Origin of the sequence: Thermocrispum agreste DSM 44070 (genome assembly GCF_000427905.1) — a bacterium.
In the GTDB taxonomy this organism is placed as follows: Bacteria; Actinomycetota; Actinomycetes; order Mycobacteriales; family Pseudonocardiaceae; genus Thermocrispum; species Thermocrispum agreste.
On sequence record NZ_ATYX01000008.1, the window covers coordinates 1 to 57,489 of the forward strand.

Genomic DNA, 57,489 nt, shown 5'->3' on the forward strand with positions numbered 1-57,489 from the left:
CACACCTCCTCACCGCAGAACCCAACCGGCTGCCGCTGTCAGTTGTCCCGATTCGCCACCGCACACCTCCGCTCGACTCGCTCCCGCTCTCCATCGCCCGCTCAGTTGTCCCGATTGGCCATCACGCACCTCCGCTCAGCCACGCACGAAGACCGCCATCTCCTCGACCGCTCAGTTGTCCCGGTTCGTCATCTCGCACCTCCTCACCACTCGCGAAATCCCTTGCTCGGCGGCCGCTCAGTTGTCCCGATTCGCCATGTCCACACCTCCTCGCCGCACACAGTCGTCCTTCACCTGCGGATCAGTTGTCCCGGTTGGTCATGTCCAGCACCTCCCTTGCGCCCGAAAGCCCACGCGTCACCTGCCGTTCAGTTGTCCCGGTTCGTCACCACGAACACCTCCTCGCCATCCGTCGCCGGCGAACCATCCGCACAGACGTCAGTTGTCCCGATTGGCCATCGCCAACACCTCCTCTCCAGGCCGGACCTGCACCTCGTCCGCTGCTCAGTTGTCCCGGTTCGTCATCTGCGCACCTCCGCTCGACCTGCTCTCACCACCGCGATCGCTCGCTTCAGTTGTCCCGGTTGGTCACCGCGCACACCTCCCATACAGCGCAAAACGGACCCCGATCGGAATACTCAGTTGTCCCGGTTGGCCACCGCGTACACCTCCTCGCGCAAGCAACGACCGGACGCACACGAACGGATGGATCAGTCGTCCCGGTTGGCTATTCACGAACTCCCCTCGACTTGCTGGACGTGGATTGAACGACGGCATCAGTTGTCCCGGTTGCGCATGGCAGGCCTCCTTCCGCGCCAGCCGGGCTTGCCTGTGCATCTTTCCCGAACGGGTGAGGTGTGATTGAGTGGTCACAGACCGTCTGCACCGCGCGGGGGAGCACCCATGAGTATGGACCGACCGGACGCCTTGTCCAGCCCGGACCTGCGCATTTGGTGGAATCGACTGCTCCCTTCGCAGTGGGAGCTGTGGGCGCAGCCGCTCCGGGTACGGCTGTACTGCCTCGTCACCGAACTGGCCGCAGTCGTGGCGGTTATCACTCTTCTGGGATCAGAAGAAATTACCCAAAGTGACATCTGGGTGTTCCTGGCGCTGGTCGCTTTGGGGGTAGGTCAGGCCGAACTCGGACGCCGGGTAGAGCGCATCCGGCGCCGGGTGAGCGGCGTGGCACACATCAACATGACGTCGGTGTGGACCTTCGCCGCGGTCATGTTGCTCCCGCCTCCGCTGACCGCGGCCCTGGTCGTCGTCCTGTACTGGCACCTGGCGGTACGCAGCTGGTACCGCCTGCAACGGGTACCGGTGTGGCGAACGACGAACAACGCCACCGGGGTCATCCTGACCTGCCTGGCCGCCCATCAGGCGATGGTGCTCACCGGCATTCACGACATGCGCGAGGCGCTGGCCCACGACTGGCAGGGCTTCGCGGCGGTCGCCACCGCGGTCGCGGTCTACTTCGTGGTGGGCGCCCTGGTCGTCATCGGCGCCCGGGAACGCATCATCTGGACGCCCAGCGGCCTGTTCGGCAGTTGGACCGACAACCTGCTCGAGCTGGCCACGCTCGGCCTGGGCGCACTCAACGCACTGGCGCTGGTCACCATGCCCGGCCTGGCCCTGCTCATCCTGCCGTCGCTGCTCCTGCTGCACCGCAGCGTGCTGGTCAAGCAGCTGGAGGTGGCCGCCACGACGGACGACAAGACCGGCGTCTACAACACCGCGGGCTGGCACCACACGGCCGAGCGGGAGTTCCACCGCAGCCGGGAGCGGGAGAGCCCGTTCGCGCTGCTGATGATCGACTTGGACCACTTCAAACGGATCAACGACACCTACGGCCACCTGGTCGGCGACGCGGTGCTGCGTGCGGTCGCGCAGGCCATCAAGTCCGAGGTGCGTGATCGCGACGCGGTCGGGCGCTTCGGCGGCGAAGAGTTCGTGGTCCTCCTGCCCGACGTACACGCCGCGGAAGCGCACCTGGTCGCCGAACGCATCCGGCAGGCCGTCATGCGCATCCAAGTTCCGGTGGACGCCGACGCGGAGCTGGTCACCGGGCTGTCCACCTCGATCGGTGTGGCCATCTACCCGGATGCCGGCACGGGCGTGCAAGAACTCCTGGACGCGGCCGACACCGCGCTCTACCGGGCGAAGAACGCCGGACGCAACCAAGTCGTGCACGCCACGCCGGTCGGCTGACTGCGTCGACGCCCTGACCCGCGAGTCACCGAACCCGGGCAAGCCGCTACGCCACCACTCGGTTCACACGTGGCGACGCGGCAAGTGGGTACCCGAGCCGCTCGGCTCAACGACGGAACCCACGACTGGACCAGTGGACTGCGACCGTTCGCCGGCTCATGGCCATGATGACCAAGAACGCCCGCTCCGGTACTCGCAGCGCGCGGCAAGCCAGACGCGAACCCGCACCTTCGTGCCACAGCAGCTCAGCCGCCGCCATCCGGCGCTGCAGTTCGGCGGGCAGTCACGTCATGGCGAACATCGACCCCGGGTTGAACAGGTTGTCCGGGTCCAGGGCCGCTTTGATCTGCCGGTGCACGCGCATGCCGACCGGGCCGATCTCCCGCTCCAGCCAGTCCTGCTTGATCTTGCCGATGCCGTGCTCGCCGGTCACCGTGCCGCCGAGCGACAGCCCCAGCGCCAGAATGTCGTTGAACGCCTTCCTGGCTCGTGCGAACTCGTCCGCCGAGGAAGCGTCGTAGACGATCGTCGGATGCATGTTGCCGTCGCCGGCGTGACCGACGACCGCGATGCGCAGCCCCACCTGCTCGCTGATCCGTTCGCAGCCGGTGATCAACTCGGCGATCCGGGTCCGTGGCACGCACACGTCGTCGGTCAGCCAGGTGCCGTAGACCTCGAGGGCCTTCAGCACCACCCGGCGCGCCTGCAGCAACAACGCACCCTCGGCCAAGTCGTCCGTCGCGTAGACGAAATCGGCTCCCGCGTCCTTGCACAGCTGCTCGATCGCCGCCAGCTCACGCTTGGCAGGCTCGCCACCCAGGTCGGACTGGCACAGCAGCAACGCCTTGCAGTTGGACCCTGCCCCGATGTCGGTCTTCAGATACGCCTCGGACGCCTTGATCGACGTGGCGTCCATGATCTCCATCAGCGACGGCACCAGGCCCTCGCGCACCACGCGCGCCACCGCATCCCCGGCCTTGCCGGTGTCGTCGAAGGCCGCCACCAACGTCCCAGGCGCCTGCGGGAGCGGTTTGAGCGCGACCGTCGCCTCGACGATCACGCCCAGCGTGCCCTCGCTGCCGATGAACAGCTTCGTCAGGTCGTAGCCCGCGACGCCTTTGACCGTACGCCGCCCGGTCTTCAGCAGTGACCCGTCCGCCAGCACCACCTTCAGCCCGAGGACCGAATCCGTGGTGACCCCGTACTTGACGCAGCACAGCCCGCCGGCGTTGGTGGCCAGGTTGCCGCCGATCGTGCACCAGTCGTAGCTGGACGGATCCGGCGGGTAGAACAACCCGTGCTTGGCCACCGCCTCGCGGAAGTCCAGGTTCACCACGCCCGGCTGCACCACGGCCAGCCGGTTGCCCGGGTCGATCTCCAGGATGCGGTCCATCTTGGTCAGGACCAGCACCACACAGCCCTCCACGGCATTCGCCGCGCCGCTCAACCCACTGCCGGCGCCACGCGGGACGATCGGGACCCCAGCCTCGGCGCACGCCCGGACCGTGGCCTGCACACCCTCGACATCCTCGGGAAACACCACCGCCAACGGCTGAGCCCGGTCCGCGAGCGGCATCATGTCGTGCGAATACGACGCCGTCACGTCCGGATCGTCCAGCACCGCAGCAGCCCCCAGCTCAGCGCGAAGCCGCGCGACGAGCCGTGCACCGTCCATGGCGAACTACCCCACCTCGGGTCGACTACCCGCCATCGTAGAACGGTCGCGGCGGAGAAAAAGAGGCCAAAAGGCGTCAGCCTTCGCGGTGCGGCCCCGCCAGGTGCAAACAGCGTACGGCCCGCACCACCAGCCACACGCCGAGGACGACCGACACACCGCTGGCGGCGACCACCGTCGGGACGTAGGCGGGATGCTGCGGGACGCCGGTCACGTGCATGGCCACCGACGCAACGGCGATCACCCCGACGCCGGCGATGACGGCCCAGCCGAGGAGGCGCACTGCCCAGGTCGACGGCACTCGGTTGGCGACGGCCAGCAGCACCAGGGCCACCGCACCGCACCCTGCGGTCAGCAACGACGCCGTGTCCACCACGGACGACAGCACCGGGATCAGCGGCCCCGGGTTCCGCCAGGCCGTTGCCGGTGCGAGCTGCCAGATGAGGTCCCACAGCAGGGTCAAGGCACCGAGCACGACCGCCAGCAGCAAGGCGCTGCGCAGCCCGTAGCGCGCGGTCAGTTCGGTTTGCAGCTCCGCGGCGATCACTTCCGCGTCGCCGAACTCCTCTTCGGCGCGCTGCCGCGCCACGGCGGGCGGCAGCCCCGCGGCGCAATAGGCGTCGGTGGCGTCTTCCAGGCCGTCACGCACTTCCGCCAGCATGTCCGCACGGGCGCGGCGCGGCCCCCGCAGCGAGCGGTCCAGCCGGTCCAGTACCGACGACTGCGCTGTCATGCTCCGCCTCCCAGCACCGTGCCGATCACCCCGGTGAACCGCACCCACTCCGAGCGCCTGCGTGCCAGTTCCTTCTTACCCGCGGGACTGAGGGTGTAGACACGGCGTTTCCGGCCGTCGACCACGGTCCAGGTGCCTTCGATCCAGCGGGCCCGTTCCAGGCGCCGCAGTGCCGGGTACACGGTACCGGTGGGCAGCTGCAGCGCGCCTCCGCTGCGGCGCTGCAGGGCCTCGATGATCCCGTAACCGTGCAGCGGCCCGCTTTCCAGCACCGCCAACAGCAGCCCGTCCAGATGACCCCGCACATCACTGGCGTCCATAGTGAGGCAGCCTACAGCGCGAACACGCTCCCCTGAGCCGTTCGTGCCGCACAACCAGGGAAGTTCTCAGGGTTTTCCCGGATTCATATGTAGTTTGCCTACGTATAGCGTGGGCCGCGTGACGACATCCGAACGCTCCGGACCGCGGGTGACGCTGTGGCTGCTGCGCTGCACGACGGCGGTGGTGACCGTCGGCGTGCTGCTGCAACCGGTGCTGGCAGGTGGCTATCTCTCGGGTGACTTCGACCTGCTCTGGTGGCACGCAACGAACGCCAGCGTGCTGATGAGCGTGGCGCTGGCGCAGATCGTCGTCGCGGTCTGCTTCTGGTTGATCGGACGCGGCAAGCCATGGCCGGTCCTGCTCAGCGTGGCGCTGTTCTTCGCGGCCGGGGTGCAGACCGGCATGGGGTACGCGCGCGTTCTGTGGGTGCACATCCCGCTCGGCGTCGCCCTCGTTCTGCTGGCCTTGGGATTGTTCGCGGTGGTGTTCCACCGCTCCGCCAAGGTCGGGCGTCCCAAGCGGGAGGGTGCGGCTGCACTGACCGGCGAACTCGGCCCACCGCGACGCTTGGGGGTGTTCCGCCGATGACCGTGTCTCGCAGGAACTTCTTGGCACTGTCGGCATTGGGCGTAGCCGCGGTGGCACTGCCGTCGTGCGGGCGCAGCGAGGGCATCGAGCAGACGGCCGAGCTGCTGACCAGCGAAGGCCCGCTGCCGAAGCCGTTCACCGTGCCGCTGCCGGTACCTGCGGTGAAGAAGCCGGTGCGTACCGACGCGACGACCGACTACTACGAGATCACCCAGCGAGTCGCCGACGTGGAGATCCTGCCCGGACGGCGTACGCCGGTGTTCTCCTACGACGGCACGTTCCCCGGCCCGACGATCCGGTCGCGCTCCGGCCGCCGGACCGTGGTCACGCACCGGAACAAGCTGGACGTGCCGACGGTCGTGCATCTGCACGGCGGCCACACGCCGCCGGAACACGACGGGTATCCGACCGATTTGGTCATCCCCGAAGGCGGACGGCTGGCCGATCACGTCGGCCACGGCGGCCACCCGCTCGGCGACGTCAGCAAGGGATCGCGGGAATACGTGTATCCGCTCGACCAGCCTGCGGCGACGCTGTGGTACCACGACCACCGCATGGACTTCACCGGCCCGCAGGTCTGGTACGGGCTGGCCGGCTTCCACCTGGTGCACGACGAGGTCGAGGACGAGCTGCCGCTCCCTCGTGACGAGCGGGACATCCCGCTGATGATCTGCGACCGCGCGTTCGACGGCGACGGCCGGTTCCGTTATCCGGCCATCGACCAGAGCCTGCGGCACACCCCCGGCGTGCTGCCCGAGTACATGGAAGGCGTCGCCGGCGACGTGGTGCTGGTCAACGGCGCACCGTGGCCGCTGCTGGAAGTGGACGCGGCACGCTACCGCTTCCGCCTGCTCAACGCGTCGAATGCACGCCGGTACCGGTTGCGGCTGGACGGTGGTGCGTCGTTCGTCCAGATCGGCTCGGACCTCGGCCTGCTCGACCGGCCGGTCCGGCACCCGCACATCGACCTGGCACCCGCCGAGCGCAGCGACGTGATCATCGACTTCTCCGCCGTCCGGCCCGGAACGCGCATCGTCCTGCACAACGATTTCGGCGCGGGCTCGACCGCGGTCGTAATGGCATTCGTCGTCACCCGCCGGGCCGCCGACGACAGCCGGATCCCCGGCCGCCTGGCGCACATCGAGCGGTTGGACCAGCAGCGCGCGGTTCGCGTGCGGACGTGGCATTTCACCCGCGGCATCGTCGGCGGGCACAAGGGATGGACGATCAACGACCGGCCGTTCGACCCGGAACGTATGGACGCCCGGCCTCGGCTCGGCGAGCTGGAGATCTGGCGGTTCTACAGCGATCTGCACCACCCGGTGCACATCCACCTCTCACCGTTCCAGATCGTCAGCCGCGGCGGACACCCACCGGGCCGGTTCGACCGGGGGTGGAAGGACACCGTCGACGTGCGTCCGGCGGAGTACGTGGACGTCGCCGTCCGCTTCACCGGCTACGCAGGCCGGTACATGCTGCACTGCCACAACCTCGAGCACGAGGACATGGCGATGATGAGCGCTTTCGAGACGGTGGCATGAGCAGGCAGCCGCGCGTTCACCCGGATGGCCGGTCGTCACTGAGCTGAGTTGGCGCTGGTCCGCTGTCTAGAGTGCAGGCTATGCGCACCTCACTGCGGATGCTCGCTGTTGGCGCCGTGCTGGCCGCGGCCCCGGTCCTGACGGCGTGCGGCCAGGGAGAAGTCTCGGCCGCCCGGGACGACGGAGACCGGGACTATCGCGCGATGCAGCCCGAGCAGGTCTGCCAGCTGCTCACCGCCGAGGAGGCGGCGCAGATCATGAAACCGCTCACCACGGACCGGCTGACGCCGAGCGGGGAACAGCACAACTCGCTGCCCGCCTGCAACTACGGCGCCGGTGACGGGGCGAAGTATCTGATGCTGTCCATCCACCAGTCGAGCGCGCTGGGCGAGGACGACGACGCGGAGAAGGTGTCCGTGGCGGGCAAGCAGGCGCTGCAGATGCGGCCGTTCACGGGTTGCTCGGTGGCCATTCCGCTGGAGAAGCAGCTGTACCTGCTGGCGATCGTCGAGTCGTGGGAGTCCGGGGACGAGGAGTCCTGCACCGCGGCCACCGAGGCGCTCGCCAAGGCCTACCCGCGGCTCACCGGCTGATCACCTGGGCCGCGACGTCCAGCGCCCACTCGCTCGCCCCCGGCACCAGAGCCACCGCGAGCACCGAGAACAGCGGGACGATCACCCAGTTCTCCGCGGGGCCGCTGGTGCGGAAACGCAACGCCTTCGGCGGCCGGATCTCGTACCACGTCTCGCCGCGGATCGGAATCGGCCACAGGAACGGGCAGCCGGACTTGGTGAGTGCGTCGCCCAGGCAGTGCACGATGCAGCCCAGCGCGACCGCATAGCCCAGCCAGCCGGCCAGAGGACCCAGTTCGTCGATGCCTTCCGGGGTCGAGCTGATCCACCACGTCACCGCCGCGGTGGCCACCGGGAGCAGCCAGTCGCCGAGCGCGTCCTCGGCCAGCAGGACCGCGAAGAGGGCGACGGCAGCCACCGCCCACGGCCCACCCGCCTCGGTGCCCAGCGCGGTCAGCAGGCCGAGCAGCACGGCGAACACCACCGTGTGCGACAGGTGCCGGTGGGTGCCCTTGACCTTCTCGTCGCGCGGCCCTTTGGTCACCGCGTACAACCCCGCCGACGCCCTGCGCAGCAGCCAGGAGAGCGCCTTGGTCACCGGGCCGAGCAGGCGCGACGCCCGGGCTCCCGGGTGATCCAGATCCGGCAACAGCGCGAACCCGGCGGTGACCGTCGCGAACGCGACCGCCTTGTGCAGATCTCCTGCCCCCACCACAGGGGCGAAGGCCAGCCCCGCGCACCATCCGGTGAGCGCGTGCGTCCGACCCATCATCGGCCGGACCTCCTCGCCCTCCCGGCCGTCCCGCATGATCTCGTGGCTCCGAATCGACTCACCAGTTCCCGCTGACCGGGCACAGTCACCCTCCGTCCTTCCGCCAACGCGGGCCGGTCGACCCAGCACCGGCCGTGAGAAGTCGATCATGGAATGTAACGGGCGGTGCCGACGCTTTCGCGGCCCGTGGCACACAAGTACGGAGCGGATGCGGCGGGCCCCGACGATGCGCAGGTCAAGCCCCTTTCGCGCGGTCGGCCGTACGACGGCGGCCCACGCTCGGTACACGCGACGTTCGCAAACCCCTGCAGCGCGGCCGGCCGCCCACCGGAGGCCAGCGCGTGCCATACCAGGGCGAGGCCATGACCGACCGGCCCGTCAGGCCGGATGGCCAGTCGCCCAGGTCAGCCTTCCTGGCTCACGGCCGGGTCGGCAGCCGAGGCCTCGCCGGAGTTCACGGCCGCCGCGCCGTCGCCGGAGCCCGGACCGCGCGCCAGCTCCTGCGCCGCGCGCTTGGCCTCGCGATCACGTGCTTCTTGCCGGAAGGCCTTGATCAGTCCGACGGCGATGAGCGCGAGCACGAAGGAGAACGGCAGCGACATGATCACCGTGATGTTGGTCAGCTGCACCAGCCAGTTCTCACCGCCCACGGTCAGCATGGCGAAGGTGAGCAGGCCGATGGTCACCGACCAGAAGATGCGCACCGGGACCGCGCAGTCGGCCATCGGGTGCGGCAGCTTCGAGGTCAGGTTGCCGGTGACCAGGGCACCGGAGTCGGCGGAGGTCACGTAGAAGAGGAAGCCGGTGATGGTCACCAGCGCGATCAGGATCCCGGCCCCCGCGTACTGCTCGATGAAGTCGTAGAAGCCGGACGCAGGGTCGGCGTAGGTGTTCTCCCCCAGGGTTTCGTCACCGTTGCGCACGGTTCGGATCGCGCTGTTCCCGATCACCGAGCCCCACAGCAGGATGTAGACGAACGGAATCGACATCACGCCGAGGATGAACTGCCGGATCGTGCGGCCCCGCGAGATCCGCGCCAGGAACATCCCGACGAACGGCGCCCAGGCGATCCACCAGGCCCAGAAGAAGAGCGTCCACAGGTTCATCCACGCGGTCACCGTGGTGTCCGGGTCGCCCGCCAGGGTGGCGCCCTCCGCCTGGCGGTAGGCCAGGGTGTCGAAGCTCATGCCGGGAAGCTGGCTGAGATAGTCGCCGAGGTTCATCACCAGGGCGTTGAACAGGAACGCGCTGTCGCCGGAGATCAGGATGTAGCCCAGCAGGGAGACCGACAGCAGCACGTTCAGTTCGGACAACCGGCGGATTCCCTTGTCCACCCCGGAGACCGCCGACGTCGTCGCCAGCACGACCGATGCGACGATGAGCGCGATCTGCAGCGAGGTCCCGGCGCTGACCCCGAGCCAGCGGCTGAAGCCGACGCTGAGCAGGGCGATCCCGATGCCCAGCGACGTGGCGACGCCGAAGATGGTGCCGACGACGGTGGCGATGTCGACGGTGTCACCGGTACGGCCCTGGATGCGCTTGCCGAAGATCGGGTACAGGGCCGATCGGATCGCCAGCGGCAGGCCGCGCCGGAAGGCGAAGAAGCCGAGCGCCATGCCGATCAGGGCGTACAGGGCCCAGCCGGAGAGGCCGTAGTGGAACAGCATCCAGGTGACCGCTTCGCGCGCCGCCTCCGGCGTGCCGCCCTCGCCGGCCGGCGGGTGCAGGTATTGGGCCACCGGTTCGGCGACGGAATAGAAGATCACGTCGGTGCCGATCCCGGCGGCGAACAACATCGCCGTCCAGGTGAACAGGTTGTAGTCGGGCCGTGAGTCGTCCGGTCCCAGCCGGTAGTTGCCGTAGCGGCTGAAACAGATGACGATCACCACCACGAGCATCGCCGCGATCAGAGCGAAGTACCACCAGCCGAACGCGTCGCTGACCCACGCCACGACGGTGCTGGTGACGGTGCTGGCCCATTCGGGCGCGACCAGGCTGACGATGGCGATGCCGAGGACCGTCGCGGCGGAGCCGAACAAGACCACGAGGTTCGTGCGCGGTTTCGCGTCCCGGGGTCCAGCTGACGGTGTCGAGGATGTGCTGCCCGGATCCGGGCGGTCGGGCCGAGCGTCGGCTGCGGGCTGTTGGTGTATCGACTTGTCCATCTGCCGTCCTCGTCGTCCTCGTCGGCCGCCCGCAGGGATCACGAACCGTGACGACAGCAACCCCAGGAGCGACCGGTCAACCCACCCGCCGGCTGGACAGCACGGCTGGACGGATCGCGGCCGTCACCGAACGGGTGCCAAGGATGCAACCGAACGTGATCGCCGTCAAGCGAACGCCGGGCACCGCGACCCCTCGGCCATGCGATGCCGCCTCGGCGCCGGCATCTGGGCGCAGCGGGTGAAGGGGCGAGGACACGGCCGGGCAGGCCGATCGCGCCCGGCACCCTGCGGCGGCAATGCAAAACGCCCCGCCGACCGCATTGCCGCTGGTCCGCGGGGCGTTTGCCGCTGGTGGCAGGTGAGGGATTCGAACCCCCGAAGGCGTAAGCCGTCTGATTTACAGTCAGATCCCTTTGGCCGCTTGGGTAACCTGCCGTGTCTGGGTCAACCCCAGCTGCCATCAGATTACCCAACGACACCCAGGGGCCGCGCAAGGGGGATGCTTTTCTCCGCACCTCCGCCCACCCGCGGCTCGCACCGGACTCGGCGGATCACCGGGCCGTCCCCGTCTCATGATCATCAGCGCCGTGCGCTTGCCCGGAGGGGAGGCCGGGCAGCACGACCGAGCCCGCACGACGGTGCGGCCGCGATAGAGTGCGGCCGACGAGTTGGTACGACGCACGGGGTGTGAGTTTCCAGTGGCGGATTCATCGTTCGACGTGGTGAGCAAGGTCGACCGGCAAGAGGTGGACAACGCGGTCAACCAGGCTGCCAAGGAGCTGGCCACGCGTTTCGACTTCCGCGGTACCGGAGCCACCGTGTCCTGGGCTGGCGAGTTCGCGGTGACCATCGAGGCGGAGACCGAGGAGCGGGTCAAGGCCGCCGTCGAGGTGTTCAAGGAGAAGCTGATCAAGCGCGGCATCTCGCTGAAGGCGTTCGAGGCGGGCGAGCCCACGCTGTCCGGCAAGACCTACAAGGTCGCGGGCAAGATCCTCCAGGGCATCCCGTCCGACAAGGCGAAGAAGATCGCCAAGTTCATCCGCGACGAAGGCCCGAAGGGCGTGCAGGCGCAGATCCAGGGCGACCAACTGCGGGTGTCCAGCAAGAAGAAGGACCATCTGCAGGAGGTCATCGCCATGCTGAAGAAGGAGGACTTCGGCGTCGCGTTGCAGTTCACCAACTACCGGTGAGCCACGCGCTGCAACCGTGAGAGGGCATCGGGGGGCAGCGCGCATCGCGCTGCGCCAAGCGGAGACCAGGCGGTCGTGTTCACGTGCGGTCCTGCGTTGAGCCGCCTGGGCAGCGGCGATACGCGCTGCCCCGATCGCGCTATCGCTTGCGGAAGATCAGGTAGCTGACGCCGAGAATGATGTCGACGCCCGCCCACAGGACGATGATCAGCCCGACGCCGATTCCTGTCCCGATCGCGGTGCCTGCCTGACACGCCTCGAGCACCTGGCCGGTCTTGCCGTCGCAGTTGTCGGCGACGGCATTGAGGCCGCTGACCAGCCACAGCACGAACAACACCTGCACGGCGAGGAAGAACCACCGGAACACGTGCCGTTTCTTCTTGCCCTGGGCAGTCACGTCGCCGACCTGAGACGATTGCTGAATCACGTCGTTCCTTTCCGACAGAACCGCACGTGCGGTGGGGTGCTGGCAGTGGATCCGAAGCCTTCATCCCGGCCATCAGGACGTCGTTACCGGGGGTGCACGCACGTTGCTACCGACGCATTCACACGCATCACCCGGCCGGTCTCTTGCCCGGCCACCGCACACCCGGTGTCAACCACCCGGTGCGCTAAGAAGAAGCCGGGCATTCGCACGAACCGGTTGCACTCGCAGCCGAGGTCACCCTAACGTGTGGATCGCCGTGACCCCGTTGATCATTCAGGGGAGCGCGGCACACTGGGGTGGCGTGATGCGTGCGCCAGACGCAACGACGAGGGGTCGCATGGTGAACGGCAGTCCACGCCGCAACTCCGCCCGGCCGCTGACGACTCGTGGGTTGATCGCGTGAAGGGGATCGTGCTCGCCGGCGGCAGCGGCACCCGCCTGCACCCGATCACGCAGGCGGTGTCGAAGCAGCTGCTGCCGGTCTACGACAAGCCGATGGTCTACTACCCGCTGTCGGTGCTCATGCTGGCCGGCATCCGGGAGATCCTGCTCATCTCCACCCCGACCGACCTGCCCAGCTTCCAGCGCCTGCTGGGCGACGGCAGCCAGTGGGGCCTGAACATCAGCTACGCGGAGCAGCCGACGCCGAACGGTCTGGCCGAGGCCTTCCTGATCGGCGCCGACTTCATCGGCGACGACCCGGTGGCGCTGGTGCTGGGCGACAACATCTTCTACGGCCAAGGCTTCTCCCGCCGGCTGCGCAAGGAAGTCCGCGAACTGGACGGCTGCACGCTGTTCGCCTACCCGGTCAAGGACCCGCAGCGCTACGGCGTCGGCGAGGTCGACGAGAACGGCAACCTGATCTCCATCGAGGAGAAGCCGAAGCACCCGAAGTCGGACAAGGCGATCACCGGGCTGTACCTGTACGACAACACGGTGGTCGACATCGCCAAGGAGCTCACCCCGTCGGCGCGCGGCGAACTGGAGATCACCGAGGTCAACCAGGCCTACCTCCGCCAGGGCCGGGCGCGCCTCGTCGACCTCGGCCGCGGCTTCGCCTGGCTGGACACCGGCACGCACGACTCGCTGCTGGAAGCCGCACAGTTCGTGCAGGTGCTGGAGCACCGCACCGGCGTCCGGATCGCCTGCCCGGAGGAGATCGCCTTGCGCATGGGCTTCATCGACGCCGACCAGTGCATGGCGCTCGGCCGCAAATTGGCCAACAGCGGGTACGGCGACTACGTCATGTCGGTGGCGCGCAGCTTCGGGGCGAGCGACTGACACCCCGCAGGGGAATCGTCGACCCTGGAAATCACTGTGTCGCCGATTCGGCGGACACGCTCACCTGGCTGACGCTGAACTTCTGGATCGAGCAGGCCACAGGCGGCGTCGAGCTCGTTGATCAGGATGTGCAGGGTGCGAACAATCCCCGGATGGGTCTGCGCGACCGCGGTGAACAGCTCGGTGTCACGGTCGACAGCGTCTTTCATCGCTTTCGATTTGTCGTTGCACATCGGATGCCGCAGCCGCCACGCTCCTGTTCGCACCAGCCAACGCAACGGCGTCCTGGCGCATTGGCTTCAGAATTCCCTTTGGTCCGCACCGCTGTCGGCGATGAGCCCTTACCGCCGTGGGTCTTGTCGTCGTGCGGATGGTTCACTCCGGCCGGGGAGATCATTCACGACGTCTCGGACCCCTCAGCACTCATTTCTTCCTCCGCCAACCGTTCGGCCTCTTCGTCACGAACGTCGGCGTCCTCGATCCGCACGATTCGACCGTCGAAGTCGGTCACGAACGCCGCACCGCCGTGAGCGGCGCCAACACATCCCCCTGAGTTCCACGACATGTACTCAGCGTGACCTCGGTTCGGGTAGCACGCCGGGACGATTCCTCCCCCTTTGTCTGCGGGTACAGGTCGTACCCGTCAAGCGGTGACACCGAGCGCAGTTGCGAGGCGCTCGGCATCGTCACGCACCGTTGCCCCACCGCTGTTCGCTAGCTCGGTGACAGCGAACCGGGCGAAGAGGTTGTAGCGGGTGGTTTCCGGGGCGATTTCGTTGGCCCGCCTGAGGAGGGCGACGGCAGCCACGTACTCACGTTGTGCGTAGAAGGCGCGTGCCGTCTCGATGGTGTGGAACGCGCGACGCGTCATGGATCCCAGCGCCGCAAAATCCAGCGCATCTGCCCGACGCACGGCCTCACCAGGCTTCTGCAGATCCGCCAGCATCGTGACCTGGTAGGCATGCACCATCCCGGGGCCGAACTTCAGCCACGGATGTTCGACACCGCGCGCCGCCTGCTCGGCCACGTCCCAAGCCCGCCACGCGTCGCCTTCACGGCCAACCTTGGCGTGGGACAACGCAATGGCCAGGTACAACAGGCCGTACTCCGCGCGATCGCGCTCCGGGTCGAGAAGGCGCGCGGTGTCGTGAGCCAACTGCACCCGCACTTCCTCCGCTTCTCCGGCATCGCGATGCACGTGGTTGACGTACCAGGCCGCGGCCGCCATCGCCCGCGGATCGTCCGCGTCTTGCGCCGCGGTCATGGCCCGGTCAGCGGCAAGCATCACGAGGTTCGGCACGGGCTGGAACGACAAATACAGCTGTGTCAGGTGATACACCTGCGCCAAGGCGACCAGGGCACGGCGGCGATCGTTGCCCTCGACCAACCGAGGCAGGACGCGCGCATCGCGCAACAGTGACGGTAGAGCCACGGCAACGGCGGTGCGGTGCCGTCGGGAGCCGTGCCAGAGCTCCCACGCTTGCTCGACCCGTCTGACGATCCCGTCGACGTCCGGTTCGACGTCATCGGTCAGCGGGTAGTTCAGCAAGGCGCGGGAAATTGCGGGCAACTGCTCATGGGCCGCGTTGCTGTAGCTGGGCATGGCCAGCCGCTCGTCTCCGGTCAACTCTGCCAGGTCGTCGGCCCTGAGCGCTTCCGCGAGCCGCACCATCATCGGAAGGCGGGGCGGCAAAATGCGGCCCGTCTCCAAGGCCTTGACCCATTCGCCACTGCGGCCAACCAGGCCACCGAGTTGTGGCCTGGTCATCCCGGCACGAGTGCGCAGCCGCTTCAATCGCGATCCGAACGTTTCCTCGTTCACCGGCGTCACCCGTTTCCGCATTCGAGCACTTGGCGCATCCCACCGATGGTCTTCGTGGCAATCAGATACCACAGTAACCGTTCGATCACGCACAGCACGCGTAGCAATTGAGCAGGCCGTCAATACCGACATGAACGCCACCGTGGAGCGACGCCAATGGCGGTGAACCGGCTTTGCCGCGGCTGCCCGACGAGCCAGCCGCCTCGCTGCGCACTGCTGAACTGATCAGCGTCAGACACGTCGACATGTCGGCGTCTCGGCTCTGTCATGGCCTGTGCCGAACTCCGAGGCACTGCCGGACCGCCGATACGCCGATGCCGAAAGCGGGCCTCGAGCGACAGCGGGCAGGTTGGAGCAGGGCACGATCTTCGTCTCGGTAGCTGGCCGTGCGCGAAACGTGAGGGAGGGTCGTGCTGGGGGCGAGCGATCTGCGGACGAGCGGGCGCCCGAGAGATGGAACAGGCAGGTACGCTCGCCCTGGAAGCGCTGGCTGTCGGGCGTCGCTACCGATCAGAACGGATAATCCTGCGCGTTCGCGGTCTGCGCGCAGCACTGCCCCAGCGCACCACCGCGACGAAGGAACTGGACGAATCCCTGACCGCGCTCTTCACCGAGGACACTGCGCCGTGACCCGAGTCGCCATCACCGGCCATCGCGGACTTCCGGCCGCCACGGAACGACTGGTCGACGCCGCGTTGCGCGCGGAGATCGCCCGGTACGAATCCGGTTTGATCGGTCTCAGCGCGCTCGCCGACGGCGCCGATGCTCTGTTCGCTCGGGCCGTGCTCGACGCCGGCGGGGATCTCGTGGTGATCATTCCCGCCAAGAAGTACCGCGACGGCTTGGCCGCCCGAACACTACGCCACCTACGACGGCCTGCTGTCGCAGGCCGCCAGGGTGATCGAGCTGGATTTCGTCGAATCGGACAGCCACGCGCACATGGCCGCCAGCCCGCGCATGCTCGACGAGACCGACCATCTCATCGCGGTGTGGGACGGCAAACCGGCGCGCGGTTACGGCGGCACTGCCGACGTGGTAGCCGCCGCCCGTGAGCGCGGTGTTCCCATCACGGTCGTGTGGCCCAAGGGGGCCACACGGGACTGAAGAAGGCGTTGCCGCCTGCGACTAGGCCGCCTCGGCAACGCGGCGCGACCGCCGCGCGCGGGCCAGCACCGACTCCAGGGCCCAGGCGCCCGGGCCGATGAACACCAGCACCAGCATGGCCCAGCAGAACAAGGCGGCCGCCAAGCCACCGTTCTGGTGCGGCATCAGGCCCAGCGGCTGGTGCACCACGAAATAGGCGTAGGCCATGGCTCCCGAGGCCACGAACGCGGCACCGCGCATCCCGACGCCGAGAGTGACCAGCGCACCGGTGACGAACTCGATGAGCCCGGCCCACCACTGCGGCCAGGAGCCGAACGCGACGGGATGCCCGGGATTGGCTGGGTCACCACCGAAGATTCCGAACAAGACGGCCGCGCCATGGGCGAAGAACATCACCCCGACGGCGATCCGGAACAACGCGATGACGCGATCCCGATTTCCTTCCACCACTTCGCGCACACGCTCGGCAGGCATTGCTGTCCTCCGTTCCCCCGCGTGGAGGCACGTTGCACCCCCATGAACGAGTTCGTTTTCCTCGAGCAGGACCGGCCTCCCACGGGCCGTCTCGCCGCGGACGGCGCTGCCCACGGCCATGATCAACCTGCTCGTGAGGCACAACGGGATGGCGGGAGAACCTGTTCAACGCGTCAGCGTCGTTGCCCTCGACGTCACACCCCTACGCCTGAAAGGGCAACGACTGGCGAGCGCAAGCCGCCGCTCGTGGGTGGGAGTTCCCAGTTGACCAATTCCCAGTCGACCAAGGCCGTGTGCGTGCGGCGACGGACACAAGGCCCGGATGGGCAGCAGAAGGATCCGGACCGGCACCGGGGCGTCAGAAGACTCCGGACCGACACCTGGGCGTCAAGACGATCCGGGGCGGCACCCGCGGGTCGAACGACGAGCGTCCTGGTCGTTCCGGCATGTCCATCGGCGTCGAGGTGGCGTCGACCGCCAATGTCGATGGCACAGCGTCCGCCACCCTCGGCGGGTTGACCGCTACCGCTACAGGTCCCGGTGGCATCCGCTGGCGGGCACGGAGCACTTGTGTCGCGAACGGCTCAGCCGCGCCGGGCGAGTTCCTCCAGCCGCCGGATCCGCTCCTGCATCGGCGGGTGGGTGGAGAACAGCCGGGCGAAGTTCTCCCCCGGCCGGAACGGGTTGGCGATCATCAAGTGCGACTGCGAAACCAGCCGCGGCTCCGGGGCCAACGGCCGGGCCGCCGTGCCGCTCTCCAGCTTGCGCAGGGCGGACGCCAACGCCAGCGGATCGCCGGTCAGCTCGGCGCCGGACTGGTCGGCCTGGAACTCCCGGGACCGGCTGACCGCCAGCTTGATGATCCCGGCCGCGATCGGGCCGATGAACACCAGCAGCAAGCTCAGCAGCGGGTTGGCGTTCTCCCTGTTGCCGCCGAACATCGCGAGGTACGACAGGAAGGTCACCACGCTGGCCAGCGCCCCGGCGATGCTGGAAATCAAGATGTCGCGGTTGTAGACGTGCGACAGCTCGTGCCCGAGCACCGCACGCAGCTCACGCTCGTCGAGGATCTGCAAGATCCCGGTGGTGCAGCACACCGCGGAGTTGCGCGGGTTCCGGCCGGTGGCGAACGCGTTCGGCGCCGGCGTCGGGCTGATGTAGAGCCGCGGCATCGGCTGCCGCGCGGCCGTGGCCAGCTCGCGCACGATCCGGTACATCGTGGGCTGCTCCGCTTCGGACACCGGCCGGGCGCGCATCGCACGCAGCGCCAGCTTGTCCGAGTTGAAGTAGGCGAATCCGTTGACGGCCAGCGCAATGAGCAAACCGATGTACACCGCACCACGCCCGAAGAGGCTGCTGATGCCGATGATGAGTGCGCTCATCAAGCCCAGCAGCAGCACGGTCTTGATGCCGTTCTGATGCCTGTGCACTTGCTTGCGCCTCCCGATGGCCGGTTTCTCGCCCCTCCGTCCACGATTCAACGCGCCTGGCCACACCGAAGTTCCGATGATTCCGGCCACGGCGCCCTGACCAGGCACTTCATCGCGTGTCGACGGCCGGAGCCGTCAATCGACCGACGATCCGTAGCCGGTCGATCACGAAGCGCTTCCGAACAGTTCGGCAAATTTCGTCCGCAGCACACGGTCAGCCCGCCTCGCGCACGCTCTGATTGCCGCCATTTGCCCAGTCCGCGCTCGTACCGCCGATGACCTGTTCGCCCCGAACGTCTGTTTCGTGCCACGCCCTGCTCGATTCTTCATCAATCAAATGGCGGGAGCGCAGGAAAGATCACGCCAGCGTGTTCAGAATCCGTCTTACCGATCCAGGAGCGGCGACGGCCTGGTGCCGATGGCCGAGCGTGGCGAACAGCCCACGGTGCGGACGGCGAGCAGGTCGTCCGAGCCGGCAACCCGGCGCCAGACGCATCCGTTCGAGCCGACGCCAAGGAGAAAGGCTCCCTGGCACACGCCTCCGGGAGCCTTTCGTCATCGGTCTCGGTCATGCGTACCTGCGCGCCGGCACCCGACGCCGTTGTCGGCTACCTTCGCGGGCTTGGCCTGCCGAGAAGCACGTGGGTCGCCCGTACCCGCACGCGCTGTGCCGCCTGCACCCGTGGCCCAGCGTGGCGGCTGATCCACCCAGAACACACAGGCTGCCCGTACCCGCGCGGCCGGCCCGAGGTTCGTGCGCCGATCGGCCAGCTCAGTCGCGCAGCTCCAACGTGCAGCACTTCGGGCCGCCGCCCGCCTTGCGCAGCTCGGACATGTCGACCAGGTGCGGCTGGTAGCCGCGCTCGGCAAGCTGCTCGGCCAAGCCGACGGCCTGCGCGGACAACACCACGTTGCGGCCGTCGGAGACTCCGTTCAACCCGAACGTCTCCGCGTCCTCGTCGCTGGCCAGCACCGCGTCCGGGAACATCCGCTGCAACACCCGCAGGGAGCCGGGCGAGAAGGCCTTCGGGTAGTAGGCCACCTCCGCCGGGCGGTCCTCGGTCGCCGTGGTCAGCACCATCAGCGCGGTGTCCAGGTGGTAGTAGCGCGGGTCGACCAGCTGCAGCGTCACCACCGGCACGCCGAGGACCTCCTGCGCCTCGGCGTGCGCCGCCGGATCGGTGCGGAATCCGGTGCCCGCCAGCAGAACCGACCCGGTCCAGGTCAGGTCGCCCTCGCCTTCGTTGATCTTGGTGGGCATCACCACGTCGCGGTAGCCGTGCTCGACGAACCAGCGCCGGTAGTACTCCGCCTCGGCCTGGCGCTGCTCGGCACGGAACCGTGCACCCAGCACGCGACCGTCGATCACCGTTCCCGAGTTCGCGGCGAACACCATGTCGGGCAGGCCCTCGACCGGCTCGATCTCCTCCACGGTGTGGCCGAGCTTGCGGTAGGTGTCCCGCAGTTCGGTCCACTGCAGCATGGCCAGATCCACCGACACCGGCTTGCTCGGGTCCATCCACGGATTGATGGCGTAGTCCACCGCGAAGTACCGCGGTGGGCACATCAGGTAGTGACGTGGTTCCGCCTGCCGGTGGGCAGGCGACGTCTGGCGAACAGCAACGGCGGTCATGCCGTCAATCTACGATGCAAGCACAGCGGCGATCAATTGCTCACTTTTGCGCATGCACGTGCTAAACATTGCGTATGAACTCGATTGACCAGCGAATCATTTCGTGTTTGGTCGCCAATGCCCGGTCTTCGTACGCGGAGATCGGCAAGGTGGTCGGGCTGTCCGCCCCGGCCGTCAAGCGCCGCGTCGACAAGCTGTTGGATTCGGGGGTACTGCGCGGCTTCACCGCGGTCGTCGACCCGCGCGCGCTGGGCTGGGGAACCGAAGCTTTCGTGGAAGTGCACTGCCGGGGCAACGTTCCGCCGTCGCGGATCCGGTCGAGCCTCATCGAGTTGCCGGAAGTGGCCGCCGCGTACACGGTGTCCGGTGCCGCGGACGCCATCGTGCACCTTCGTGCCGCCGACATCCATCATCTGGAGTCGGCGCTGGAGCGGCTGCGCGGCCTGGAGATCATCGACCGCACGGTGTCCACCGTCGTGCTGTCCACGCTGCTGGAGCGGCCCCCCGTTCCGCACTGACACGTCGCGGCACCCGCTGGGTACTCTCGGCCGCATGGTCGCAGCAACCCCGCACCCGGCCGACGAGGCCGGAATCCGCCAGGACCGCATCGGCAAAGTCGCCGTGCTCACCGTGCACAACCCCAAGCGCCGGAATGCCCTCACCGTGGACCTGTCAGCGGAGCTTGCCGCCGCGGTCCGCGCGGCAGAGGACGACCAGGACGTACACGCCGTGGTCGTGACCGGCACACCCCCGGCGTTCTGCGCAGGTGCCGATCTGGAGGCGCTGGCGTCCGGCACCGAGGAAGGGCTGCGCTCCATCTACGCCGGGTTTCTCGCCGTGGCGGAATGCTCGCTTCCCACCCTGGCGGCGGTCGGTGGCCCGGCCGTGGGCGCTGGCCTGAACCTGGCGCTGGCCGCCGACGTCCGGTTCGCCGGTCCGCACGCCCGCTTCGACACCCGGTTCCTCCAGCTGGGCATCCACCCCGGCGGCGGCATGACGTGGATGGCACACCGCATCGTCGGGCCGCAACAGGCAGCGGCGATGACGCTGTTCGGTGAAGTTCTCGGCGCCGAACAGGCACACGCGGCGGGACTGGTCCACCGCGTGGTGGACGGTGACCACGAACAGCTTGTCGCCGCCGCCGTGGAATTCGCCAGGGGCGCGGAGAAGGCGCCCCGCGATCTGCTGGTGACCACCAAGCGCACCATGCGTCAGACCGCCACGATGGCCCGTCACGCGGACGCCGTGAACGCCGAGATCGTGCCGCAGCTGGCGTCGATCGCCTCGGAGACATTCGCCACCCGGCTCGCTGAGATGCGCACCACAATCAGCAGGTCAGGGCGCTGATTCGGGTAGTCGACACGGTCGACGGCGGGTGTCCACGGACTGGAATCACATCGAGCCGGTTCGTCGGTTCGGCACACGTCGAGCTAACCTCGAGGTGAGTCGAGCCTAACTTCGGTAGGCGACTCGTACTCGAAGCGCAGAGAGGGATTCCCTCATTCACATGTCCACCAGCGAAAACACCCCGGGTCAGGCTGCCGGAGAACGCACCACCACGGTCGAGAAGCTCGACCGGGTGGTCATCAGGTTCGCCGGCGACTCCGGTGACGGCATGCAGCTGACCGGTGACCGGTTCACCTCGGAAACCGCGGCCTTCGGCAACGACCTGGCGACCCTGCCCAACTTCCCTGCCGAGATCCGCGCCCCGCAGGGCACCATGGCGGGCGTCTCGTCGTTCCAGGTGCACTTCGCCGACTACGACATCCTCACCCCAGGCGACCGGCCGGACGTGCTGGTGGTGATGAATCCCGCGGCGCTGAAGGCCAACATCGACGACCTGCCCCCGGGCGGCACGATCATCGCCAACACCGACGAGTTCACCAAACGCAACCTGGCGAAGGTCGGCTACACCGACAACCCGCTGGACGACGGTTCGCTGGACCAGTACCAGGTGCACAAGGTGGCGATGTCCACGCTGACCCGTGGCGCGGTCGAACACCTCGGCATCGGCAAGAAGGACGCCGAGCGGACCAAGAACATGTTCGCCCTCGGCCTGCTCTCCTGGATGTACCACCGCCCCACCGAGGGCACGGAGAACTTCCTGCGCACCAAGTTCGCCCGCAAGCCGGACATCGCCGAGGCGAACATCCTGGCCTTCCGCGCCGGATGGAACTACGGTGAGACCACCGAGGCCTTCTCGGTGACCTACGACGTGGCGCCGGCGAAGCTGCCGCCGGGTACCTACCGGCAGATCACCGGGAATCTCGCGCTGGCTTACGGCATCATCGCGGCCGGGCAGCGCTCGGGCCTGCCGGTGGTGCTGGGTTCCTACCCGATCACCCCGGCCTCGGACATCCTGCACGAGCTGAGCAAGCACAAGGCGTTCAACGTCATCACCATGCAGGCCGAGGACGAGATCGCGGGCATCGGCGCCGCACTGGGGGCCTCCTACGGTGGCGCGCTCGGTGTGACCAGCACGTCCGGCCCCGGTGTCGCGCTGAAGTCGGAGACGATCGGCCTGGCGGTGATGACCGAACTGCCGCTGGTGGTGATCGACGTCCAGCGGGGTGGCCCGTCCACCGGCCTGCCGACCAAGACCGAGCAGGCGGACCTGCTGCAGGCCCTCTACGGCCGCAACGGTGAGTCCCCGGTGCCGGTGGTGGCGCCGTGCTCGCCGGGTGACTGCTTCGACATGGCGTTGGAGGCGGCGCGCATCGCGCTGACCTACCGCACCCCGGTCATCCTGTTGTCCGACGGCGCGCTCGCCAACGGCTCCGAGCCGTGGCGCATCCCGAACGTCGACGAGCTGCCGGACCTGACCGTGACGTTCGCTTCCGAGCCGAACGCCATGGACGGCAGCAACGAGTTCTGGCCGTACGTGCGGGACACCGAGACGCTGGCCAGGGAATGGGCCATCCCCGGCACCCCTGGCCTGGAGCACCGCATCGGCGGGCTGGAGAAGGCCGACAACAAGGGCAACATCTCCTACGACCCGGACAACCACGACCGGATGGTGCGGCTGCGCCAGGCGAAGATCGACGGCATCAAGGTTCCGGACGTCGAGGTCGACGACCCGACCGGGGACGCGCGGGTGCTGGCGCTCGGCTGGGGTTCGTCGTACGGGCCGATCGGTGCGGCGTGCCGGAGGGTGCGCCGCTCGGGCATGCGCATCGCCCAGGCGCACCTGCGCTACCTCAACCCGCTGCCGGCCAACCTCGGCTCGGTGCTGGAACGCTACGACGTGGTGATCGTGCCGGAGATGAACCTGGGCCAGCTGGCCGGCGTGCTGCGCGCCCGCTACCTGGTCGACATCCGGTCACACACCAAGGTGGCCGGGCTGCCGTTCAAGGCGGCCGAACTGGCCGAGGTGTTCACCGACGTCATCAACGACACCGAGCCGCCTGCCGCCGACGGATCCGACGTTCACGCGCTGACGGAGGCTGTGGAATGAGCATCGACCTCGGACTCCCGCGCATCGGCGGGCTGGACGGAGTGCCGACCACCGACGAGGCCTACAAGGCCAAGGACTTCAAGTCCGACCAGGAAGTGCGCTGGTGCCCCGGGTGCGGCGACTACGTCGTGCTCAACACGATGCAGGCGTTCCTGCCCAGCCTGGGCGTCAAGCGGGAGAACATCGTGTTCGTGTCGGGCATCGGCTGCTCCAGCCGGTTCCCGTACTACATGAACACCTACGGCTTCCACTCGATCCACGGCCGGGCGCCCGCGATCGCCACCGGGCTGGCGGTGGCCAGGCCGGATCTGTCGGTGTTCGTCATCACCGGTGACGGCGACGCGCTGTCCATCGGCGGGAACCACCTGATCCACGCGCTGCGGCGCAACGTGAACATCAAGATCCTGCTGTTCAACAACCGCATCTACGGCCTGACCAAGGGCCAGTACTCGCCGACCAGCGAGGAAGGCAAGATCACCAAGTCCACCCCGATGGGCTCGCTGGACCATCCGTTCAACCCGATCAGCCTGGCGCTGGGCGCCGAGGCGACGTTCGTGGCGCGGGCGCTGGACTCGGACAAGGCCGGGCTGACCGAGGTGCTCACCGCGGCGACGCAGCACCGCGGGTCGGCGTTCGTGGAGATCTACCAGAACTGTCCGATCTTCAACGACGGCGCGTTCGACGTGCTGAAGGACAAGGACGAGTCGGCGCGGCGGATCGTGCCGCTGCGGCCGGGCGAGCCGATCGTGTTCGGGCCGGAGAACGAGTACGCGGTGGTGCGCGGCGACTTCGGCTTCGACATCGCCAAGGTGGCCGACATCGACCCGGACACCATCGTCACCCACGACCCGACGATCGCCGACCCGGCGTACGCGTTCGCGTTGTCCCGGCTGGGCGGCCAGGACCTGTCGCACACCCCGATCGGGATCTTCCGCCAGGTCGACCGCACGACGTACGACGACGCGGTGCGGGCGCAGGTGGAGTCGGCACGCCAGAAGCAGGACGCCGACCTGCAGGCGCTGCTCAACGGCAGCGACACCTGGACCGTCGCGTGACGCAGGCTTGATCACTCGGCCGTCGAGGCTGGAAGCTCGACGGCGAGCGCGGTTCCGGCGCGACCGTCACGGCGCGCAACCCGGCACCCGACCGCCCTGGCAGCACGAGTCGCCCGGCGCACGGCGAGGGGACGTGCCAGCCGTCGTCCGCAGTCCCGTCGGGCCGCGGCCATGGTCGACCCGCGGCCTTGGCAGCCCGCGGCCGTGTCAGCCCTCCAACGGCCGGAAACCCACCCGCTCGGCGTCCGCCACGCTGGTGAACCACACTTCCGCGACCATCTCGTTGAACCGCGGCGAATCCTCCGGGCAGTACCGCAACGCGGTCACGCTGCCCTTCACCCGGTACTCGGGTCCCGGGCGGCCACCGCCGGGCAGCGGCATCGCCGACCCGGGCCCGAACGGCCCTGGCGGCGGCAGCTGCGCGCCGGACGGCTGCGCCTTCGCCCCCTTCGACGACGCCGGCTCGAACAGCGAGCCGCCCGACGGAACGTTCGCCTGCGGAACACGCCGGGCCACCGGACGCATGCTCGGCTTGATCGGCTTCGGTGGCTCGAACCCGCCGCGGATCTGGTGCGTGGCACCCCTGGTCCGCTTGGGCAAGCCGGTTTCCGGATCCAGCTGCGGCTCGATGTCCGGCAAACGGCCGTCCGGGCCGACCTCCGGCGCCACGGCCGGTTTCTCCGGCTCGGTGAACAGGCTCGGTTGGTCGCCGTGGTCGCCGTGGTCGCCGACCGCCGATGCGGCGACACCGCTGGGTGCGCCTTCCCGACTGTCCCTGCTTTCCGGGGAGTCCGGAGTCCACTCGTCGCCCTGCTGCGGAGCCGCCGAAACGGGCTCGGCCGGAGCGTCCGGGAGTTGCGTTTCGCCCGGCTGGGCCTGCGGCGCCGGGGCAGAGAAACCGCTCGGCGTGGGCGCCTGCACGTCGGGTGCTTCCGTGGGCCGGAACGCGACCGGGGCGTCCGGCCGTATCGCCGAGGTGTCGGCGGGCTGGAAGCCCGTTGTCGTCTCGGGCTGCGCTGCGGACGTTTCCGCCGCCTGGTGTCCGGCGGCCGCCTCGGCTTGCGCCACCTCCGGCTGGTGGAACATCGCAGGCACTTCCGGCTCAGCGGCAGGCCCCGCAGCGGATTCCGTCTCGAACTCGGTGCTTTCGAATCCCGCCGGCTGCTGAGGTGCGGCCGGAGCACTCGGCTGCTCGGGCGCCGGACCCTCTGTCGGAGCATCGGTCTGAGCGGACGACACTGGCGCATACGCGCCGGTGGATTCCGCCTGCGTGGACGCAGACTCTGCGCGGCCCGGCGCTGCCGGGGCAGCAGATTCGGCCGACGCTGTCGGCGCGGGCTGCGGCCGGACCGGTGGCGGGGTCGACGCAGAACGCCGCGGCACACGCCGCGTGAACTCCTCCAGCTCCTGGTCACCGGCCAGGTCGATGTCCGCCGACCCGAGCACTCGGGGCTGGATCTGCGTGGGGGTCTCCGGCCACGTGTCCACCGGCGGCGCGGCATGCTCCGCGGCCTGCGCCTGCCCGGTGGCCTGGTCTCGGTCGGCGCCCGGCGCCCGCTCGACCTCCTCCGACGGATCGTCGAGCGCCGCAAAGCCCGGGGTGTCCGCCGTGTCGTCGGCACCGCCGAGCCGGTCCGCGATCGACCCGCCTGCGGGCTGGTCGGGCTCGAACAAGCTCCCCGGCGGCTCGTCGTCGACGTCCCGGGGGGTCCGATCCGAGGCCGCGGCCGAGATCACCGGCTGCACCCGGGTGACCTCGCCGTCGTCAGCGGCCGACGGATCGGCCTCGGCTGCTCCGGCGTGTTCGTGGAACCGGCCCGGCTGCTCGTCGGCCGGATCACCGCGGTGGTCGAAGTCCTCGTGGTCGGCTTGCGGGTGCGACCACTCGCGCCGATACGGCTCCTGCTCGAAAGGCTCAGGACGGTCCGGCTCGAAGTCGTCCTCGGCGTAGCCGGCAGACCGGTCGTGCTCACGGGTGGGCGTGCCGCGCATTTCCTCGGCGTACTCGTGGTACTCCGCCCGCTCGCGCTCGTCCTCGTCCCGAACGAACTGGTCGACGGCGTCGGGCTCGTCGTCGTTCCGGGGCCGCGCCGACAGGCTGTCCCGTTCCAGCCAGTCGTGCCGGCGGGTCGGCGGCACCGGCTCGTCGAAGACCGAGCTCGACGACTGCCGGTACTCCGGCGCCTGCTGCGGCCGTCCGCCGGGCTCCGCCTGCCCCGGCTGGGCCCGCTGGGTCCCGCGCGCCACCTCGTGCAGCTGCTGCTCGAGGTGGTTGGCCCGCTGCTGCAGGGACCGGACCAGCAGCACCCAGGTGAGCAGCGCGCCGAGCAGGAACGACAGCAGGCTCCAGAACCAGACTTCTCCGAACAGGGAGGACATGGTCTGCGCGGTCTCCTTCCGTCCATCCGCCGGCGGCGGGCACCGGCGGCCCGGAGCGTCTAGGTCGTGCGAGCGGCGAGGTAGTCGGCGACGGACTCGCACGCGTCGCGTGCGGCCGACTCCGGCAACGACGCCAACTCGGCCCTGGCCCGCAGAGTGTATTCGCGCAACGTCTCGCGCGCGTGCCGCAAGCCCGCCGACGAGCGCAGCAGCTCGATCGCCTCGGCGATCTCGTCGTCGTCGGTGAGCGGGGTCGTCAGCAACTCGATCAGACGGGCATTGTCCTTGTCGTCGTGCAAGGCGTACAGCATCGGCAGAGTCCGCACGCCTTCGCGCAGATCGGTGCCCTGTTCCTTGCCCAGCACGTCCGATCCGGACGCGATGTCGATGATGTCGTCGGAGATCTGGAACGCGACGCCGATGATCGCGCCGAACTTCCGCATGGCGGCCACGTGCTCGGCACTCGCCCCGGACAGCAAGGCCCCGAACCGGCCGGACGTGGCGATCAGCGATCCGGTCTTCTGGGCGATCACGGTCAGGTAGTGCTGGATCGGGTCCTCGCCGTCGCGCGCCCCCACCGTCTCCCGGATCTGGCCGGTGACCAGCTCGTTCATCGTCTCCGCGATGATCCGCGTCGGCTCGGTGCCCAGCTGGGCGACCAGCCGCGAGGCGTGCGCGAACAGCAGGTCACCGGTGAGGATCGCCACGGTGTTGTCCCACCGGGCGTTGGCGCTCTGCGCACCCCGCCGCATGGTGGCCTCGTCCATCACGTCGTCGTGGTAGAGCGTGGCCAGGTGCACCAGCTCGACCGCGGCCGCGGCGGTGATCACGTCGTCGGATGCCCCGTTGCCGAACTGGCTGGCCAGCAGCGTGAACATGGGCCGGAACCGCTTGCCGCCCGCCTCGGTCAGGTGCCGCGCCGCGGCGTCGACGAACTCGACGTCACTGCGCACGGCTTCCCGGAGCAGCTTCTCCACCTTCGCCAGGCCGGTGGCCAGCTCGGCAAGCAATGCCTCGTCGGCGATGCGCAAACCCACTGCGGCCTGCAACTCGGCCATGCGCTTGGCGTCAGACACGCCAGTCAGCCTAACGGGCGTCGCCCGGCCCGCTTCCACTGGCCGAGGAGCCGGCCGTCAGAAGACGAAGCCACCGGCCGACGCCCAGTCGAGCGCGAACGTGGGCACGATCCCGAGCACCAACGTGGCGATGGTGCCGACCGCGATCGCCGTCGTGGTGAACACGCCGGGCACCGTCACCGCGGGGCCGTCCGGCGCGGGCTCGCTGAAGTACATCAGCACCACCACGCGCAGGTAGTAGAACGCCGCGATGGCGCTGGCCACCAGGGCGATCACCACCAGCGGCGCCATCCCGTCGGACAGCGCGGCCTCGAACACCGCGAACTTGCCGACGAAGCCGCTGGTCAGCGGGATGCCGGCGAGCGCGAGCAGCAGCACCGTGAACGTCGCGGCGACCAGCGGCGACCGCTTGGCCAGGCCGGCCCATGCCGACAGGTCCGTCGCCTCGCCGCTGGAGTCACGCACCAGCGAGACCACACCGAACGCGGCCAGCGTGGTGAACCCGTAGGCCAGCAGGTAGAACAGCGTGGCCGACAGGCCGTCCTCGGTCAGCGCCATGGCCCCGACGACCAGGAACCCGGCGTGCGCGATGGACGAGTAGGCGATCATCCGCTTCACGTCGCGCTGGGTCAGGCCCAGGATGGCGCCGATGGCCATCGACACCACGGCCACCACCGACAGCACGCTGCGCCACTCCCACGAGGTCGACTCGAAGCTGACAGTCAGCACCCGCAGCAGGCCGCCGAAGGCCGCCACCTTGGTGCAAGCCGCCATGAACGCGGTGACCGGGGTCGGGGCGCCCTGGTAGACGTCCGGGGTCCAGGTGTGGAACGGGCCGACCGAGCCCTTGAACAGCAGCCCGATGGCCAGCAGGCCCAGCCCGGCGAACAGCAGCGTGTCGGACCGGTCGGTGCCCTGCGCCGCGACGGCGATGTCCGCCAGCTTCACCGAGCCCGCGTACCCGTACAGCAAGCCGAGGCCGTACAGGAAGAACGCCGAGGCGAACGCGCCCAGCAGGAAGTACTTGACCGCGGCTTCCTGGGAGATCAGCCGGCGCCGCCGGGCCAGGCCGCACATCAGGTACAGCGGCAGCGACAGCACCTCGAGCGCGATGAACATGGTGAGCAGGTCGTTCGCCGCGCAGAAGGTCATCATGCCGCCGAGCGCGAACAGCGTCAGCGGGAAGACCTCGGTCTGCATGCCGGTGAACGTCTGCTCCTTGGTCAGGGTGTCCGTGCCGCCCGCGGCACCGCCGCGCAGGGCCGCCTTGCTGACGAACGCCCCGCCCGGCTCCACCGACCGGTCGGCGATCAGCAGCAACGCCAGCAGGCCGAGCACCAGCAACGTGCCCCACAGGAACAGTGCCGGGGTGTCCACCGCCAGCGCGCCGGACGATGCCTCCTCGGCACGGAACGTCGTGGTGCTCTCGAAATCACCCGTGACGTACACCGCCAGCGCCACACCCGCGCCGACGACCGACGTCAGGCTCAGCGCGACCTGCGCAGGCCAACGCTGGTTCCGCGGCAGCACGGCCTCCAACAGCACGCCAACCGCGCCGGCGGTGAAGACGATCAACAGCGGCAGCACGGCCGCGACATCGATACTCGGCACGCCCAACGCAGTGGCGGGACCGCCTTGCGCGAGGTCCATCACTCGTTACCTTCCTTCACCGACGGAAACGGTGGGTTGCACCGACGGGGTCACGGTGTCCAGCACCGGCTTCGGATAGACACCGAGCCCGATGATCAACGCGACCAGCGGCACCAGCACGAACAGCTCGCGGCTGCCCACGTCCTTGATGGCCCTGCGGGCCGCGGTTGCGGGCGCCTGCGCGGTGCCCGGGCCGCCCCCGGCGCCGACCAGCGCGTCACCGCGCACCGGGCCCTGCATGATCCGCTGGTACAGCCACAGCACGTAGATGGCCGCCAGGATCATGCCGATGGTCGCCAGCGTCGCGTACACCGGCTGCGCGGCGAACGAGCCGAGCAACACCAGGAACTCGGAGACGAACGCGTTGGTGCCGGGCAGCGACATGGTGGACAGGCCCGCGACGAGCAGGAAGCCCGCCAGCAGCGGGGTCACCTTGCTCATGCCGCCGTAGTCCGGGATCTGCGTCGAGCCGCCGCGCGCGATCACCATGCCGAGGACGAAGATCAGCATGCCGGTGGCCAGGCTGTGGTTGAGCATGTAGGTCACCGAGCCCACCTGCGCCTGCTCGGTGAACGCGAAGATGCCCAGCGCGATGAAGCCGAAGTGGGCGATGGACACGTACGCGACGAACCGCTTCATGTCCGTCTGGCCCGCGGCCACGATCGAGGCGTACAGGATGCCCGCCACGCCCAGCACCAGCACCAGCGGCGCCAGCTCGGCCGAGGCGTCCGGGAACATCGGCAGGCTGTAACGCAGGAAACCGAACGTGCCGACCTTGTCCAGCACGCCGACCAGGAGCACGGTCACCCCGATCGGCGCCTGCCCGGCGGCGTCCGGCAGCCACGTGTGGAACGGCACCAGCGGCGCCTTCACCGCGAAGGCCACGAAGAAGCCCAGGAACAGCCAGGTCTGGGTCTCCAGCGGCGCCTGCGACACCGCCTGGGACAGCGTCTGCCAGTCGAACGTGCCCTGGCCGAGCTCGTCGGCGGCCACCGAGTAGGCGCCGATCGCCGCCGCCAGCATGATCAGGCCGCCGAGGAACGAGTACAGGAAGAACTTGACCGCCGCGTACTGCCGGTTCGAGCCGCCGTAGTTCCCGATGAGGAAGTACATCGGGACGAGCATGACCTCGAACAGCACGTAGAACAGGAAGACGTCGGTGGCGGCGAACACCGCGATGGTCAAGCTCTGCTCGAGCAGGATCAGCGACAGGAACCCGCCGGGCGTGCGGCCCCTGGGCAGCTTGTCGGTGATGCCGAACAGCAGCACGATCATCGGCACCAGCACCGCGATGACCGCGATCATCACCAGCGCGATGCCGTCCACGCCGAACGAGATGTGGATGCCCCACGCCGGGATCCAGTCGATCGACGTGGTCTGCTGCAGCCGCTCGCCGTCCGGGTCGTAGCTCAGCCACAGCGGCACCACCATGGCCAGCGTGACCAGCGAGAAGGCGAACGCGGTGAGCTTGGCGACCCGGCGGTTGTGCCGCAACACGGCGACCGCCGCCGAGCCGATCAGCGGTAGCAGGATGAGTGCGAGCAGCCAGGTCATCCGAACCTCACCATCAACAGGGCGCCGACCAGCGCGAAGCCACCGATCAGCATCGTCAGGGCGTAAGACCGGACGAACCCGGTCTGCAGCCTGCGCAGCCGCCCGGAGCTACCGCCGAGCAGCGCCGCCAGACCGTTCACCAACCCGTCCACGCCACGGTTGTCCACGAACACCAGCGCCCGCGACAGCCAGATGCCTGGGCGGGCGAACAACGCCTCGTTCAGCGCGTTGCCGTACAGGTCCGCGCGTGCTGCCCGGACCACCGCGCTGACCTGCTGCGGCCGCTCCACCGGGACGTCCTTGCGGCCCACGAACAGCCAGGCCAGCAGCACACCGACGGCGGAGATGCCGACCACCAGGAACGGCACCAGCGAGTGGCCGATCACGCCGCCGTGGCTTTCCTGCAGCGCGCCGACCGACGGGGTCAGCCACTCCGCCAGCGTGTCGCCGAGCGCGAGGAACGCACCCGCCCCGACCGAGCCGACCGCCAGCAGGATCATCGGCACGGTCATCACCGGTGGCGACTCGTGCGGGTGGTACTCCTTGCCGTCGGCGGTCTTCAGCTCCTGCCAGCGGGCCTTGCCGAAGAACGTCATCAGCACCAGACGGGTCATGTAGAAGGCGGTGATGCCCGCGCCGAGCAGGGCCGCGCCGCCGAACACCCAGCCGCGCCAGCCTTCCTGGCCGAACGCCGCGGCGATGATGGCGTCCTTGGAGAAGTAGCCCGCGGTGAACGGGAAGCCGATCAGGGCCAGGTAGCCGAGACCGAACGTGACGAACGTGATCGGCATCTTCCGCCACAGGCCACCCATGCGCCGGATGTCCAGCTCGCCGTGCATGCCGTGCGAGACCGACCCGGCGCCGAGGAACAGCCCCGCCTTGAAGAAGCCGTGGGTGAGCAGGTGCATGATGCCCAGCGCGTAGCCGAACGGACCGAGCCCGACGGCCAGCATCATGTACCCGATCTGGCTCACCGTGGAGTAGGCCAGCACCTTCTTGATGTCGTCGTAGGCGCAGCCGATGATCGCGCCGAGCAGCAGGGTGAACGCGCCGACAAGCGCCACCGCCAGCTGCGCGTCCGGGTTCGCGTTGTAGATCGGGGAGGACCGGGCCACCAGGTAGACGCCGGCGGTCACCATGGTCGCCGCGTGGATGAGCGCGGAGACCGGGGTCGGGCCCTCCATCGCGTCCGGCAACCAGGCCTGCAGCGGGAACTGGCCGGACTTGCCGCACGCACCGAGCAGCAACAGCAGGCCGATGGCCAGCACCACGTTCTGGTCCACCTGGCCGATGCCTGCGAAGACCTCGCTGTACTGGGTCGACCCGATGTGCGACCACATCAGGAAGATGGCCAGCGCAAGGCCGACGTCGCCGACCCGGTTCATCACGAACGCCTTCTTGGCCGCGGTGGCCGCCGCCGGCTTGTTCTGGTACCAGCCGATCAGCAGGTAGGAGGCCAGGCCGACGCCTTCCCAGCCCAGGTACAACGTCACGAAGCCGTTGCCGAGCACCAGGATGAGCATCGCCGCGACGAACAGGTTGAAGTACCCGAAGAAGCGACGACGGCCGGGGTCGTCGGCCATGTAGCCGGTGGCGTAGATGTGGATCAGCGACCCGACGCCGGTGATCAGCAGCACGAAGGCCAGCGACAGCGCGTCGATGCGCAGCCCGAACTCGACCTGCAGGTCGGACACCGGAATCCAGGAGAAGACCGTGGTGTCCTGGGTCGATCCGTCACTGGAGAGGAACAGGATCAGGCCGTACACGAACGACGCGATCACCGTCGCGCAGCCCAGCCAGTGGCCCCAGGCGTCGGTACGTCGCCCACCAGCCAGCAGCACGAGCGCGCCGAACGCGGGGAAGGCGATCAGCAACCACGATGTTTCGATCACGATGCCACTCCGGGAGTCGTCACGCGCGCCCTACGCCAGCACATCGGCAAATCTCCCCACATGATCAGTACTTGAGCAGGTTGGTGTCGTCGACCGAGGCCGACCGGCGGGACTTGAAGATGGCCATGATGATGGCCAGGCCGACCACCACCTCGGCGGCCGCCACCACCATCACGAAGAACGCCATCACCTGGCCGTCGAGCTCGCCGTTGATCCGGGCGAACGTCACCAGCGTCAGGTTCACCGCGTTGAGCATCAGCTCGATGCACATGAACACCACGATGGCGTTGCGCCGCACCAGCACGCCGACCACGCCGATGGTGAACAGCAGCGCGGACAGCAGCAGGTAGTAGGTGGGGGTCATTTCGCCTCCTCCTCACCCGGCGAGCCCTCCCGGCCGGACGAGCCGCTCACCAGCGCCTTGGCCTGCTCGGCCCGCTTGGCGTCCTCGGCCGCGACGGCAAGCCGCTCGTGCTTGGCGATCAGCTGCGCGGCGGTGGTCGACTCGATCAGGTCGGACAGCGACTCGGGCGCCACCCGGCCGTCCGGCAGCAGCGCGGGGGTGGCCACCGAGTTGGAGGTGGCGAACACGCCGGGACCGGGGAACGGCGTCTTGCGCTTGTACTCACCGCGGAAGCGCGCCTCGACCAGTTCCTTCTGGGTCTTCTTCGCGCCTTCGTTGCGGCGGTCGCGGGTGGCCAGCACGATACCGGCCAGCGCGGCCACGATGAGCAAGATCGCGGTGAGCTCGAAGCCGAACAGGTAGTCGGTGAAGATGAGCCTGCCGAGCCCGCCTGCCCCGCCGCCGGTGGGGCTGTTCGGGTCGAGCTGCGGCGCCGGGGTCACGTTGGTCAGTGCCCTGGTCACCCCGGCGACCAGCAGCCCGGCGAAGCCGATGCCGAACAACGCCGCCAGCACCCGCTGGCCGCGCAGCACCTCGACCACCGAGTCGGCGTTCTCCCGTCCGGCCATCATCAGCGCGAACAGGAACAGCATCATCACCGCGCCGGTGTAGACGATGATCTGGGTGAAACCCAGAAACGGCGCCGACTGCACCATGTACAGCACGCCGAGGCTGAGCATGCTCAGCACCAGCCACAGCGCCGAGTGCACCGCGCTGCGGCTGAAGATCATGCCGAGGCCGCCCGCCAGCGCGGCGGGACCGAGGATCCAGAACGTGACGGCTTCCCCGGTGGACACCTCGCCGGCGGCTTGCGCCAGCACCATCGAGCTCATTGCGCGCTCACCTCGCTGGACTGCCGGTCCTGGCCGGCCTGCCGAGCCAGCTCAGGCCCCCGCACGTAGTAGTCCTGCTCGTCGTCGCCCAGCCGCATCGGGTGCGGCGGCGCCTCCATGCCCGGCAGCAGCGGGGCGAGCAGGTCCTCCTTGGTGTAGATCAACTTCTGCCGGTCGTCGTCGGCCAGCTCGTAGAAGTTGAGCATGGTCAGCGAGCGGGTCGGGCACGCCTCGATGCACAACCCGCAGCCGATGCAGCGCAGGTAGTTGATCTGGTAGTTCTTGCCGTACCGCTCACCGGGGGAGTAGCGCTCCTCCTCGGTGTTGTCGGCGCCTTCCACGAAGATCGCGTCCGCCGGGCAGGCCCACGCGCACAGCTCGCAGCCGACGCACTTCTCCAGGCCGTCCGGGTGCCGGTTGAGCTGGTGGCGACCGTGGTACCGCGGGGCAGTCGGGTAGAAGACCTCCGGGTACTCCTCGGTGACCACCTTCTTGAACATCGTCGAGAAGGTGACGCCGAAGCCCTTGATCGGATCAAGCATCCCCATCGTCGCTGCCCTCCTTGTCGGCACTGGCCGACGAGCTCGTGGTGCTGGCGGCACCGGCCTTGGCCAGCCGCTTGCGCTTGCGCTCGGCCTTCTCCAGGGCGAGCTGCCGCGGTGTCTTCTCCGGCACTTCCAGGTCCGCGGGCGGCACCGGGAAGCCGCTGCCCGCCAGCGGGATGCGGTCGGTGACCTCGACCTTGCGTTCCGGGATCAGCAGCGTCAGCAGCACGATGAGCAGCACCGCGGCGCCGCCGAAGATCACGATCTCGGTGGAGCCGACGTTGCCGTCGGTGCGCAGCGCCCGCACCCCGGCGATGAGCACCACCCAGGCCAGGCTGACCGGCACCAGCACCTTCCAGCCCAGCCGCATGAACTGGTCGTAGCGGAACCGGGGCAGCGTGCCGCGCAGCCAGATGTAGAAGAACAGGAACGCCAGCATCTTGACGAGGAACCACAGCACCGGCCACCAGCCGGTGTTGAAGTACCCGTCGCCGATCGCCGAGATGGGCCATGGCGCCATGTACCCGCCGAGGAACAGCGTGGCGGCGAAGCCGGACAGCACCACCATGTTCACGTACTCGGCGAGGAAGAACAGCGCGAACTTCAGCGAGCTGTACTCGGTGTGGAAGCCACCGACCAGCTCGGACTCGGCCTCCGGCAGGTCGAACGGCGCCCGGTTGGTCTCGCCGACCATGGCGATCACGAAGATCACGAAGCTGGGGAACAGCAGCAGTGCGAACCAGCCGTTCTGCTGCGCGTCCACGATGTCACCGGTGGACAACGACTGCGCGTACAGGATGACCGCGACCAGGCTCAGGCCCATCGCGATCTCGTAGCTGATCACCTGGGCCGCCGAGCGCAACGCACCGAGCAGTGGATACGGCGAGCCGGACGCCCAGCCGCCGAGCACGATGCCGTACACGCCGACGGCCGAGCAGGCCAGCACCACCAGCACACCCACCGGGAGGTCAACCAGCTGCAGGTAGGTCTCCTCGCCGAAGATCGTCACCTTCGGGCCGAACGGCAGCACGGCGAAGCCGACGAACGCCGTGGTGGACGAGATGACCGGGGCCAGCCAGTAGACCTTGCGGTCGGCGCCGTCCGGGATGATCTCCTCGACGAACGCCAGCTTCAGGCCGTCGGCGAGCGACTGCAGCCAGCCGCCCGGCCCGACCCGGTTGGGGCCGACGCGGTGCTGCATCCGGGCGACGACCTTGCGCTCCCAGTTGATCATGAACAGGGTCATCACCACGCCGAAGGCGAACAGCACGACCACCTTCAGCAGCACCAGCCACCAGGGGTCGTCGGCCAGCACTTCGGCGCGCGATGCCTCCTGCTGCGCCTGCGCCAGGAACAGCGTGCTCACGCCGCACCTCCCGTTTCACCGGCGGGACCTTCCGCGGATTCGGCACCGGCGGCGGTGCCCGCGCTCAGCTGCACCAGGCCGCCGTGTCCGACACCGAGCGCCTCGTACACGCCCACGGGCGAGCGGGACGGCACCCACACCACGTCGTCGGGCAGGTCGGCGATCTCCGCGGGGAAGCTCAGCTCGCCGCGCTCGGTGCGGATCGTCGCCGGCTCGCCCGGGACGATGCCGTGCCGCTGCGCGGTCGCCTCGTTCAGCCGCAGCACGGCAGGACGCGCGGTACCCGCCAGGTGCGGCTCCTCAACCTGCAGCGACCCGTTGTCGATCAGCTGCCGCCAGGTGGACAGCTTCACGTGGCCGTTCGTCTCGGCCTTCGCCTGCTCGGCCTCGGGGGCGGCCTCGACGGGCGTGGCCGCCGGGCGGGTGACCGAGTTCGCCGCCCGGACGAAGTCCGCCCGCGCCGCCTTCGGGGTCTGGGTGAACAGGTCGACATCCATCTCGACCGCCAGGGTGTCCAGCACCCGGCAGTCCGGCACCGCGCCGGTGTTCTGCAGCGTGACCTCGAACGGCCGGTCACGGCCCTCCCAGTTGCGGAACGTGCCAGCCTTCTCCGCGGTCGGGGCGATCGGCAGCACCACGTCGGCCCGCTCGGTGACGGCCGACGGGCGCATCTCCAGGCTCAGCACGAAGCCGACCTTGTCCAGCGCTTCGCGCGCCGCCCGCGGGTCGGGCAGGTCGTCCGGGTCGACACCGCCGACCACCAGCGCGTCCAGCTCGCCTGCGGCGGCAGCGGCCAGGATGCCCGCGGTGTCCCGGCCCGGCTCGGCAGGCAGCGAGCCCTCCGGCAGCCGCCACAGCTTCTCCAGCGCGGCACGGGCCCCGGCGTCGGTGACCGGCGCGCCACCGGGCAGCAGCGTCGGCACCGCACCGGCGTCCAGCGCACCACGCTCACCCGCCCGGCGCGGAATCCACGCCACGCGGGCGCCGGTGCGTTCGGCCAGCCGCTGCACCGCGGCGAACAGCCCGGGCATGGTGGCCGCCCGCTCGCCGACCAGGATGACCGCGCCCTCGGCGGACAGCGCCTCGACGATGTCCTTGGCGTGCTCGGCGATCCCGTCGAGCGCGGCGGCCTCGCCGCCGGGCTCACAGGCCAGCAGCTCGCCGGAGGTCTTGCGCACCGACGAGGTGGTCCACTGCCCGACGAAAGCCACCCGGGTGCCCATCTTGCGGGCCGCCTTGCGCAGCCGCAGGAACACGATCGGCGCCTCGTCCTCCGGCTCGAAGGCCACGCACAGCACGATCGGCGCCTTCTCCAGCGACGCGAAGCTGACGTGCTCCGGGGTGGTGCCGGCCACCTGCGCAGCCAAGAACTGCAGCTCCTCGGCGGAGTGCGCGCGAGCGCGGAAGTCGATGTCGTTGGTGCGCGCGGCGACGCGGGCGAACTTCTGGTACGCGTAGGCGTCTTCCAGCGTCAGGCGGCCACCGGTCAGCACACCGATGCCCTTGCCGTCCCGCGCCTTCAGCAGCGCCTCCGCGGCCAGCCGCATGGCCTCAGGCCACGACGCCTCGTGCAGCTCGCCGTCCTCCCCGCGCACCAGCGGCTTGCGGATCCGGTCCCGCGCCGTGGTGTAGCGGAAGGCGAACCGGCCCTTGTCGCAGATCCACTCCTCGTTGACGTCCGGATCGTCGCCGGCCAGCTTCCGCATGATGCGGCCGCGGCGGAAGTCGGTGCGCTCCGCGCAGCCGGACGAGCAGTGCTCGCAGACGCTGGGCGAGGACACCAGGTCGAACGGCCGGGACCGGAACCGGTACTGCGCCGAGGTCAGCGCGCCCACCGGGCAGATCTGGATGGTGTTGCCGGAGAAGTACGACTGGAACGGCGTGCCGTCCGGGGTGTGCGACGCCGACTTCTCCAGCTCGGCGGTCTCCGACGTGCCGATCTGCTGCTGCGCCCCGCGCTCCAGCAGGTCGATGAACGGGTCGCCGGCGATCTGCTGGGAGAACCGGGTGCAGCGCTGGCACAGCACGCAGCGCTCCCGGTCCAGCAGGATCTGCGTGGAGATCTTCAGCGGCTTGGGGAACGTGCGCTTGCGGTCGACGAACCGGGAGTCGGTGCGGCCGTGCGCCATCGCCTGGTTCTGCAGCGGGCACTCGCCGCCCTTGTCGCAGATCGGGCAGTCCAGCGGGTGGTTGATGAGCAGCAGCTCCATCACACCCTTTTGCGCCTTGTCCGCCACCGGGGAGGTCAGCTGGGTCTTGACCTCCATGCCGTCGGCGACCGTGATGGTGCACGACGCCTGCGGCTTGGGCATGGGCCGCCCGCCCATGGACACCTCGACCAGGCACTGGCGGCAGGCGCCCGCCGGGTCGAGCAGCGGGTGGTCGCAGAACCGCGGGATGACGATGCCCATCCGCTCGGCGGTGCGGATGACCAGCTCACCCTTCGGTGCGATGACCTCCTGGCCGTCGATCGTCAGCCGCACGTGCCCCTCGGGCACCTCGGTCTGCGCCGTCTCGGAAGGCTTCTGGTGCGCAAGTGTCATGCCGAGGCTCCCACCAGCTCGCGCTTGTTGGCTTCACACAGCGCCACGAACTCGTCCCGGAAGTACTTGATGCCGCTCTGGATCGGGCTCACCGCGCCGTCACCGAGCGCGCAGAACGAACGGCCGAGGATGTTGTCGCAGACGTCGAGCATGGTCTCGATGTCCTCTTCGGTGCCCCGGCCCTCGACCAGCCGCTCCAGGATCTGGGCCAGCCAATAGGTGCCCTCCCGGCACGGCGTGCACTTGCCGCAGGACTCGTGCTCGTAGAACTTGGTCCACTTCATCACCGCCCACGGCACCGACACGGTCTCGTTGAACACCATCACCGCGGTGGTGCCCAGCATCGACCCGGCCTCGGCGGCGCCTTCGAAGTCCAGCGGCACGTCCAGGTGGGCGGCGGTCAGCAGCGGCGTGGACGACCCGCCGGGGGTCCAGAACTTCAGCGGGATGCCGTCCTTCATGCCGCCCGCCATCTCCAGCAGCTGGCGCAGCGTGGTGCCCAGCGGGGCCTCGTACTGACCGGGCCGTTCGACGTGCCCGGAGATCGAGTAGATCTTCGGGCCGGGCGACTTCTCGGTGCCCATGGAGCGGAACCAGTCCGCGCCGCCGTTGATGATGTACGGCACGGTGGCGATGGTCTCCACGTTGTTCACCGTGGTCGGCTTGGCGTACAGGCCGGCGGCGGCCGGGAACGGCGGCTTGAGCCGCGGCTGCCCGCGGCGGCCCTCCAGGGAGTCCAGCAGCGCCGTCTCCTCGCCGCAGATGTACGCGCCGGCTCCTGCGTGCACGGTGATGTCCAGGTCGAAGCCGCTGTCCAGGATGTTCTTGCCCAGGTACCCGGCGGCGTAGGCCTCCCGGATCGCGCTGTTCAGCCTGCGGATGCAGTGCAGCGCCTCACCGCGCACGTAGATGAAGCAGCGGTGCGCGCGCATCGCGTAGGAGGCGATGATGCACCCCTCGATGAGCGAGTGCGGGTCCGCCATCATCAGCGGGACGTCCTTGCACGTGCCCGGCTCGCCCTCGTCGGCGTTGATCACCAGGTAGTGCGGCTTGTCCTCGTTCTGCGGCATGAACGACCACTTCACGCCCGCCGGGAAGCCCGCGCCGCCGCGGCCGCGCAGGCCGGCCTCCTTGACCAGCTCGACGATCTCCTCCGGCGTCATGCGCAGCGCCTTGCGGATCGCGGTGTAGCCCTCGAGCTGCTCGTAGGTGGCCAGCCGCCACGACTTCGGGGACAGCCAGCGCTTGGTCAGCACCGGCGTGAGCGGGTCGGTCTTGGACGCTGTGTCAGCCACGCGATCCCTCCTCCGGCATCGGGGGCGCGATCCAGCCGCGCTCCTGGGCCAACGCCGCACCGCGCAGGGTCTCCTCGGCGGCCGACGGCCCGTCCACATCCGCAGCGAACCGCTCCTCGTCCTCCGGGAAGAACCCGGCCAGCTGCAGTTCGGCGGTTTTGAAGTCGGTCAGCTCGGCGCCCCGGGTCGGCTTGGGCCGTTCCCCGTTGCGCAGCTTGTCGACCAGTTCGACGGCGGACTCGACGGTCTGCTTGTCGAAGTACTCGTAGTTGACCTGGATGACCGGGGCCAGGTCGCACGCCGCCAGGCACTCGGCGTGCTCGAGCGTGATCGAGCCCGGCTCGCCCGGCTCACCGGCGGTCTCCTCGTGGCCGACGCCGAGGTGCTCGCTGAGCTTCTTGTAGATGGCGTCACCGCCCATCGCCGCGCACAGCGTGTTGGTGCACACGCTGACCAGGTGCTCACCGCACGGGCGGCGCTTGTACATGGTGTAGAAGGTCGCGACCGCGGACACTTCGGCCTCGGTCAGGCCGAGCTGCTCGGCGCAGAAGGCGATGCCCTCGCGGCTGACGTAGCCCTGCACCGACTGCACCAGGTGCAGCATGGGCAGCAGGGCCGAACGGGACTCGGGATAGCGCCCCTTGAGCTCCTGCGCCTTGGCGACGATGTCGTCGCCGAAAACCGTCTCGGGTGCCTGAGTCACCGGTCACAGCCTCCCATCACCGGGTCCAGCGAAGCCACGGCGGCGATGATGTCGGCGACCATCCCGCCCTCGGTCATCGCAGGCATGGCCTGCAGGTTGACGAAGCTCGGTTCGCGCACGTGCACGCGCAGCGGACGCGTGCCGCCGTCGGAGACCATGTGGTAGCCCAGTTCGCCGCGCGGGGACTCCACCGGGGAGTACACCTGGCCGGGCGGCACCTGGAAGCCCTCGGTGACCAGCTTGAAGTGGTGGATCAGCGACTCCATCGACTGGCCCATGATCTTGCGGACGTGCTCGAGCGAGTTGCCCATGCCGTCCGAGCCGATGGACAGCTGCGCAGGCCAGGCGATCTTGCGGTCCTCCACCATCACCGGGCCCGGCTCCTTCAGCCGCTCGGCGGCCTGCCGGATGATGCGCAGCGACTGGTGCATCTCCTCCACCCGGATCAGGTACCGGGCGTAGCAGTCGGCCGCGGTGTCGGTGGGCACCTCGAAGTCGTAGGTCTCGTAGCCGAGGTACGGCTCGGTCTTGCGCAGGTCCCACGGCAGTCCGGCGGAGCGCAGCACCGGGCCGGTGATACCGAGCGCCAGGCAGGCGTCCACCGGCAGGTAGCCGATGCCCTTGAGCCGGTTCTGCCAGATCGGCTGGCCGGTGAGCAGCCGGTCGTACTCCGGCAGCCGCTTGTCCATGACCTTGCAGAAGTCGAGGATCTTCTCGACCGCGTCCTCCGGCACGTCCTGCGCCAGCCCGCCGGGCCGGATGAACGCGTGGTTCATCCGCAGACCGGTCAGGTACTCCAGCAGGTGCAGCACCTCTTCCCGCTCGCGGAAACCGGCGGTCATGCCGGTCAGCGCGCCCAGCTCCATACCGCCGGTGGCGATGGCCACCAGGTGCGAGCCGATCCGGTTGATCTCCATCAGCAGCACCCGGATGACCTGGGCCCGCTGCGGCGCCTCGATGCCGAGCAGCCGCTCCACGCCCATGCAGTAGGCCGCCTCGTTGAACAGCGGGGACAGGTAGTCCATGCGCGTCACGAACGTGACGCCCTGGGTCCAGGTGCGGTACTCGACGTTCTTCTCGATGCCGGTGTGCAGGTAGCCGACGACCGAACGCAGGTCGGTGACCGTCTCGCCTTCCAGCTCGACGATCAGCCGCAGCACGCCGTGCGTGGACGGGTGCTGCGGGCCGAGGTTCATGATGATCTTCTCGTCACCGCTGACGTCGGCCATCACCTCGTCCCAGTCGCCGCCGGTGACGGTGTAGACCCGGCCCTCGGTGGTCTCCCTGGACGGGGCGTAGGGGTCGCTGGTGCTGCCACGCTCGGTGGTGTCGGTACCGGTGGTGACGTCGCTGAGCCGCTGGGCGCCGTGCGTCGTCTTCTCCGTCATGAGTACGCCCTCCGCTGGTCGGGCGGCGGAATCTCGGCGCCCTTGTACTCCACCGGGATCCCGCCGAGCGGGTAGTCCTTGCGCTGCGGAAAGCCGTCCCAGTCGTCCGGCATCAGGATTCGGGTCAGCGCCGGGTGGCCGTCGAAGACGATGCCGAACATGTCGTAGGTCTCGCGCTCCTGCCAGTCGGCCGTCGGGTAGACCTCGACGATGGACGGCACGTGCGGGTCGTCGACGTCCAGCGCGACCTCCAGGCGGATCCGCCGCCGGTAGGTCATCGACGTCAGGTGGTAGACCACGTGCAGCCGCTGGGGGACGTCCACGCCGTAGTCGACGCCGGAGACCGAGCTGCACAGCTCGAACCGCAGGCCCTCGTCGTCGCGCAGCACGCGGCAGACGTCCACAATGGCTTCGCGCTTGACGTAGAAGGTGATCTCGTTCCGGTCGACCGTGGTCTGCTGAATCACCGACGGGTCGATGCCCGCGTCGTTGAGCGCGGCGTAGAACTCGTCGGCGAACGCGTCGAACCAGCCGCCGTAGGGGCGCTCGGACGCCGGCGGGGTGTAGGCGGGCAGGCGCAGGCCTCCGTAGCCCGACGTGTCACCGGTTCCTTGCACGCCGAACATGCCGCGGCGCTCGCGGCCCGCGACGATCGCGCGTGCGGGTTCTGCCCCACGCGGCTCCAGCCCGGCGCCCGGCCGGTCGGCGGACGAGCCCGCGGTGCCCGGCTGGGGGTCGGTGTTGGCGGCAGCCTCGGCCGACTGCTGCTGTGGTGGTGGGGTGGCGTCAGATTCGGGCTTGTCGGTCACGGCGTCATTGCTCCAGCAATTCCAGCGGGATCGTGCTGCGGCGCTTGCCTTCCCGCTCGTTCGGCGGGATGGCGGCTTCCCGCTCCTTGCGGTCCTTCTTGCGCGCGTACCGCAGCGAGGACGGCGGCAGCGCCAGCTCTTCACCGCGTTCGGCCTTGAGCCTGGCCCGCGCCGGGCCGAGCGGCTCGTGCTTGATCTTCTCGTGGATCTTCAGGATCGCGTCGATCAGCATCTCCGGCCGGGGCGGGCAGCCAGGGAGGTACATGTCGACCGGGACGATGTGGTCGACGCCCTGGACGATCGCGTAGTTGTTGAACATGCCCCCGCTCGAGGCACACACGCCCATGGCCAGCACCCACTTCGGCTCGGCCATCTGGTCGTAGATCTGCCGCAGCACCGGGGCCATCTTCTGGCTCACCCGGCCTGCGACGATCATCAGGTCGGCCTGCCGGGGCGAAGCGCGGAAGACCTCCATGCCGAACCGGCTCAGGTCGTAGCGCGGCGCGCCGGTGGTCATCATCTCGATGGCGCAGCAGGCCAGGCCGAACGTGGCGGGCCACAGCGACGAGCGGCGCGCCCAGTTGGCCAGCTTCTCCACACTGGCCAGCAGGACGCCGCTGGGCAGCTTTTCCTCTAGTCCCATTCCAGACCGCCCCTCGCCCACTCGTAGACGTACGGGATGGTGATCGCGACGATGAAGATCGTGACCGCGATGAACCCGAACATGCCCACCGCGTCAGCGGCCACGGCGTACGGGTAGAGGAACACCATCTCGATGTCGAACAGGATGAACAGCATCCCGGTCAGGTAGAACTTGACCGGGATCCGGCCGCCACCGGCCACCGGCTGCGGCGACGGTTCGATTCCGCACTCGTACGGCTGCAGCTTCTGCCTGTTGTAGCGCTTCGGGCCGACCAGCGGAGCGATCGTCACGGAGAAGACCGCGAAACCGAAGGACAACAGAAGCAGCAACACCAGCGGCAGGTAGGTACCAAGTCCGCTTGCCGCGGTCGCCGTGTCCGGCATGACGACTCCGTCCTTCCTCGACACGCTTGTGAAATTCTTCACGAGCGTGTCCGCTCGCGTTGTGAAGGTCTTCACAAACGGCTGTAGAGGCAGTGTAGGACGACCATAACTCTTCTGTCGCCCGGGTATCCCGTGGGTCCCCCGGTCTTGCCCTCATGATCATCGGCGGGCTTCTGAACAGGGAAAACGGCGGATCGGTCGCGGGTCGGCAGATACCCGGGGCAGTGTGGGCCCACCGGACGGTCGCACGGTCCAGACCTCGTGGAACGGTGTCGCCAGCGGCCACGACGGCCGTGCTCCGGGGCTGCCGAGGAGCGGGCAGCGAGTGGATGGGGTGCGCAGACTCACACGGGCTGGGGATCCGACTGCCGCAGGCGGGCGCCAGAACGCTCGTGGGCAACTCGCTGCGATGCCCGATCTCCCGCTGCGATCCACGCCGGGCCAGGCGGCGTGAACGCGGCACGGAGCAACCGGTCATCGAGGCCGGCTTGGGCATCGAGGGCTGGGCGGCGTGCGGTGGGAGACGAACCGACCCACCCGCCGTCCACTGCTGCGTCACGGGCGGCTCGAGTTTGCGTCGGCTGGTCGGCCGGGTGGGTCTCGGCCGTGACCGGTCCCGGGAGCCCGTTGGCTGCCGTCTGGGCCGACCGCTCGCCAGGTCGCTGAGCCGTCGTGCCCGGCCAGGGGGAGCCTGCCTGTCTTCTCGTGTTCGGTCGTGGCCGACCCGGGAGACCGCGCTCCTTGTGTTCGGTGGCAGCCCGGGTCGGAAGACACGCCCACCCCGCGTTCAGTGGCGACCTGAGGCGGGAGTCCACACCGCCCGGCGTCCGACTGCGACCCCCGATGGCAACACCGCCCGAAAATCACGCCGCCCTCTGCCCGGCCGAGAACGCGATCCCCAGAAAATCCACACCTGACCCGCACTCGATGAGCGACCCGGGCCGGGAGTCCGCACCTGCCTTGGCTTCGGTGGCCGACGGCCTGCCCCTGCCCTGTGCCTGGCCCGGGAGCCCTCTGCCCTGCGCTCGGTGGTGGCCCGGGCCGGGGGCCGCGCTGCTTCTGTGGCGCCGCGTGGGCCTAGCGTGGCGCCGGGGTGATGCGCGAGGCCGCCGCGATCAAGCGGTCCACCGCGTCCCCACCGCGGGCGTCGTAGCAGCCGGACAGGCCCTTGTAGATCAGCGGGATGAGCTTGTTGATCCGCAGGCCGTAGCGGGTGGCGACGCGCATGACCGTGGGCTTGCCGATGGCTTTGGCGAAGGCGTTGCCGAGCCGGTAGTAGCCGCCCATGCGTTCCCGCAGGGCGATCGTGTAGCCGTGCAGGGCCCGCTCCCGGGACGGTCCGGCCGGCCGAGCCAGGGCTTGCACCACGTGTTCGGCGGCCAGCTGGGCGGATTCCATGGCCGCGGCGATTCCTTCGCCGTTGAACGGGCTCACCATGCCACCCGCGTCGCCGAGCAGCAGCAAGCCGTCCTTGTAGTGCGGGGTGCGATTGAAACCCATGGGCAGCCCGGCACCGCCGATCTTGCCCACCGCGTTCTCCTCGCGGAGGCCCCACTCCTCCGGTGTGGATTCCAGCCACGTGCGCAGCAGCGCGCGGTAGTCGGTGTTCCGGAAAGCCGGGGAGGTGGACAGCACGCCCAGACCGACGTTCACCGTGCCGTCGCCCAACGGGAAGACCCAGCCGTACCCGGGCAGCAGCCGGGGGTTCTTCGGGTCACGGCGATCCCACAGCTCGAGGTGGCCCTCGATGAACGGCTCGTTGTGGCGCGGGCTCCGGTAGTACCGGCGCACGGCCACGCCCATCGGCCGCTTGTCGTTGCGCTCGATGCCCACACTTCGGGCCAGTTTCGCGTTGACCCCGTCGGCGGCCAGCACCAACGGTGCGCGATACGTCACCGGCTGCCGCTCCGGCCCGACCAGTGCCTTGACCCCGACCACCCGGCCGCGCTCGACCACGGCCTCGGTGACGTTGGTCTTCTCGTACAGCCGGGCTCCTGCCTTCTGGGCGGTCTGCGCCAGCAGGTGGTCGAAGTCGTGCCGGGTGCGGGAGACGCCGTACGGCGGATAGCTGGTGAGCTCCGGCCACGGCAGTTCCAGCGTGATGTCGCCGGCCAGGATGCGCAGTCCGGTGCTGTGCACCCAGCCGGCTTCCTCGCGGGTGTCGATGCCGAGGTCGATCAGCTGCTTGACCCCGCGCGGGGTGAGCCCGTCGCCGCAGACCTTCTCGCGCGGGAAGGTGGTCTTCTCCAGCAGCAGCACGTCCAGCCCGGCACGAGCGAGATACGTCGCCGCGGTCGACCCCGCCGGACCTGCACCAACAACGATCACCTCGGCGTCGTCCATCGGGCCGCGCCTGCTGCTGCTCTGCGTCATAGACGCAACTGTAGAGGTCACACTCACGGCAATTCCGCGCGTTGTGACCTGAGAGGTACCCGGCAGTCCGCAAAGCGAGGCAACACTCCGGTCGCCACTCCGGTCGCCGCTTGGCAGGATCCAGAGTCGAGCGCGCTCGTCAGCGCGTTTGCGGTGCGGCTGACTCGGGCTCGCGAGCCGGCTGGTCGGTGCGCGCGGCCTCCGGCGCGGCCTGGGGTCTGGCCGGCTTGACGGCTCGGTGCACCGCGACGACGCCGAATGTCAGGTTGATCCACTCGACGTCTTCCCAGCCTGCCGCGGCGATGATCTCCCCGAGTTCGCGCTGCGCGGGCCAGGCAGCGGACGACTCGGACAGGTACGAGTACGCCTCGGGATTGGACGAGGCGCGCTTGCCGATCCACTTGGGCAGTTGCAGCAGCACCTTGCGGTGCAGGTAGCGGATCGGCGCGAACGGCGGCGTGGACACCTCGCAGATCACCAGCCGGCCACCGGGCCGCACCACCCGCGCGATCTCCCGCAAAGCCGCACCCGGGTCGACGAAGTTCCGCAGGCCGAAGCAGATGGTCGCGGCGTCGAACGCCTCGTCGGCGAACGGCAGGTGCAACGCGTCGGCGGCGACCATCGGCAGGCCCGGCCGCTTCCGCTTCCCCTGCTGCAGCATGCCGAGGGAGAAGTCGGCGGCCACCACCCAGGCGCCGGCATGACCGAACTCCACGGTGGACACTCCGGTGCCGGCGGCCAGGTCCAACACCTTCTCCCCGGGCCGGGCATCCAACGTGCGGCTGGTGAACACGCGCCACCGGCGATCGAACCCGAACGTCATGAACGAGTTCGCTCGGTCGTAGCCCTTCGCGACGCCGTCGAACATCGCGGCGACTTCGCGCGGATTCTTGTCCAGGCTGGCGCGCACCATGGGGCCAGCCTAGTCGCCCTGGTCAGCGGGCCCTGGCCGACGGGTCTCGCCGGTCACCGTCCGTGCACGGCAGGTCAGCAGAACGCGCACGAGCACCATCGCCCCGCCGCGCTTGGAACCGACGCGATCCTGACGCGGTGCCGAACCGCGCATCCTGGCACGGTGCCCGAACCGCTCGGCTGGCCGAGGTCGCCGCGAAGGTCGATCACTGAGGCCTGCGCCCAGGCGCCAGCACGGGGCTGGGCCTCGACCCCCGAGGCCCAGCCGGGCACACCGAGCCCTCGACCTGCGGCATCCCCCGCCACGCCAACACACCGAGTCCCGAGTGAGCCGGTGCGCACGAACCTGCCCCGGCCAGAACACCCGCGCCCGGACGAAGCGCCCGCATCCGCACCTCAGCCAGGACTCCACGGTGCCGGACAGACCGCCCGCACCGCGGCTGGGTGACGAGGCCAGCAACCGTCCGAGGCCGGGCACCCAAGCAGACCGGCCAACACGCCGAAGCATCAACGTAGGAGAGCACCGTCACGGCCACGCCGGGCCGACACCAAGACAACCCACCTGCGGCCGTTCAAACCCTCCCGGACGACCGCGCCAAGAGCCGGCTGCGCGCCGAGACCCGCCTGAGGCATTAGCACCGACCCGCATCCCGCCCGGCCCCCGCCGGGCCTACGAGGACCTGGCCGCCGTGGCCAGGTCCGGACCGCCACCGTGCCGGAGGAGCACCGCAGTCAGCCGGGACGCCACCGCGCCCGGAAAGGGAACGTGACCCGTACCCAGCGGCCGTACTTCACCAGATCCGCCACCGCGCCCGGGCAGAGAGCCCACACCCGGGCTGGGCGGCGGCACCGGTAACCCGCTTGGGCCAGGCGTCCCGGTAAGCCCGCGTATGGCGAGGCAGGGGTCTCAGGGACGTGCGTTCGTGCGCACATCCGTGGGGTCGACGCCCCGCCGTGCACTCGCCTCCGAGTCGCGCCTGGGCTCAGTAGGCATGGCGCTGGTCAGCGCGTGCAGCATCATCAGCAGTGCCAACAGCACGGCCGCCTGCAACATGTGTGCTTTGCCACGCATGTCCGATCCGACGTGCGCCGTTGGCGGTCCGTTCCGGCCGCACGCCGCACGGCCCGCCAACGGCATCGTTCGGCTAGTTGTGTGCCGCATCCCGCTGATGCAGCAACGCGTGCGTCCGCTTGATCTTGGCCAGCGACTTCGGCTCCTTGACCTGTGCCTGCTCCGCCTGCGCGGATCGGACGGCAGCTGTTGCCTCGGCCAGCTCACCGTTGGGGCTGGTGGCCGGCTTGCTCGGGGTGTACAGCCAGGTCTGGAACACCTCGTCGAGCTGCTTGCCGGACAGCCGCTCGGCCAGCTTGATCAGCTCCGGCGTGCTGCCCCAGCCGTTGCGGTTCTTCTTCGGCCACTTCTTCAGCAGCTTGAAAAAGGCCTTGTCGCCCATCGCCTTGCGCAGCGCGTGGACCGCCATCGCGCCCCGGTCGTACACCGCGGAGTGGAACTGGTTCTCCGCACCCGGGTCGCCCGGCAACACGGTCCAGAACGGGTCGTCCGCGTCGTACGCGCTGTAGATGTATTCCGCGATCTCGTCCGTCGTGCCTTGGCCCTGCTCCTCCGACCACATCCATTCCGCGTAGGAGGCGAAGCCTTCGTTGAGCCAGATCTCGTCCCACGACTTCAGCGACACCGAGTCGCCGTACCACTGGTGCGCGAGCTCGTGCGCGACCACGTAGGTGTTGGAGCCGCCGGCGAAGAACCTGGAATCGTAGACCGGTCGGGTTTGCGTCTCCAGCGCGAACCCGACGTTGCTGGAGACGACGCCACCATTGGTCTCGAACGGATACTTGCCGAATTTCGTCTCCAGGAACTCGGTGATTTCCGGCGTGCGTTCGACGCTCGCCCGGGCGGCGCTGGGCCACTCCAGATCCTTGGCGTATGCGTTGAGGTACGGCTTGCCGTCCGGCCCCACGCCTTCGGTGATGTCGTAGTCCTCGATCGCCATGAAAGCCAGGTACGTGGCCATCGGCTGCTTGCTGACCCAGTGCCAGCGCACCATGCCGTCGGTGCGCTGGGTGGTGGCGATCAAGGTGCCGTTGGAGATCACCTCGAGGCCCTTCGGCGCGGCGACCGAGATGGTGAACGTCGCCTTGTCCGTCGGATGGTTGTTCGACGGGAACCACCAGGGCGCGATGTGCGGCTGGTCGACCGCCAACGCCCCGGTCGAAGTCTGCTTCCACGCGTTGTAGCCGTACAGCTCGTACTTGTGCGGCGTGTCCGAATACTTGACCACGACCAGCATCGGACTGCCCTTGCGCAGATCCTGCGCCGGGTCGACGACCAGCTCGCCACCGTCGGTGGTGAATTTCGCCGGGCGGTTGTTGACCCACACCGATTCCACGTTCAGCAGGAAGTCCAGATTGAACTGTCCGAGGTCCTGCTTCGCCTTGGCGAGAATCGTCGTGGTACCGGAAAGCCGATCGGTCTTCGGCTGATACGTCACACTGATGTCGTAATGCCTGACGTCATATCCGCCATTTCCGTCGAGCGGATAGTAAGGATCCCCCAGCCCCGGACTACCCGCCCCGGGGGCGGCGCTCGCGGTGGACGACAGCAACAGGACGGTCAGCCCCGTGGCGGCCGCGGTGAATCCGGCCCGTTTCCTCAGGCTCATGGTGACCTCCGAATTCGCGACATACCTCCCTGATAGTCGCGATGGCGAACCTAGCGAGCCGGACCGACATTGACCAGCCGATGTGCCGAGTCGTCCCCCATCGGCCCAAGAACCGGCCTAATCCTCGGTCACGAATGTCGAGTTTCGCGTCGCATCGGCCGGGTGCGGATCGCCGTCGGCCTTCCTGTCGGCTGTCTCGCCGGGTTTCCCGGCAGTCTTCTCCTCCGCCTTGTCGTCGACCTTCTCGTCGGCATTGTCGCCGGCATTGTCGTCGGCACTGTCACCGGCGTTGTCGCCGGAATTGTCACCGACCTTGTCTTCGCTGTCTTCGCTGCTTGTCCCGGCGGCCGCATCAACGCTCCCCGTACCACCGGAGCGCTTCGGCCGCAGCCACCACAGCAGCGGGGCGGCCACCAGCCACGTGATCACCACCGTGCTGCCCGCTGGGAGCAAGGTGAGATCGGCCGTCCGGCCGGCGACCCGCACCAGGTTCGGATTGGTGCCGTCGTACTCCACCAGCAGCCGCTGACCCTCGACCAGGCCGCCGGGGTAGAGCACGCCGTCCTGGGAGATGAACACCCGGCCGTCCGGTCCGGTGAACCGCACCGTGGTCCTGGCCCAGTCCTGGGAGATCACTTGGGCGTTCGCCGCGACCCGATTGGCCTCGATGGCCGCGTCGTTGCGGTAGGCGGCCACGACCAGCACGGCGGCCATCACCGTCACCAGACCAGCCACCCCGAGCACGATCAAGCGCAGCAACCGTCGCCGCCGGTCCGCTTGCCTGGCATCCGTCTGGTTGGTCATTCGCTGAGGGTAACGGCCCGGACGGCACTCGCACCCCGGGTGCCGCACGCGTCGTCGTCACCGGCGGCTGTTACGCGACGGGCGGGCACGCAGCTGACGGGTATCCGCCGGATCGATCACGTCATGGAGCTCGAGCACCGTGGCCACAGCGCGCTTTGCCCTTTCGCACCTCGGCCCGGCCGCAACGATCGCGCGCACAGACGGTAGGCGAGCCACCGAGCCGCACGGTCACTGGTCACCGGGGCCCACGACCAAGGTCCGTCAGCTCGTCGCCACGTCCCAGCCCGCGTCACGCGCTGAGTGATGCGCACCATAGCGGAACCAAACGTTTCCGCACGTCCCGCGTCACGCGCTGAGCGTGGCCACCGCTTCGGCGACCGCGGCCTGCAGCCGCTCGTGCAACATCGGCCGCGCGGACCGGTCGATCCGCACCTCCACCACGCGCAAACCGGGAGCCGGGTGCAGGACGTCTCGGAACTCCTCACGCGTCCGCACCAGCTGGTAAGGCACTCCGTACCCCGCGCACAGTGCTCCCAGGTCAGCGCCATGCGGGGTACCGAACACCCGCTCGAAGCGGTCGACGTGCTCGTCGTCTCCTTGCTCAAGCAGCGAGAAGATCCCTCCGCCGTCGTCGTTGACCACCACGACGGTCAAGTCCGGGCGCTTCTCACTCGGCCCCAGCAGCAGGCCGTTGATGTCGTGCAGGAACGTCAGATCGCCCACCAGCGCGTAGGCGGGACGCCCGTGCGCGCTGTGCACCAGCGCGGCGCCGACAGCGGTGGACACGGTCCCGTCGATGCCCGCCACGCCCCGATTGCGATGCACCACAATCCCCGGCCGCGCCGGACCGCCAGCCAGCGCGATGTCCCGCGTGGGGTTGGACGAGCCGACGACCAGCAGCGAACCGTCCGGGATCGTGGCAAGCACCTCGGCCGCGATGGCAGGCCCGTTCGGCCACGGCTCGGCGGCCAGGGTGCGCGCGACCGCTTCGCGTGCCAGCCGATCGGCCCGTTGCCACCGCTGCAGCCACTGCTGGTCGGCGGGTTTGCTCGGTTCGGCGAACCACTGACCGACCTGGCGGACGTTGTGCGCGGGGGTCGGCCAGTCGGTGTCCGGGCGCACCAGCAGCACTTCCACGTCCGCGTCGGCGAGCAGCGCCTGCACCTGCCGGAACACGGTCGGGCGGCCGATGCACAGCACCTGCTCCGGCCGGTGCGCGGCGACGAACTCCGGCACGCCGAGCAGCCACGGACCGGTGGTCACGGCCGAATCCCCGGACAACCCGGCGGGCCCGGTCTCCGCCATGATCGGCCAGGAGTGCTCCGCCGCCCATTCGCTCACCGCGGACGTACCGGAATCGCACGTGACGACCAGCCCGGTTCTGGTCGACGGGATCACGAAAGCCGGCGCCGCGCCGTAGTCCGGCAGCTCGGTCCAGCGCTGGCCGTTCGGGCGACCGTCCAGCGATTCGCTCCATTCGTCGTCGCCGTCCGGCACCAGCGGCTCGCGGAACGGGATGTTGAGATGCACCGGCCCGGACCGCCACTCCCCGTAGGCGGCGCTCCAGGCACGGCAGATCTGGCTGCGCCAATAGGCGTTCTGGCCTGCGTGCTCACCCGCCACCGCCAGCTCGGCGAAGTAACGGACCGCGTCGCCGTACAGCTTGTTCTGTTCGATGACCTGATTGGCGCCCGCGGCACGCAGCTCCGGCGGCCGGTCGGCGGTCAGCACGATGAGCGGGACGCCCGCCCGGTCCGCCTCAAGCACCGCCGGGTGGAAGTTGGCGGCGGCGGTGCCCGACGTGCACACCACTGCGGCCGGGCGGCCGGTGCGTGCCGCGATGCCCAGGGCGAGAAACGCCGCGGACCGTTCGTCGATCCGCACATGCAGTTCGATCCGGCCGGCCGCGGCAGCGTCGTACAAGGCGAGCGACAACGGCGCGTTGCGGGACCCGGGCGACAGCACGACGTGGCTGACCGTGTTGCGGATCAGCTCGTCGACGATCACCCGAGCCTGCGCGGTCGACGGGTTCACCAGCCGCTCCCTTTCCGATCGATTCCCTGCATTGTTTCAGCCGCCGCAGGAATGCTCCCGGTGCCGGCCGGCTCAACGGGGCAAGCGGCCCCGCCGTCGAGGCACAGGCGGCGAGAGGCCGGTGCGTGACGCCCGCGGGCGTCACGCGTGGTCGGGCGGCCGTTCTCATCGACCGTGCGCCGGTGCGTCACGCCTGTGGGCGTCACCCACGACATTTGGGCGATTTGCCCTCCTGTCGCCCAGGGTATGCGTGCCTGCGCGCGAGGACAGCCGCACGCCAGGAGAGTTCCACCACGCCATACCGGCTCCACGAGCACGCGTGGCTGTGGCGGAATCCGGACGCGCCCACAACCTGCCGACGGCTGTGGCGGAATCCCCACACGCCGCGCCCACAACCTGCCGACGGCCAGAACGTGCGGACGGCCGAGACGCCACCGGACGCCTCGGCCGTCGACCCTCACCCGCGAATCACTTGAGCGGAACCCGCAGCACGTGCCCCGTGCCGAGCGGCGAGCTGCCGTCCGCCGGGCACACGCTGCAGTTGGAGATGTAGGCGTTGCCGCCGCGCAGGGCCAGCCCGCCCGGCATCACCAGGCCGGTGTGCTTGATCAGCTTCTTGCCGTGGTGCCCCACCCGGTACAGCGCGCCGCGTGGGTCCTGCTCGGCGTTCAGCAGCCCGGCGTGCGCGATTTCCAGCACGTAGAGCTTTCCGTGGTGGAAGCCGATGTCGATGACGTTGGTGAAGCCGGAGGCCACCACCTTGGGTTCGTGGCCCGGCTTGACCTTGTACACCCGCGCCTTGCCCTGCGGGAACGGGAAGCCGGTCAGCTCACCGACGTAGTAGGCGCCGTCCGGACCTTTGGCCACGGACGTCGGCACCGACTGCAACGGGATCTTCGTCCCTGGCGGGAGACCCAGGAAGTCCGGCGCGACGATCGTGCGCTCCGGGAACTTCGCCAGCACGCGGATCTTGCTGTGCTTGACCCACAGCAGGGTGTTGCCGCCCGCGTCGACCACGGCCTGGCCGCGCCGTTCGGCCACGACCGAATTCGGGTTGCTGTCCGGCCCGGCCTTGTCCGGGTCGTTCTTCGCCTCGAACCGCGCGACGTCCGCGGCGCCGACGAGCCCGTGCCATCCGCTCTTCAGCAGCCAGCCGTTGGTCTTCCTGCCGAGCAGGGGAAGCTGATCGCGCATCGCCGGGTCGGCACCCAGGCCGACCGTTACATAAGCCTTGCCGTTGCGGAACGCGATGTCCGATGGGCCGATGGCTTGCGTGCCGTCCGGCGCGGCGAGCGACCCGATGTCGGTGGCCGCCCGCTTCTGGTGACGACCGCGTACCACGGTGACCGCACCGCTGGCGCCCCAGCAGACCTCGTCACCTTCCGGGCCGGCGAAACACGGCCCCGACCCGCCGGAGCCTGCTTCGGTCACGTACAACGCGCTGTGCGGACCGAACGCCAGCCCCCGCGGGTTGTCCAGGCCTTTCGCCACGACTTGCGGCGCACCACCACCCCGGTGCTCACCCGCGACCGCGCTGGTCGCGCCGAGCAGGGCAAGGATGCGTGAGCGCCGCATGATCGGGTCCTCTCCTCGCGGAATCCTCCGGGAGGTATGTCGGCTTGCCCGGGGGCCCGGTTAGACCCTGCGTAGCCGCCCACCCCGGCGGGTGTCACCCGCCCGGACCAGGGCGTTCCTCCGCACCGGCCGACCGGGACACCCGGGCGAGCACCGGTGCCGGGACCGTTCCGCCCGCGTCGCGGCCTACTCCACGGTGACGCTCTTGGCCAGGTTGCGCGGCTTGTCGATGTCCCTGCCCAGCGCCTTGGCCAGGTGATAGGCGAACAGCTGGAGCGGGATGGTGAGCAGGATCGGGTCCAGCTCCGGCTCGTTGCGCGGGATGCGCAGCACCGCGTCGGCCAGGCCGTCGGGCAGCTCGGCGTTGGTCACCGCGATGACCGGCCCGCCGCGCGCCTTGATCTGCTCGATGGTGGCGATGTTGCGGGCCAGCAGTTCGTCGTCGGGCACCAGCACCACGGACGGCATGTCCTCGTCGATCAGCGCCAGCGGCCCGTGCTTGAGCTCCGCCGCCTGATACGCCTCGGCATGCAGGTAGGAGATCTCCTTCAGCTTCTGCGCGCCTTCCCTGGCCACCGGCCAGCAGCGCACCCGGCCGATGAAGAACATCCGCTTGGCGTCCAGGAACCGCCGGGCCGTCTCGGCGATGGCGTCCTCGTCCTTGATGATTTCCGCGATCTGCTCCGGCAGCGCGGCCAGCCCGCGCACCAGGCGCTGACCGTGCGCCACCGACAGGTCCCGCACCCGGCCGAGCAGCAAACCCAGCATCGCGAAACACACGCTCATGCTGGTGACGGCCTTGGTGGAGGCCACCGAGACCTCCGGCCCGGCATGCAGGAACACGCCGCTGCCGCACTCCCGCGCGATCGCGCTGCCGACCGCGTTGACCACTCCGATCACCTGTCCGCCCTTGCGCTTCAGCTCGCGCACCGCGGCCAGGGTGTCGGCGGTCTCGCCGCTCTGGCTGACCGCGACGTACAGGGTGTCCTGCTCGATGACCGGGTTCCGGTAGCGGAACTCCGACGCCGGCTCGGCGTCCGCGGGAATGCGGGCCAGCTCTTCCACCAGGTTGGCGCCGATCTGGCCGGCGTAGTAGGCGGAGCCGCAGCCGAGGAACTTCACCCGGCTCACCGCGCGGAGTTCACGCGGATCCATGCCGAGGCCGCCCAAGCGTGCGGTGGCGAACCGCTCGTCGAGCCGGCCCAGCAGCGCACGCCGCACGGCGTCCGGCTGCTCGTCGATCTCCTTGCGCATGAAGTCGGGGTAGCCGCCGAGCTGGTAGTCCACGTCGTCCAGGTCGACCGTGGTCGGCGTCTTGGCGCCCGCGCTGGTGGTGAAGCCGTCCGCGGTGAGGGTGGCCAGTTCGCCGTCGTCCAGGTAGACCACCCGCTGGGTGTGCCGGACCAGCGCGGCCACGTCCGAGGCGACGAACATCTCGCCGTCGCCGATGCCGATGACGATCGGGCTGCCGTTGCGCGCCACGACCAGCTCGTTGGGGTTGCGGGCGTCCAGCACCACCAGCCCGTAGGCCCCGTCGACCTTGCTCAGCGCGGTGCGCACGGCCTCCTGCAACGACGAGGCCCCGCCGTCGAGTGCCTGCGCGACCAGGTGAGCGATCGCCTCGGTGTCGGTGTCCGAACGCAGTTCGACGCCCGCAGCGGTCAGTTCCGCACGCAGCTGGTCGGCGTTCTCCAGCATGCCGTTGTGCACCACGGCGATGCGATTCGCCGCGTCGACCTGGGGGTGCGCGTTGGCGTCGTTCGGTTCACCGTGGGTGGCCCAGCGCGTGTGGCCGATCCCGATCGTGGCGGGCACACCGCCGTCCAGGCGCTCGCGCAGCTCCGCGACGCGAACCGCGGCCTTGGTGACCTTGAGCCGCCCGCGATGCACCAGCGCCACACCCGCGGAGTCGTAGCCGCGGTACTCCAGCCGATGCAGTCCTTCGATCAAGATGTCCGACGCCGGACGCGCGCCGATGTAACCGACGATTCCGCACATGTAGGTTTTGCCTCTCCGTCTCCTCGGCGCCGGATCAGCCGTACACGATCCGGCGCAGCTGGCGTTCGCTCAGCTCGCCCGCCCGGACCGGCCGGGTGGCCAGTTCGGCGGCCAGCATCCGCCATATCTCCGCGTTGCGGTGCCCGCGCCTGCGCAGTTCGGCATGCCGCCTGCGCACGTACTGCTCGACGGTCTCGCCGAAGTAGGCGATCACGTCGGCCACCACCCGCGCTGCGGTCGCCGACGGCAGGCCGGTACTGGCCGCGACATGGTGAACGAGCTCGGCCGGGAGCTCTCCGACAGCACGCACGCCTTCCACAGTGACAGCCAGCGGCCAGTTGACGCCAATTTCTTGCCCGAAATCGGGCAAGAATCTCCGTCACAGGGGCGATGCGGGCCCCAGGCACAATGGCGCCGTGCGCGTAGTCGAGGTCGACGGTTCCGAACGGTCCATCCGATCGCTGACCCAGGCGTTGGCGGACGCGCTGGACGGCGGGACGCCGGTCTTGCCGGTCGACGCGACCGCCCCGACGGCGAAGGACGTCGTGACCGCGATGCGGCCGGACGACCCGGTGCCTTCCTCGACCGCCGTGCTCATCGCCACGTCCGGCTCGACCGGCCACCCCAAGGGCGTGCTGCTCTCCGCGGCGGCACTGACCGCGTCGGCCAACGCCACGCATGCCCGTCTCGGCGGCCCGGGACGCTGGCTGCTTGCCACGCCCGCGCAATACATCGGCGGCCTGCAGGTTCTGGTCCGTTCGGTGCTCAGCGGGCACGAGCCGGGCGTGCTGGACCTGTCCGCGGGATTCCGGCCGGAGGCATTCGCGGCCGCGGCCGAGCCGGTGCTCAGCGAACCCGGCCCGCACTACACGGCCCTGGTTCCGACCCAACTCGTCCGCTTGCTCGAGGCGGGCGGACCTGCGCTGGCAGCCGCCCGGGAGTTCGACGCCATCATCGTCGGTGGTGCCGCACTGCCCCGGGAAGTGCGCGAGCACGCACGCACATCCGGGGTACGAGCCATCAGCTCCTACGGAATGACGGAGACCTGCGGCGGGTGCGTCTACGACGGCCGTCCCCTGGACGGCGTTCAGGTGCGCATCGGCCCGACCGGCCGGATCGAGCTGTCCGGAGCCGTCCTGGCCTCGGGCTATCGCGAATCCGCCTGCGCGCCTCGGTGGCAGCTGCACGACGGTTGGTTCCGCACC

At 69.2% G+C, this 57,489-nt stretch carries 49 protein-coding genes and 1 tRNA gene (1 of these 50 only partly in view); 13 read left to right on the top strand and 37 right to left on the bottom strand.

Translation table 11 applies throughout. The annotated features are described in order from the left end of the window. Positions 1 to 903: 903 nt before the first annotated feature. Positions 904 to 2,208 carry a GGDEF domain-containing protein gene (locus tag YWY_RS0106065; protein ID WP_245566572.1) on the top strand — a complete coding sequence of 435 codons (1,305 nt, stop codon included), beginning with the start codon at positions 904 to 906 and terminating at the stop codon, positions 2,206 to 2,208. Between the two features lie 283 nt (positions 2,209 to 2,491). On the opposite strand, the gene YWY_RS0106070 is transcribed toward YWY_RS0106065, so the two are convergent. From YWY_RS0106070 to YWY_RS0106080, 3 genes are all read right to left on the bottom strand, one after another. After that, a complete protein-coding gene (locus YWY_RS0106070; RefSeq protein ID WP_028846880.1) occupies positions 2,492 to 3,883 on the bottom strand; it encodes an FAD-binding oxidoreductase in 1,392 nt (463 codons plus the stop codon). 76 nt (positions 3,884 to 3,959) lie between these two features. Beyond that, positions 3,960 to 4,616: a permease prefix domain 1-containing protein gene (locus tag YWY_RS23085; RefSeq protein ID WP_051309892.1), complete on the bottom strand. Its 657-nt coding sequence runs from the start codon at positions 4,614 to 4,616 to the stop codon at positions 3,960 to 3,962. Then, positions 4,613 to 4,936: a helix-turn-helix transcriptional regulator gene (locus YWY_RS0106080; RefSeq protein WP_028846881.1), complete on the bottom strand. Its 324-nt coding sequence runs from the start codon at positions 4,934 to 4,936 to the stop codon at positions 4,613 to 4,615. The genes YWY_RS23085 and YWY_RS0106080 overlap by 4 nt, the downstream gene beginning before the upstream one ends. Before the next feature lie 118 nt (positions 4,937 to 5,054). Between YWY_RS0106080 and YWY_RS20550 the strand changes: the two genes are divergently transcribed. The 3 genes from YWY_RS20550 to YWY_RS0106095 all read left to right on the top strand — a co-directional run bounded on the left by YWY_RS20550 (position 5,055) and on the right by YWY_RS0106095 (position 7,659). Continuing rightward, complete coding sequence (locus YWY_RS20550) at positions 5,055 to 5,525, top strand: hypothetical protein (RefSeq protein ID WP_211227487.1); 471 nt, start codon at positions 5,055 to 5,057, stop codon at positions 5,523 to 5,525. Continuing rightward, entirely contained in the window at positions 5,522 to 7,066 is a 1,545-nt protein-coding gene (locus tag YWY_RS0106090; RefSeq protein ID WP_028846882.1) for a multicopper oxidase family protein, read from the top strand. The genes YWY_RS20550 and YWY_RS0106090 overlap by 4 nt, the downstream gene beginning before the upstream one ends. An 80-nt stretch (positions 7,067 to 7,146) precedes the next feature. Beyond that, the gene (locus YWY_RS0106095) at positions 7,147 to 7,659 is read left to right on the top strand and encodes a hypothetical protein (protein WP_028846883.1); all 513 of its coding nucleotides are present in this window, start codon (positions 7,147 to 7,149) and stop codon (positions 7,657 to 7,659) included. On the opposite strand, the gene YWY_RS20555 is transcribed toward YWY_RS0106095, so the two are convergent. The 3 genes from YWY_RS20555 to YWY_RS0106110 form a co-directional block, all read right to left on the bottom strand. Next, a complete protein-coding gene (locus YWY_RS20555; RefSeq protein WP_084609088.1) occupies positions 7,649 to 8,410 on the bottom strand; it encodes a metal-dependent hydrolase in 762 nt (253 codons plus the stop codon). The two genes, YWY_RS0106095 and YWY_RS20555, sit on opposite strands and share 11 nt — an antisense overlap. A gap of 404 nt (positions 8,411 to 8,814) precedes the next feature. After that, positions 8,815 to 10,455 (bottom strand): BCCT family transporter, encoded by a 1,641-nt coding sequence (locus YWY_RS20560; RefSeq protein ID WP_051309894.1) that lies wholly within the window; start codon positions 10,453 to 10,455, stop codon positions 8,815 to 8,817. Positions 10,456 to 10,924: 469 nt separating this feature from the next. Then, a tRNA-Tyr gene (locus YWY_RS0106110) sits at positions 10,925 to 11,010 on the bottom strand. Between the two features lie 263 nt (positions 11,011 to 11,273). Here YWY_RS0106110 and YWY_RS0106115 point away from each other — a divergent pair. Then, on the top strand, positions 11,274 to 11,765 hold the full coding sequence (locus YWY_RS0106115; RefSeq protein ID WP_028846884.1) for a YajQ family cyclic di-GMP-binding protein: 492 nt from the start codon (positions 11,274 to 11,276) through the stop codon (positions 11,763 to 11,765). 139 nt (positions 11,766 to 11,904) lie between these two features. Here YWY_RS0106115 and YWY_RS20565 read toward each other — a convergent pair whose 3' ends face one another. Next, entirely contained in the window at positions 11,905 to 12,192 is a 288-nt protein-coding gene (locus YWY_RS20565; RefSeq protein ID WP_051309897.1) for a hypothetical protein, read from the bottom strand. Positions 12,193 to 12,591: 399 nt separating this feature from the next. Here YWY_RS20565 and rfbA point away from each other — a divergent pair, with 399 nt between their 5' ends. Beyond that, complete coding sequence (gene rfbA / locus YWY_RS0106125; protein WP_028846885.1) at positions 12,592 to 13,473, top strand: glucose-1-phosphate thymidylyltransferase RfbA; 882 nt, start codon at positions 12,592 to 12,594, stop codon at positions 13,471 to 13,473. Here the strand turns inward: rfbA and YWY_RS0106130 are convergent. The 3 genes from YWY_RS0106130 to YWY_RS0106140 all read right to left on the bottom strand — a co-directional run bounded on the left by YWY_RS0106130 (position 13,431) and on the right by YWY_RS0106140 (position 15,295). After that, the gene (locus YWY_RS0106130; protein ID WP_156899123.1) at positions 13,431 to 13,706 is read right to left on the bottom strand and encodes a hypothetical protein; all 276 of its coding nucleotides are present in this window, start codon (positions 13,704 to 13,706) and stop codon (positions 13,431 to 13,433) included. The two genes, rfbA and YWY_RS0106130, sit on opposite strands and share 43 nt — an antisense overlap. Positions 13,707 to 13,870: 164 nt before the next feature. Beyond that, positions 13,871 to 14,038 (bottom strand): hypothetical protein, encoded by a 168-nt coding sequence (locus YWY_RS23995; protein WP_156899124.1) that lies wholly within the window; start codon positions 14,036 to 14,038, stop codon positions 13,871 to 13,873. A gap of 78 nt (positions 14,039 to 14,116) precedes the next feature. Further along, complete coding sequence (locus YWY_RS0106140) at positions 14,117 to 15,295, bottom strand: helix-turn-helix domain-containing protein (RefSeq protein WP_211227488.1); 1,179 nt, start codon at positions 15,293 to 15,295, stop codon at positions 14,117 to 14,119. A 453-nt stretch (positions 15,296 to 15,748) separates the two neighbouring features. On the opposite strand from YWY_RS0106140, the gene YWY_RS24000 reads away from it, so the two are divergent. Together YWY_RS24000 and YWY_RS24555 are read left to right on the top strand one after the other, a co-directional pair. Next, the gene (locus YWY_RS24000; RefSeq protein ID WP_156899125.1) at positions 15,749 to 15,925 is read left to right on the top strand and encodes a hypothetical protein; all 177 of its coding nucleotides are present in this window, start codon (positions 15,749 to 15,751) and stop codon (positions 15,923 to 15,925) included. A 267-nt stretch (positions 15,926 to 16,192) separates the two neighbouring features. Then, complete coding sequence (locus tag YWY_RS24555) at positions 16,193 to 16,399, top strand: hypothetical protein (protein ID WP_245566573.1); 207 nt, start codon at positions 16,193 to 16,195, stop codon at positions 16,397 to 16,399. 21 nt (positions 16,400 to 16,420) lie between these two features. On the opposite strand, the gene YWY_RS0106155 is transcribed toward YWY_RS24555, so the two are convergent. The 3 genes from YWY_RS0106155 to ddaH form a co-directional block, all read right to left on the bottom strand. Continuing rightward, positions 16,421 to 16,873, bottom strand: a complete 453-nt coding sequence (locus YWY_RS0106155) for a DoxX family protein (RefSeq protein WP_051309899.1) — start codon at positions 16,871 to 16,873, stop codon at positions 16,421 to 16,423. 584 nt (positions 16,874 to 17,457) lie between these two features. Further along, positions 17,458 to 18,303, bottom strand: a complete 846-nt coding sequence (gene htpX, locus YWY_RS0106160) for a zinc metalloprotease HtpX (protein ID WP_028846889.1) — start codon at positions 18,301 to 18,303, stop codon at positions 17,458 to 17,460. A 772-nt stretch (positions 18,304 to 19,075) separates the two neighbouring features. Next, positions 19,076 to 19,936 (bottom strand): dimethylargininase, encoded by an 861-nt coding sequence (gene ddaH, locus YWY_RS0106165; protein ID WP_342665094.1) that lies wholly within the window; start codon positions 19,934 to 19,936, stop codon positions 19,076 to 19,078. 74 nt (positions 19,937 to 20,010) lie between these two features. On the opposite strand from ddaH, the gene YWY_RS0106170 reads away from it, so the two are divergent. The 4 genes from YWY_RS0106170 (at position 20,011) to YWY_RS0106185 (ending at position 24,445) form a co-directional block, all read left to right on the top strand. Continuing rightward, entirely contained in the window at positions 20,011 to 20,454 is a 444-nt protein-coding gene (locus YWY_RS0106170) for an Lrp/AsnC family transcriptional regulator (protein WP_028846891.1), read from the top strand. 34 nt (positions 20,455 to 20,488) lie between these two features. Further along, complete coding sequence (locus YWY_RS0106175) at positions 20,489 to 21,283, top strand: enoyl-CoA hydratase (protein ID WP_051309901.1); 795 nt, start codon at positions 20,489 to 20,491, stop codon at positions 21,281 to 21,283. A gap of 160 nt (positions 21,284 to 21,443) precedes the next feature. Further along, positions 21,444 to 23,390, top strand: a complete 1,947-nt coding sequence (locus YWY_RS20575; RefSeq protein WP_051309904.1) for a 2-oxoacid:acceptor oxidoreductase subunit alpha — start codon at positions 21,444 to 21,446, stop codon at positions 23,388 to 23,390. Continuing rightward, positions 23,387 to 24,445 (top strand): 2-oxoacid:ferredoxin oxidoreductase subunit beta, encoded by a 1,059-nt coding sequence (locus YWY_RS0106185; protein ID WP_028846893.1) that lies wholly within the window; start codon positions 23,387 to 23,389, stop codon positions 24,443 to 24,445. Before YWY_RS20575 ends, YWY_RS0106185 begins: the two co-directional genes overlap by 4 nt. 207 nt (positions 24,446 to 24,652) lie before the next feature. On the opposite strand, the gene YWY_RS24875 is transcribed toward YWY_RS0106185, so the two are convergent. From YWY_RS24875 to YWY_RS0106310, 24 genes are all read right to left on the bottom strand, one after another. Next, entirely contained in the window at positions 24,653 to 26,824 is a 2,172-nt protein-coding gene (locus YWY_RS24875; protein ID WP_028846894.1) for a sunset domain-containing protein, read from the bottom strand. A 59-nt stretch (positions 26,825 to 26,883) separates the two neighbouring features. Next, positions 26,884 to 27,882, bottom strand: a complete 999-nt coding sequence (locus YWY_RS0106195) for a polyprenyl synthetase family protein (RefSeq protein WP_038044656.1) — start codon at positions 27,880 to 27,882, stop codon at positions 26,884 to 26,886. 75 nt (positions 27,883 to 27,957) lie between these two features. Continuing rightward, on the bottom strand, positions 27,958 to 29,550 hold the full coding sequence (nuoN, locus tag YWY_RS0106200) for an NADH-quinone oxidoreductase subunit NuoN (protein ID WP_038044657.1): 1,593 nt from the start codon (positions 29,548 to 29,550) through the stop codon (positions 27,958 to 27,960). Between the two features lie 6 nt (positions 29,551 to 29,556). Beyond that, positions 29,557 to 31,104 (bottom strand): NADH-quinone oxidoreductase subunit M, encoded by a 1,548-nt coding sequence (locus YWY_RS0106205; protein WP_028846897.1) that lies wholly within the window; start codon positions 31,102 to 31,104, stop codon positions 29,557 to 29,559. Next, entirely contained in the window at positions 31,101 to 32,996 is a 1,896-nt protein-coding gene (gene nuoL, locus YWY_RS0106210; protein WP_028846898.1) for an NADH-quinone oxidoreductase subunit L, read from the bottom strand. The genes YWY_RS0106205 and nuoL overlap by 4 nt, the downstream gene beginning before the upstream one ends. A 64-nt stretch (positions 32,997 to 33,060) precedes the next feature. Then, on the bottom strand, positions 33,061 to 33,360 hold the full coding sequence (gene nuoK / locus YWY_RS0106215; protein WP_028846899.1) for an NADH-quinone oxidoreductase subunit NuoK: 300 nt from the start codon (positions 33,358 to 33,360) through the stop codon (positions 33,061 to 33,063). After that, positions 33,357 to 34,232: an NADH-quinone oxidoreductase subunit J gene (locus YWY_RS20580; RefSeq protein ID WP_038044658.1), complete on the bottom strand. Its 876-nt coding sequence runs from the start codon at positions 34,230 to 34,232 to the stop codon at positions 33,357 to 33,359. The genes nuoK and YWY_RS20580 overlap by 4 nt, the downstream gene beginning before the upstream one ends. Beyond that, on the bottom strand, positions 34,229 to 34,780 hold the full coding sequence (gene nuoI / locus YWY_RS0106225; RefSeq protein WP_028846900.1) for an NADH-quinone oxidoreductase subunit NuoI: 552 nt from the start codon (positions 34,778 to 34,780) through the stop codon (positions 34,229 to 34,231). The genes YWY_RS20580 and nuoI overlap by 4 nt, the downstream gene beginning before the upstream one ends. Beyond that, entirely contained in the window at positions 34,767 to 36,143 is a 1,377-nt protein-coding gene (gene nuoH / locus YWY_RS0106230) for an NADH-quinone oxidoreductase subunit NuoH (protein ID WP_028846901.1), read from the bottom strand. The genes nuoI and nuoH overlap by 14 nt, the downstream gene beginning before the upstream one ends. After that, positions 36,140 to 38,686, bottom strand: coding sequence for an NADH-quinone oxidoreductase subunit G (locus YWY_RS20585; RefSeq protein WP_051309906.1), 2,547 nt, complete (start codon positions 38,684 to 38,686; stop codon positions 36,140 to 36,142). The genes nuoH and YWY_RS20585 overlap by 4 nt, the downstream gene beginning before the upstream one ends. Continuing rightward, positions 38,683 to 39,981 carry an NADH-quinone oxidoreductase subunit NuoF gene (gene nuoF, locus YWY_RS0106240; RefSeq protein ID WP_028846902.1) on the bottom strand — a complete coding sequence of 433 codons (1,299 nt, stop codon included), beginning with the start codon at positions 39,979 to 39,981 and terminating at the stop codon, positions 38,683 to 38,685. The genes YWY_RS20585 and nuoF overlap by 4 nt, the downstream gene beginning before the upstream one ends. Continuing rightward, complete coding sequence (gene nuoE, locus YWY_RS0106245; protein WP_028846903.1) at positions 39,974 to 40,684, bottom strand: NADH-quinone oxidoreductase subunit NuoE; 711 nt, start codon at positions 40,682 to 40,684, stop codon at positions 39,974 to 39,976. The genes nuoF and nuoE overlap by 8 nt, the downstream gene beginning before the upstream one ends. Then, positions 40,681 to 42,072 carry an NADH-quinone oxidoreductase subunit D gene (locus tag YWY_RS0106250; protein ID WP_028846904.1) on the bottom strand — a complete coding sequence of 464 codons (1,392 nt, stop codon included), beginning with the start codon at positions 42,070 to 42,072 and terminating at the stop codon, positions 40,681 to 40,683. The genes nuoE and YWY_RS0106250 overlap by 4 nt, the downstream gene beginning before the upstream one ends. Continuing rightward, positions 42,069 to 42,758: an NADH-quinone oxidoreductase subunit C gene (locus YWY_RS20590; RefSeq protein ID WP_051309998.1), complete on the bottom strand. Its 690-nt coding sequence runs from the start codon at positions 42,756 to 42,758 to the stop codon at positions 42,069 to 42,071. Before YWY_RS20590 ends, YWY_RS0106250 begins: the two co-directional genes overlap by 4 nt. Before the next feature lie 127 nt (positions 42,759 to 42,885). Further along, the gene (locus YWY_RS20595; protein WP_084609049.1) at positions 42,886 to 43,524 is read right to left on the bottom strand and encodes a NuoB/complex I 20 kDa subunit family protein; all 639 of its coding nucleotides are present in this window, start codon (positions 43,522 to 43,524) and stop codon (positions 42,886 to 42,888) included. After that, the gene (locus YWY_RS0106265; protein ID WP_028846905.1) at positions 43,515 to 43,907 is read right to left on the bottom strand and encodes an NADH-quinone oxidoreductase subunit A; all 393 of its coding nucleotides are present in this window, start codon (positions 43,905 to 43,907) and stop codon (positions 43,515 to 43,517) included. Before YWY_RS0106265 ends, YWY_RS20595 begins: the two co-directional genes overlap by 10 nt. A gap of 1,077 nt (positions 43,908 to 44,984) precedes the next feature. After that, complete coding sequence (locus YWY_RS0106270; RefSeq protein WP_051309910.1) at positions 44,985 to 46,280, bottom strand: geranylgeranyl reductase family protein; 1,296 nt, start codon at positions 46,278 to 46,280, stop codon at positions 44,985 to 44,987. Between the two features lie 139 nt (positions 46,281 to 46,419). Beyond that, positions 46,420 to 47,193: a class I SAM-dependent methyltransferase gene (locus YWY_RS20600; protein WP_084609050.1), complete on the bottom strand. Its 774-nt coding sequence runs from the start codon at positions 47,191 to 47,193 to the stop codon at positions 46,420 to 46,422. Between the two features lie 1,144 nt (positions 47,194 to 48,337). Beyond that, positions 48,338 to 49,873 carry a M1 family metallopeptidase gene (locus YWY_RS0106285; protein WP_028846907.1) on the bottom strand — a complete coding sequence of 512 codons (1,536 nt, stop codon included), beginning with the start codon at positions 49,871 to 49,873 and terminating at the stop codon, positions 48,338 to 48,340. A gap of 117 nt (positions 49,874 to 49,990) precedes the next feature. Beyond that, complete coding sequence (locus YWY_RS24880; protein ID WP_342665095.1) at positions 49,991 to 50,677, bottom strand: DUF3592 domain-containing protein; 687 nt, start codon at positions 50,675 to 50,677, stop codon at positions 49,991 to 49,993. Positions 50,678 to 51,022: 345 nt separating this feature from the next. Further along, complete coding sequence (gene menD / locus YWY_RS0106295; protein WP_028846908.1) at positions 51,023 to 52,711, bottom strand: 2-succinyl-5-enolpyruvyl-6-hydroxy-3-cyclohexene-1-carboxylic-acid synthase; 1,689 nt, start codon at positions 52,709 to 52,711, stop codon at positions 51,023 to 51,025. Positions 52,712 to 53,179: 468 nt separating this feature from the next. After that, positions 53,180 to 54,286: a ScyD/ScyE family protein gene (locus YWY_RS0106300; protein ID WP_028846909.1), complete on the bottom strand. Its 1,107-nt coding sequence runs from the start codon at positions 54,284 to 54,286 to the stop codon at positions 53,180 to 53,182. 186 nt (positions 54,287 to 54,472) lie between these two features. Continuing rightward, positions 54,473 to 56,284: a glutamine--fructose-6-phosphate transaminase (isomerizing) gene (glmS, locus tag YWY_RS0106305; protein WP_028846910.1), complete on the bottom strand. Its 1,812-nt coding sequence runs from the start codon at positions 56,282 to 56,284 to the stop codon at positions 54,473 to 54,475. Between the two features lie 34 nt (positions 56,285 to 56,318). Then, entirely contained in the window at positions 56,319 to 56,594 is a 276-nt protein-coding gene (locus tag YWY_RS0106310; protein WP_028846911.1) for a hypothetical protein, read from the bottom strand. Positions 56,595 to 56,700: 106 nt separating this feature from the next. On the opposite strand from YWY_RS0106310, the gene menE reads away from it, so the two are divergent. Then, positions 56,701 to 57,489 carry the 5' portion of an o-succinylbenzoate--CoA ligase gene (menE, locus tag YWY_RS0106315; protein WP_028846912.1) on the top strand. The gene runs 363 nt beyond the window's last position, so the window shows 789 of its 1,152 coding nt (coding positions 1-789); it begins with the start codon at positions 56,701 to 56,703; its stop codon lies off the right edge, out of view.

What these genes read in the sequence shown, in the direction of transcription:
- YWY_RS0106065 (WP_245566572.1), top strand. Translation starts at nt 904, where the DNA reads ATGAGTATGGACCGACCGGACGCCTTGTCCAGCCCGGACCTGCGCATT.
- YWY_RS0106070 (WP_028846880.1), bottom strand. Translation starts at nt 3,883, where the DNA reads ATGGACGGTGCACGGCTCGTCGCGCGGCTTCGCGCTGAGCTGGGGGCT.
- YWY_RS23085 (WP_051309892.1), bottom strand. Translation starts at nt 4,616, where the DNA reads ATGACAGCGCAGTCGTCGGTACTGGACCGGCTGGACCGCTCGCTGCGG.
- YWY_RS0106080 (WP_028846881.1), bottom strand. Translation starts at nt 4,936, where the DNA reads ATGGACGCCAGTGATGTGCGGGGTCATCTGGACGGGCTGCTGTTGGCG.
- YWY_RS0106090 (WP_028846882.1), top strand. Translation starts at nt 5,522, where the DNA reads ATGACCGTGTCTCGCAGGAACTTCTTGGCACTGTCGGCATTGGGCGTA.
- YWY_RS0106095 (WP_028846883.1), top strand. Translation starts at nt 7,147, where the DNA reads ATGCGCACCTCACTGCGGATGCTCGCTGTTGGCGCCGTGCTGGCCGCG.
- YWY_RS20555 (WP_084609088.1), bottom strand. Translation starts at nt 8,410, where the DNA reads ATGATGGGTCGGACGCACGCGCTCACCGGATGGTGCGCGGGGCTGGCC.
- YWY_RS0106130 (WP_156899123.1), bottom strand. Translation starts at nt 13,706, where the DNA reads ATGTGCAACGACAAATCGAAAGCGATGAAAGACGCTGTCGACCGTGAC.
- YWY_RS23995 (WP_156899124.1), bottom strand. Translation starts at nt 14,038, where the DNA reads ATGTCGTGGAACTCAGGGGGATGTGTTGGCGCCGCTCACGGCGGTGCG.
- YWY_RS24000 (WP_156899125.1), top strand. Translation starts at nt 15,749, where the DNA reads ATGGAACAGGCAGGTACGCTCGCCCTGGAAGCGCTGGCTGTCGGGCGT.
- YWY_RS0106155 (WP_051309899.1), bottom strand. Translation starts at nt 16,873, where the DNA reads ATGCCTGCCGAGCGTGTGCGCGAAGTGGTGGAAGGAAATCGGGATCGC.
- ddaH (WP_342665094.1), bottom strand. Translation starts at nt 19,936, where the DNA reads ATGACCGCCGTTGCTGTTCGCCAGACGTCGCCTGCCCACCGGCAGGCG.
- YWY_RS0106170 (WP_028846891.1), top strand. Translation starts at nt 20,011, where the DNA reads ATGAACTCGATTGACCAGCGAATCATTTCGTGTTTGGTCGCCAATGCC.
- YWY_RS0106175 (WP_051309901.1), top strand. Translation starts at nt 20,489, where the DNA reads ATGGTCGCAGCAACCCCGCACCCGGCCGACGAGGCCGGAATCCGCCAG.
- YWY_RS20575 (WP_051309904.1), top strand. Translation starts at nt 21,444, where the DNA reads ATGTCCACCAGCGAAAACACCCCGGGTCAGGCTGCCGGAGAACGCACC.
- YWY_RS0106185 (WP_028846893.1), top strand. Translation starts at nt 23,387, where the DNA reads ATGAGCATCGACCTCGGACTCCCGCGCATCGGCGGGCTGGACGGAGTG.
- YWY_RS24875 (WP_028846894.1), bottom strand. Translation starts at nt 26,824, where the DNA reads ATGTCCTCCCTGTTCGGAGAAGTCTGGTTCTGGAGCCTGCTGTCGTTC.
- YWY_RS0106195 (WP_038044656.1), bottom strand. Translation starts at nt 27,882, where the DNA reads ATGGCCGAGTTGCAGGCCGCAGTGGGTTTGCGCATCGCCGACGAGGCA.
- nuoN (WP_038044657.1), bottom strand. Translation starts at nt 29,550, where the DNA reads ATGGACCTCGCGCAAGGCGGTCCCGCCACTGCGTTGGGCGTGCCGAGT.
- YWY_RS0106205 (WP_028846897.1), bottom strand. Translation starts at nt 31,104, where the DNA reads ATGACCTGGCTGCTCGCACTCATCCTGCTACCGCTGATCGGCTCGGCG.
- nuoK (WP_028846899.1), bottom strand. Translation starts at nt 33,360, where the DNA reads ATGACCCCCACCTACTACCTGCTGCTGTCCGCGCTGCTGTTCACCATC.
- YWY_RS20580 (WP_038044658.1), bottom strand. Translation starts at nt 34,232, where the DNA reads ATGAGCTCGATGGTGCTGGCGCAAGCCGCCGGCGAGGTGTCCACCGGG.
- nuoI (WP_028846900.1), bottom strand. Translation starts at nt 34,780, where the DNA reads ATGGGGATGCTTGATCCGATCAAGGGCTTCGGCGTCACCTTCTCGACG.
- YWY_RS20585 (WP_051309906.1), bottom strand. Translation starts at nt 38,686, where the DNA reads ATGACACTTGCGCACCAGAAGCCTTCCGAGACGGCGCAGACCGAGGTG.
- YWY_RS0106250 (WP_028846904.1), bottom strand. Translation starts at nt 42,072, where the DNA reads ATGACGGAGAAGACGACGCACGGCGCCCAGCGGCTCAGCGACGTCACC.
- YWY_RS20595 (WP_084609049.1), bottom strand. Translation starts at nt 43,524, where the DNA reads ATGGGACTAGAGGAAAAGCTGCCCAGCGGCGTCCTGCTGGCCAGTGTG.
- YWY_RS0106265 (WP_028846905.1), bottom strand. Translation starts at nt 43,907, where the DNA reads ATGCCGGACACGGCGACCGCGGCAAGCGGACTTGGTACCTACCTGCCG.
- YWY_RS0106270 (WP_051309910.1), bottom strand. Translation starts at nt 46,280, where the DNA reads ATGACGCAGAGCAGCAGCAGGCGCGGCCCGATGGACGACGCCGAGGTG.
- YWY_RS20600 (WP_084609050.1), bottom strand. Translation starts at nt 47,193, where the DNA reads ATGGTGCGCGCCAGCCTGGACAAGAATCCGCGCGAAGTCGCCGCGATG.
- YWY_RS0106285 (WP_028846907.1), bottom strand. Translation starts at nt 49,873, where the DNA reads ATGAGCCTGAGGAAACGGGCCGGATTCACCGCGGCCGCCACGGGGCTG.
- YWY_RS24880 (WP_342665095.1), bottom strand. Translation starts at nt 50,677, where the DNA reads ATGACCAACCAGACGGATGCCAGGCAAGCGGACCGGCGGCGACGGTTG.
- YWY_RS0106300 (WP_028846909.1), bottom strand. Translation starts at nt 54,286, where the DNA reads ATGCGGCGCTCACGCATCCTTGCCCTGCTCGGCGCGACCAGCGCGGTC.
- glmS (WP_028846910.1), bottom strand. Translation starts at nt 56,284, where the DNA reads ATGTGCGGAATCGTCGGTTACATCGGCGCGCGTCCGGCGTCGGACATC.